Consider the following 56763-nt stretch of genomic DNA (forward strand, 5'->3'; position numbering starts at 1 on the left):
TCAGCGCTGGTGAACTGTCGCCGCCGGACCAAATTCTGGTGCAGGGGATGTGGCATAACCTGTATCAACAGGCGAAAAATCAGGCCTGAGCCATATTGTAGCCCGGGTCAGGCGTCAGCCGTACCCGGGAAATTGCCTGCCCTCATGGTTTTATTTCACCGCTTTTCCCTTCAGCAGTTTTCTCACCCACAGCCGATTCGGATTCAGCGCCGCCAGAGTATCGCTATCCAGCGGCAGCGGTTCACCGCTCATCTGCGCCGCCAGCAGCTCAGCGCTTAACGGCGCGGTGCAAAGTCCGCGCGATCCGAGCGCCCCAAGCATAAACAGGTTGTGACAGACCGGCGCGCGACCGGCGTGATCCTGCTGTTCGTGGAGGCTGGCGTATTGCGTCAATGTTGCCTCATAGTCTGGCACGTTGCCGACCATTGGCAGGTGATCGCGGGTGGCGCAGCGCACGCCGCAGCGGGCAGCATTGGCTCTGATATCCACGTCCAGCGTCCACTCCGCGTTCGGGAAACAGTCGATCAGCCGTTGCCGGTTGTGCTGCTGATCTTCCTCGCTGAAGGTGGTGTCGGTCTTCCCGCGATGGTAGCTGGCGCCAATACAGTGCTGCTGATTTTGCGGATTATGCGGCGTCAGGTAGCCATCGTAGCACAGCACCTGGCGCAGGGCGGAAAGCCGCGGGGTGGTAGGTATATGACTGACCTGGCCGCCAACAGGGTAGACCGGCAGCTGCGCGGTTTGCGCAAAATCCGCGATGCTGTGGCCGTTCGCCAGCACCACCGCCTGATGATTGCGCTGCTGATTGAGCAGCCAGCCATCGCCCACCGCGCTGAGCGTTTCAACGTGATAACCATAGTGCACGTGCAGTCCGCGAGTTGCCGCCAGCGCCAGCAATTCGGCGGTGAGCTGCTGCGGGCACAGCCAGCCGCCGGCCGGATAAGTGATGCCGCCGCAGCCGGTATCGACGCCGGTCAACCCGACAACCTGTTCCGCCGTCACCGCGCAGGCGATGTCCGGGGGTAAATTCAGCGCCAGCATCTGGGCGATTTTGTGCGCGCTTTTTTCATCCCAGCCGAGCTGGGTGACACCGCACCATTGATGATCGAACATCACCGGCAGCGCGTCATACATTCGGCGGGCGAAGGTAAAGGCTGCCGGGAAAAAGCGCGCCAGCGCCGGATCGTGCTGGCTTAACAGCGGATACAGCGCACCCTGGCGATTGCCGGAGGCGCCCTGCGCCGGGGCGTCGTCGGCGCAGTAGAGGGTCACCTGCCAGCCGCGGCGCAGCAGCGCGAGGGAGAGCAGGGCGCTGGCGATCCCGCCGCCGATGATGGCTACCTCGCGGGCATCGCTGCTACTGCGAGCGAACCAGGGGACGCGCGCAGGAAAGCTCAGCGTTTGCGCCATCTCGCCGGTCAGCATCTCCCGCTTGCGGCCGAAGCCTTTGCTTTTACGCATGGTAAAGCCGGCCTCCTGCAGGCCGCGGCGGACAAACCCTGCGGAGGTAAAGGTGGCCAGTGTCCCGTCGGGCCGCGCCAGACGTGCCATGGCATTGAACAGATCCTGGGTCCACATGTCGGGATTTTTGGCCGGGGCAAAGCCGTCAAGAAACCAGGCGTCCACCTGCTGGTTCAGCGAATCATCCAGCTCCCTGGTCAGCTCATTGATATCGCCAAACCACAAATCGAGCGTCACCCGCCCGCCGTCGAGCAGCAGACGATGGCATCCGCCGAAGGCCGACGGCCATTGCGCCTGCAGCTGGTGCGCCCACGGAGCCAGCTCTGGCCAGCGCAGGTGCGCCAGGCGGAGATCCTCAGCCTTTAACGGATATTTTTCAAAACTGATGAAATGTAACCTTTGCAGGGTAACGTCCGGGTTATCACGAACAAAAACGTCAAACGCCTGCCACAGGGTGAGGAAATTGAGCCCGGTACCGAAGCCGCTCTCCGCGACGATCATCAGCGGGCGAGGGTGGCTGGCGAAACGCTCCGGCAGGCGATTTCCACCGAGAAAAACGTAGCGAGTCTCTTCCAGACCGTTGTCATTGGAAAAGTAAACATCGTCGAAATCTCGGGAAACAGGTGTACCCTCAGCGTTGAATTCCAGGTTGGCGGGTTGTATGGCGTTTTGTTTCACGTAAGTTACTCGAATCACAAGGCGTAGCACGATCTTAACGATGTGTGCCTGAGGGCGCAAATTTATACACAAAATGTCTGATCGGACTTGTTCGGCGTACAAGTGTACGCTATTGTGCGACACGAAACTTAAAATAGTGCGACTTACAGAGGTATTTAATGAAACGTGCAGTGATTACTGGCTTGGGCATCGTTTCCAGCATCGGTAATAACCAGCAGGAAGTCCTGGCATCTCTGCGTGAAGGACGTTCAGGGATCACTTTCTCTCAGGAGCTTAAAGATTCAGGGATGCGCAGCCACGTATGGGGCAACGTCAAACTGGATACCACTGGCCTCATTGACCGCAAAGTAGTGCGCTTTATGAGCGACGCTTCTATCTATGCTTACCTGTCCATGGAACAGGCCGTTGCCGACGCAGGTCTGGCGCCGGAAGCATACCAGAGCAACCCGCGTGTTGGCCTGATCGCAGGCTCCGGCGGCGGCTCCCCGAAATTCCAGGTCTTCGGCGCTGATGCCATGCGTAGCCCGCGTGGTCTGAAAGCCGTGGGCCCGTATGTAGTCACGAAAGCGATGGCTTCCGGCGTTTCCGCCTGCCTCGCTACGCCGTTCAAAATCCACGGCGTTAACTACTCCATCAGCTCGGCCTGCGCCACTTCCGCTCATTGTATTGGTAACGCGGTAGAGCAGATCCAGCTGGGCAAACAGGACATCGTCTTTGCCGGCGGCGGCGAAGAGCTGTGCTGGGAAATGGCCTGCGAGTTCGACGCCATGGGCGCACTGTCCACCAAATACAATGACACCCCGGAAAAAGCGTCCCGTACTTATGATGCGAACCGTGATGGCTTCGTTATCGCCGGCGGCGGCGGTATGGTCGTGGTGGAAGAACTGGAACACGCCCTGGCGCGTGGCGCGCACATCTATGCCGAAATCGTCGGTTACGGCGCAACTTCCGATGGCGCGGACATGGTCGCCCCGTCTGGTGAAGGCGCAGTGCGCTGCATGCAGATGGCGATGCACGGTGTTGATACGCCGATCGATTACCTGAACTCCCACGGTACGTCTACTCCGGTCGGCGACGTGAAAGAGCTGGGCGCCATCCGCGAAGTGTTCGGCGACAACAGCCCGGCTATCTCGGCAACCAAAGCGATGACCGGCCACTCGCTGGGCGCGGCGGGCGTACAGGAAGCCATCTACTCCCTGCTGATGCTGGAGCACGGCTTTATCGCGCCGAGCATTAACGTCGAAGAGCTGGACGAGCAGGCTGCCGGCCTGAACATCGTCACCAAACCGACTGACGCTAAGCTGACCACCGTGATGTCCAACAGCTTCGGCTTCGGCGGCACCAACGCCACGCTGGTGATGCGTAAATACAACGCCTAATCAGCATGCGAAGTGCAGAGGGGAGCCACCGGCTCCCCTTTTTCGTTATCTTGACAGGGTAAGGGCCAGCAGGCACACTGCTGGCGGATCCATTAGTCTCTCCACTAATGCGTAAGCGTTTAACGTCAACCAACGCGCCTTAACCCTGATAATCAGGTGGAGGGGGCGTGTCGCTTTGCTCGCCTTACTCTGCGAATCTGGAGTAATGCATGTCCGCAGTTACTGAAACAACATCCCATTCTTCGGCGAATTTTTCGCTTTTCCGTATTACGTTTGCCGTCTTTTTGACCTATATGACTGTTGGTTTGCCGCTGCCGGTGATCCCGCTCTTTGTCCATCAGGAGCTGGGATTTGGTAACACCGTGGTTGGCGTGGCGGTAGGGATCCAGTTCCTCGCCACCGTTCTGACCCGCGGCTACGCCGGGCGCCTGGCAGACCAGTACGGCGCTAAACGCTCCGTCCTGCAAGGGATGCTGGCCTGCGCCCTGGCGGGCGCGGCATGGCTGGCCGCTGCGCTGTTGCCGTTGCCGGTGCTCGCCAGGCTTGGCCTGCTGCTGCTGGGCCGCCTGATCCTCGGGTTTGGCGAAAGCCAGCTGCTGACCGGTAACCTGAGCTGGGGGATGGGGCTGGTGGGGCCGGCCCGCTCCGGCAAAGTGATGTCATGGAATGGCATGGCGATGTACGGTTCGCTGGCGGTGGGCGCCCCGCTGGGATTATTGATCTATAGCCATTTCGGCGTGGCGGTGCTGGCCTGCGTCACCATGGGATTACCGCTCGTTGCCTGGCTTATTAACGGTACCGTGCGCAAAGTGGCGGCTCACGGTGGCGAGCGGCCTTCATTATGGAGCGTCATCGGCATGATCTGGCGGCCAGGCATTGGCCTGGGCCTGCAGGGCGTTGGTTTTGCGGTGATCGGCACCTTCGTTTCCCTCTATTTCGCCAGCCATAGCTGGCCGATGGCCGGCTTTACCCTGACGGCGTTTGGCGGCGCCTTCGTCATGATGCGTATTCTGTTTGGCTGGATGCCGGACCGGTTTGGCGGCGTCAGGGTGGCGATGGTTTCGCTGCTGATAGAGGCGGTTGGTCTGACCCTGCTGGGGCTGGCGCCGAATGCCTGGCTGGCGCTGGCCGGTGCGGCGCTAACAGGATGCGGTTGCTCACTGATTTTCCCGTCGCTCGGCGTGGAGGTGGTGAAGCGCGTCCCGGCGCAGGTGCGCGGCACCGCGCTCGGCGGCTATGCGGCCTTTCAGGACATCTCCTATGGCCTGACCGGGCCGCTGACCGGCCTGCTGGCGACCTCGCTGGGCTACTCGTCGGTGTTCCTTGCCGGCGCCCTCTGCGCGGCGCTGGGGATCCTCGTCACCCTCGTCTCTTTTCGCCGCCAGGGTTAAGTTATTGTCCGGTCTTGCTTGCGGGCAGACCGGACGCCGTCTGTCGCGGCAGATAATACTTCACCTGGAATTCAAACATATTGGTATACAGAATGGAATAATCGATAGGCTGGTGGTGTTCATCAATCGCCTGCGTCTGCATGCGGATAATCGGATCTTTAGCGCTGATATGCAGGAGGGTTGCCAGCTCAGGCGTTGGGAGCACCGGCACTATTGATTCGTAACATCCATTTATTCTTACCCCACATTCGTTTTCTATATATGAAAACTTCGATTTCTTCATATGCGCGATGGTCAGATCGGGAAAACGGGTCGCGGAGAGCCAGGTTTCTTCTAATTGCATGGCAATATTATCGATAAAACGTAATCTCTTAGCATAATATACCGCTTCGCCATGCTGCAATTGCAGTCCACGGGCAATTTCCTCCGACGCTGGCTGTAACTCGAATTTGAGGATCTGGCTGGAGGGCGTTTTCCCCTGATTACGGGCAATTTCGGTAAAACTGTCTAAGTGTGTCACCGACGCCTGGAAATGCTTATTTCTAATCCATGTCCCTGAGCCATGTCGGCGTTCGATTAAACCATCCTCTTCCAGGGTTTTCAGCGCCTTACGTAACGTATTGCGCGAAACATCATAAAGTTCTGCCAACTCTTTTTCGGCCGGCAGAAGATCGCCAATGTTGTAGAACGGGCTATTAATTTTGTTTTTAAGCAAATTGACGATATTTTTGTAAACCACTTTTGAACCTCCACAATCCCTTTGGAAACATGGGCTTGCTAACGTATGTTGTTAAATACAGGGCAAGACGTTCATTTTTTGCTTTGCTTCTGCACCACTTTGGTATGGCTAACTGTGATCAAAACCGCGGTTAAGAAAATTAACAATTATTAAAGTGCTCGTCAATTGAGGTCATAAATAAAACAGGAAGGGGTAATGCAAAATATATTATTAGTGTGTGCGGCGGGAATGTCGACCAGTATGCTGGTGAAACGCATGCTGGAGCAGGCTGAAAATATTAAGGCTCAGGTTAATATCAATGCGCTGGCCATTTCTGAAGCTAAAGAAAAAATTAAGAACAATGAAGTAGATGTCGTCCTTTTGGGACCACAGGTCCGCTTTCAAAAAAAGGAAATAGAAGAGGTGGCTCAGGGAAAAATACCCGTGGCGGTGATTGACATGAAATATTATGGGCAAATGGACGGTAAAGCTGTTCTGGAAAGTGCGCTGGCATTATTGGCAAACCAATAGTTTTCTCATTTATCCCCGTTATCGTGTGGGTACTTTCGTTGCTGCCCTGGGCTGCTGCGGTTAAAAAACACGATGACGTTAATAAATTATTATGAATAAGGGTTCGTCATGAGTTTCATGGATACCTTTGAGCGCGGCATGGAAAAAATCCTCGTGCCTGTCGCGATTAAGTTAAATTCTCAGATCCACGTTTCAGCGATTCGCGATGCGTTTATTCTTTCGTTTCCCATCGTCATGGCCAGTTCGCTGATTATTCTTATCAACTTTGCTATTTTGTCGCCTGACGGATTTATCGCCAGTATTCTGCATTTAGGGACGATATTCCCCCACCTCGCGGAGGCGCAGCAGATTTTCACCCCGGTAATGAACGGTTCGGTCAATATTATGGCGATATTGATCACCTTTCTGGTGGCGCGCAATATGGCGATCAGCTATCAGCAGGACGATCTCCTGTGCGGCCTGACGGCGATCGGCGCCTTTTTTGTGGTGTACACGCCTTATACCATCATTGATGGCCAGGCCTATCTGGCGACCAAATATCTTGGCCCGCAGGGGTTGTTTGTGGCGATTATCGTCGCGCTGATTTCCAGCGAAGTCTTTTGCCGCCTGGCGCGCAACCCAAGGGTGACCATCACGATGCCGGCTGCGGTGCCGCCGGCGGTGGCGCGTTCCTTTAAGGTATTGTTGCCGATCTTCTTCGTGATGATCTTCTTTTCGATCCTCAACTATCTGTTGACGCGTATTTCGCCTAACGGTCTTAACGATCTGATCTATACCCTTATTCAGGCCCCGCTGAAGGATATGGGGACCAACATCGTGACGGTTCTGGTGCTGGGGCTGGTGGCGAATTTCCTGTGGGTGCTGGGGATCCATGGTCCGAACACCGTGGCCGCCATCCGCGAGACCATCTTCTCGGAAGCCAACCTCGAAAATCTCTCCTATGCCGCCTCGCATGGCAGCACCTGGGGAGCGCCGTACCCCATTACATGGACTGGTATCAACGATGCGTTTGCCAACTGCGGCGGGTCGGGTATGACGCTGGGCCTGTTGTTGGCCATCTTTATTGCCTCCCGGCGCAAAGATTATCGTGACCTGGCAAAAATGGCCTTCGTGCCGGGCCTGTTTAACATCAATGAACCGGTGATGTTTGGCCTGCCGATTGTGCTTAACCCTATCCTGGTGATCCCGTTTATTCTGGTGCCGTTTGTGAATTCATTGATCGGTTATTTCTTTATTAGCATGGAGTTTATTCCGCCGATTGCTTACGCCGTACCCTGGACCACGCCCGGGCCGCTTATCGCCTTCTTTGGCACCGGCGGCAACTGGCTGGCGCTGTTTGTCGGCATTCTGTGCCTCGCGGTTTCAACACTCATTTACTTACCGTTTGTGATTGCCGCTAACAAGGTCAATACCGCGGCGGCGACCGACCAGGAGGATGGCGATGTTTGCAGATGAAAGTACGGTCATGGAGTTGCTGATTTATGCTGGTCAGGCGCGATCAGACGCCATGGAGGCGATTGCCGCCTCCCGGCAGCGGGAATGGGGGCGGGCAGCGGATTTGATGGCCAGCTCGGAAGCGGCCTGTCGGGCAGCGCATAAGATCCAAACGGCGTTGATAGGTCAGGACGAAGGCTGCGGAAAAATCGCCGTTAACCTTATTCTGGTGCACGCCCAGGATCACTTAATGACCGCGATGCTGTGCCAGGATTTAGCCAAAGAAATTATTGCCCTGCGCCAGGAGCGCTCTGCCTGATTTACCCGCCTTCAGCCGTTCTGGCTGAAGGCCAATTATAACAATATGTAAAGGTACCCTATGTATTCAAGTCAATTGAAGGTGAGCTTATTGTCTTTATCGGTACTGCTGGCTATTTCGACAAGTGATGTGATGGCGGCTAAATTAACCATTGAACAGCGTCTGGAATTACTGGAGTCTGAACTTTCGGCGAATAAAAAAGAGCTACAAAAAACGCAATCACAATTATCGACCTATAAAGGTAAGGTGGCCGAATTACAAAAAAGTATTAAGGAGAATGAAAAACGTCATGTCACGACGGGTTATCCAACAGCAACGTCGCCGGTGGCGGAAAATATAGCCAATGAAAATAATGAACTGAGTAAAAAAGCGGCCCCGGTGCAGGTGAAAGCCACTCAGCAGGTGGCGGTTATTGATACCGAAGGCCAGAAGCCGAAACTGGAAAGCGTCACCCTGAAGGACATCAGTAAATTTGTTAAAGATGATATTGGCTTTAGCTACCAGGGGTACTTCCGTTCCGGCTGGGGAACATCAAATCACGGATCGTCGCAGACCTACGCCCCCGGCTCGCTGGGTCGTTTCGGTAATGAAATGAGTGGCTGGTTCGACTTAACATTGAATCAGCGGGTCTATAACCAGGATGGCAAAACGGCGAATGCCGTTGTGACGTACGACGGTAACGTCGGCGAGCAGTATAACGACGCCTGGTTTGCTGGCCAGGATACCGACAGCATTTTGCAGTTTAGTGATATTTACCTGACCACCAAAGGTTTTCTGCCGTTCGCGCCAGAGGCGGATTTCTGGGTCGGCAAACATAAACTGCCCGAGTATGAAATTCAGATGCTGGACTGGAAGTCACTGACCACCGACGTTGCGGCCGGGGTCGGGATCCAGAACTGGGCGCTGGGGGTTGGCCAGCTGGATGCGTCCATCAGCAGGAACGACGTCGACGTATATTCACGAGATTTCACACAAACCACTCAGATGAACACCAACTCAGTCGACCTGCGCTATCGCAATATTCCCCTGTGGCAGTCGGGGTCTCTGTCGCTAATGGGCAAATATGCGTTCGCAAATAAAAATGACGAGCAGGAGAGAAACGAGGATAACAACAGCTACTTCCGGTTCAAAGATACCTGGATGGCCACCGCCATTATTCGTCAGGAGCTGGAGCGCAAGGGCTTTAACGAATTTACGCTGCAGGTGGCGAACAACTCGTACGCCAGCAGTTTCGCCAACTTCTCCGGCGCCAGTAACTCCATGGCCAGCGGACGCTATTACTATGGCGATCATACCAACGGCGTGGCCTGGCGTCTGATCTCGCAGGGGGAAATGCATCTCGCCGATCGCATTATCATGGCCAATTCGCTGGTGTGGGCCCATGGCAATGATGTGTATAGCTATGAAAGCGGAGCGCACAGCGATTTCGACAGCCTGCGCGCGGTGATCCGCCCGGCGTGGATATGGGACACCTGGAACCAGACCGGGGTCGAGCTGGGGTGGTTTACCCAGAAAAACAACACCCGTCAGGGCGACGATCTGAAGGAGTCAGCGTATAAAACGACGCTGTACCATGCGCTGAAGGTTGGGCCGAGCCTGCTGGGGTCACGTCCTGAAATTCGCTTCTATGGAACGTATATCAATATTCTCGATAACCAGTTGTCGCAGTTTGCGTTCAACGACGACAGCAAAGATGAGTTTATGGTTGGCGTTCAGGCCGAGGTGTGGTGGTAACCGGCAAATCACTTAACGAGCGCCCGCATGAGGCGGGCGCGCTTTCCTAAGGCGTGGGCTACAGCAGGAGCCAAAGCAGGAGGAGCAGGATCAGCACACCGCCCAGCGCCAGCTGCCACGGCTTAGCGGCCCACGCTCGTTTCGGCGCGGGCTTTTCCTGCGGGATGGCCAGCGTCTCCTGGGCGCGGGCTACCCGCAGCACAAACACCTTATTCAACAGCGCCAGGATCTGCGCTGGGCTCAGCGTCGTCTGCGGGGTGACCTGCCAGCTGCGACGAGCAAAGTCGACAATCTTTTGCCATTCTGCGGCCTCCAGCGGCTGCTTGAGCGCACCCTGCAGCGAGGTGAGCGTGGGCGCGCTTTGCGCACTCAGCGTTTGCCGCGCCTGCAGCCAGTATGAAAGCGGCGTGAAGTGCGTCGCCGGGATAAGCTCTCCGGATTTGACGCCGCAAAGTTCCAGCATGGATTGCCAAATCAGTTTGCTCGGTTCGCCGGTGGCAGCCGCCAGCTTAGTCACCAGCTGATTGAGCGTGTTGTGCTCGGCCGGCAACAGCGGGCGCAGGGTCGGCGGGCGCTGCTGCGGCTGCGGGATCGATAGCTGGCCGCGCTGCAGCAGGTGCAGAATGTTCTCCAGCTGCGGCTGGCTTAGCGCATGCAGCGCCGTTTGCCCATAATGTTGACGAATATAATCGCTGACCGCCTGACGGTTATTGCCCTGACCCAGCAGATCGCTGAGCTGCGCCAGCGTCTGACGATGATGATGATTGTCCTGAGCGGCGGCTAAACGCTGATTGAGACTGGCCTCCGCGGCGCTGAAATGGCAGGCCAGCAGCGGCGTGTCGCCTTTCAGTCCGAGATCATGCTTGACGCAGGCCCACACTTCCGCATTCTGCTGCGAGGTCAGCGCCACCAGGCGCGTGATCAGTCGCTCCAGGACGGTGCGTTGCTGCATGGAAAGCGAAGGTTCGCCGGTGGCGGCAGTGCCTGATGGACCTCGCCCCGGAGGGCGGTCTGGCATATCTGCAAGGGGGTGCGTCATGATTCATCCTTTCGATATCGCGGTGCTGGAACCAGGTGATGAGTATGCCTGGCGGCCAGATTATGGCACACTTCCCCGGTTAACTCTCGTTCTCAGACAGGTACTGAACTGTGAAAATCCTCGTTGATGAAAATATGCCCTATGCCCGTGAGCTTTTTAGCCGTTTAGGCGATGTGCAAGCGGTTCCGGGGCGTCCGGTCCCGGCTGAGGCCCTGACCGATGCGGATGCCTTAATGGTACGCTCGGTCACCCGGGTCAATGAAGCATTGCTCTCCGGTAAGGCCGTTAAGTTCGTCGGCACCGCTACCGCTGGCACCGATCACGTCGATCAGGCGTGGCTGCAGCAGGCAGGGATTGGTTTCTCCGCGGCGCCCGGCTGCAACGCCATTGCGGTGGTGGAGTATGTCTTTTCATCGCTACTGATGCTGGCCGAACGCGACGGTTTCGCGCTGCGCGATCGTACCGTCGGGATCGTCGGCGTCGGCAACGTCGGTGGACGACTGCAAAAACGGCTGGAAGCGCTGGGGATCAAAACGCTGCTCTGCGATCCGCCGCGCGCCGATCGCGGAGACGAAGGCGATTTCCGCTCCCTCGATGCGCTGGTTCAGGAAGCTGATGTCCTCACCTTCCATACCCCACTGTATAAAGAAGGGCCATATAAAACCCTGCATCTGGCGGATGAGTCGCTGATTAGCCGTCTGAAGCCAGGATCGATTTTGATCAACGCCTGCCGCGGACCGGTGGTAGATAACGCTGCGCTGCTGAAACGGCTGGAAGCTGGACAGCCGCTGAGCGTAGTGCTGGACGTCTGGGAGCCGGAGCCGGATCTTAACGTAGAGCTTCTTAAGCGAGTGGATATCGGTACCGCGCATATCGCCGGCTACACCCTCGAAGGGAAAGCGCGCGGGACGACGCAGGTTTTTGAAGCCTACAGCGCCTTTATCGGCCATCCGCAGCAGGTGGCGCTGGATACCCTGTTGCCAGCGCCGGAATTTGGCCGCATCACCCTGCATGGGCCGCTCGATCAGCCGACGCTGAAAAGGCTGGTCCACTTGGTGTATGATGTGCGCCGCGATGATGCGCCGCTGCGGAAGGTGGCCGGCGTCGCCGGTGAATTTGACAAGCTGCGTAAAAACTATCAGGAACGCCGCGAATGGTCTTCGCTGTACGTACAGTGCAGCGATGCGCAGGCGGCGACGCTGTTGCGCCAGCTCGGTTTTAACGCTGTGCATCATCCTGTTCGTTAATGTCTTCTTAATGCCCCTGCCGGATACTCCGGCAGGGCCGCTTTATTTCTGGAGTAAACCACCATGTCTGAAGGCTGGAATATTGCCGTACTGGGCGCAACGGGCGCCGTAGGCGAAGCCCTGCTCGAAACTCTTGCTGAACGCCAGTTCCCGGTGGGGGAGATTTTTGCTCTGGCGCGCAATGAAAGCGCGGGCGAACATCTGCGTTTTGGTGGCAAGTCAGTGATCGTCAAAGACGCTGCCGAGTTTGACTGGACCCAGGCCCAGTTGGCTTTCTTCGCCGCCGGCGTCGAAGCCAGCGCGGCGTATATTGAAGACGCCACCAACGCCGGGTGTCTGGTTATCGATCTCAGCGGCCTGTTTGCGCTGGAGCCAGACGTACCGCTGGTGGTGCCGGACGTGAATCCGTTCGTGTTAGGCGATTACCGCAACCGCAATCTGATTGCCGTGCCCAATAGCCTGACCAGCCAGCTGCTGACGGCGCTCAAGCCGCTTATCGACCAGGGGGGACTATCGCGGATCAGTGTCACCAACCTGCTCTCCGCCTCGGGGCAGGGGAAAAAAGCGGTGGATGCGCTGGCAGGGCAGAGCGCCAAGCTGCTGAACGGCATCCCCATCGATGAAGACGATTTCTTTGGCCGCCAGCTGGCGTTCAACATGCTGCCGCTGCTGCCGGATCGGGAAGGTAGCGTGCGCGAAGAGCGCCGTATCGTCGATGAAGCGCGCAAAATTCTTCAGGATGATGGGCTGATGATCTCCGCCAACGTGGTCCAGTCGCCGGTCTTCTACGGCCATGCGCAGATGGTGAACTTTGAAGCGATGCGTCCGCTGGCGGCGGAAGAGGCGCGTGACGCCTTTACCCGCGGCGAGGATATCGAACTTTCTGAAGAGGGAGAATTCCCGACCCAGGTTGGCGATGCCTCCGGCAACGCTCGTCTCTCCATCGGCTGCGTGCATAACGATTACGGCATGCCGGAGCAGATTCAGTTCTGGTCCGTCGCGGATAACGTGCGCTTCGGCGGGGCGCTGATGGCGGTGAAAATCGCCGAGAAGCTGATTGAGGAGTACCTGTACTGATGTCTGAGATGGAGCAACAGCCGATCTTTAAAATCGCGCTGGGCATCGAGTACGACGGTAGCAAATATTACGGCTGGCAGCGGCAAAACGAAGTGCGCAGTGTGCAGGAGAAGCTGGAAAAGGCGCTCTCGCAGGTGGCGAACGAACCAATTACCGTCTTTTGCGCTGGCCGCACCGACGCCGGTGTCCATGGCACCGGCCAGGTGGTGCATTTCGAAACCCGGGCGCAGCGTAAAGATGCCGCCTGGACGCTGGGGGTAAATGCGAATTTACCTGGTGACATTGCGGTGCGTTGGGTTAAACATGTGCCGGCGGATTTTCACGCCCGGTTCAGCGCCACGGCGCGCCGTTATCGCTACGTCATCTATAATCATCGCCTGCGCCCGGCGGTGCTAAGTCATGGCGTGACGCATTTTCACCAGCCGCTCGACGCCGAGCGCATGCAGCGCGCTGCGCAGTGTCTGCTGGGCGAGAATGACTTTACCTCGTTTCGCGCGGTACAGTGCCAGTCGCGTACCCCGTGGCGGAATGTGATGCATATTAACGTTACCCGCTACGGCGCGTATGTGGTGGTGGATATCAAAGCGAATGCCTTTGTACATCATATGGTCAGGAATATTGTGGGCAGCCTGATGGAAGTCGGGGCCGGAAACCAGCCAGAGAGCTGGATGGCAGAACTGCTGGCAGCAAAAGACAGGACGCTCGCTGCGGCAACGGCAAAAGCGGAAGGGTTGTATCTGGTGTCGGTGGATTACCCGGCCCACTATGATTTACCGGTGCTGCCAATGGGCCCGCTGTTTCTGGCGGACTAATAGAGTCATTAAGGGTAAAGACAAACATGGACTTGATTCACTTTTTAATTGATTTCATCCTGCATATTGATGTGCACCTTGCCGAACTGGTTGCCCAGTACGGCGTCTGGGTTTATGCCATTCTGTTTTTGATTCTGTTCTGCGAAACCGGGCTGGTGGTGACGCCATTCCTGCCGGGCGATTCCTTGCTGTTCGTCGCGGGGGCGCTCTCGGCGCTGCCGACGAACGATCTCAATGTTCACCTGATGGTACTGCTGATGGTCATCGCGGCCATCGTCGGCGATGCGGTCAACTACACCATTGGCCGACTGTTCGGCGAGAAGCTGTTTAGTAATCCGAACTCGAAGATTTTCCGTCGTAGCTATCTGGATAAAACCCATAGCTTCTATGAACGTCACGGCGGAAAAACCATTATCCTGGCGCGCTTTGTGCCGATAGTCCGAACCTTCGCGCCGTTTGTGGCGGGAATGGGGCATATGTCCTATCGTCATTTTGCAGCCTATAACGTGGTCGGGGCGCTGCTGTGGGTGCTGCTGTTCACCTACGCCGGCTATCTGTTTGGCGATCTGCCGGTGGTGCAGGAGAACCTGAAGCTGCTGATCGTGGCGATCATCGTCCTCTCCGTCCTGCCGGGTGTGATTGAGATCATCCGCCATAAGCGGGCGGCGTCAAAGCAGGCGAAGTAGTTCGCCCTGCGCTGCGCGTGACCGAACATGATCGTCGCGCGCAGCGGTTTGACCACTTTTTTATCCCATGTTCCGGGATGATATGATTTAATGTGCAACATTCATGGTCTGTAAGAGGCAAAAATGGCATTATGCGCCCCTTACGACAAAACTGGCATCGACCAGGTTCAGGCAGAAAGGTTATCAATGAGCTGGATTGAACGAATTAAAAGCAACATCACTCCCACCCGCAAGGCGAGCATTCCTGAGGGTGTATGGACCAAGTGCGATAGCTGCGGTCAGGTACTCTACCGCGCCGAGCTGGAGCGCAACCTGGAGGTTTGTCCTAAGTGCGATCACCATATGCGCATGTCGGCGCGTAATCGCCTGCATAGCCTGTTGGATGAAGGTTCTCTGGTAGAACTGGGTAGCGAACTTGAGCCAAAAGATGTGCTGAAGTTCCGCGATTCAAAAAAATACAAAGACCGCCTGGCGTCCGCTCAGAAAGAGACGGGCGAGAAAGACGCGCTGGTGGTAATGAAAGGTACGCTCTACGCGATGCCGGTGGTTGCCGCCGCCTTTGAGTTCTCCTTTATGGGGGGCTCGATGGGTTCCGTCGTCGGCGCACGCTTTGTGCGCGCCGTGGAGCAGGCGCTGGAAGACAACTGCCCGCTGATCTGCTTCTCCGCCTCCGGCGGCGCCCGTATGCAGGAAGCGCTGATGTCGCTGATGCAGATGGCGAAAACCTCCGCCGCACTGGCGAAAATGCAGGAGCGTGGGCTGCCGTACATCTCCGTGCTGACCGACCCGACCATGGGCGGCGTATCGGCGAGCTTTGCGATGCTGGGCGATCTGAACATTGCCGAGCCGAAAGCGCTGATCGGCTTTGCCGGTCCTCGCGTAATTGAGCAGACCGTACGCGAGAAGCTGCCGCCGGGATTCCAGCGCAGCGAGTTTCTGATTGAAAAAGGGGCGATCGATATGATCGTTCGCCGCCCGGAAATGCGTCTCAAGCTGGCCAGCATTCTGGCGAAGCTGATGAACCTGCCGGCGCCGGTTGCCGCTTCGGAAGCGCTTCATGAAGGCGTGGTGGTGCCGCCGGCACCGGATCAGGAACCTGAGGCCTGATAAGCAGAGGGCAGGGCCTGGCGGCGCTGCCCTTTTTTATTCATACGCGTTAACCGTCAATTCTTACGGGCATCATGGAAAAAGATCCTATTCCTCAGGCCACGTCGCCCCTGGCTACGTGGCTTTCTTATCTGGAACATCTGCACAGTAAAACCATCGACCTGGGGCTGGCACGCGTCAGCGAGGTCGCCGGGCAGATGGATATCGTTAAACCGGCGCCATTTGTTTTTACCGTCGCGGGCACCAATGGCAAAGGCACCACCTGTCGCACGCTGGAAACCGTCCTGATGGCGGCCGGCTATAAAGTGGGGGTCTACAGCTCCCCGCATCTGGTGCGCTACACCGAACGTGTGCGCATTCAGGGAGCGGAACTGCCGGAGGCCGCGCATACGGCCTCGTTTGCTGAAATCGAAGCCGCGCGCGGTGACATCTCGTTGACCTATTTTGAGTACGGCACGCTCTCGGCGCTATGGCTGTTTAAGCAGGCGCAGCTGGATGTGGTGATCCTTGAGGTCGGGCTGGGTGGCCGTCTCGACGCCACCAATATCGTAGATGCCGACGTCGCGGTGGTCACCAGCATCGCCCTCGATCATACCGACTGGCTGGGGCCGGATCGCGAAAGTATCGGCCGGGAAAAAGCGGGTATCTTTCGCGCCGGTAAACCGGCGGTGGTGGGTGAGCCGGATATGCCGCACACCATTGCCGACGTGGCCAGCGAGAAAGGCGCGCTGCTCCAGCGCCGCGGCGTCGACTGGTGCTATGAGGTGGAGGACGAGACTTGGTCCTTCCGCGACGCGGCCGGGGCGTTAAGCCGCCTGCCGTTGCCTCAGGTGCCGTTGCCGAATGCGGCGACGGCCGTGGCGGCGCTGCGCGCCAGCGGGCTTGCCGTGGATGACGCCATCCTACGCGATGGGATCCGCGACGCGATGCTGCCGGGCCGTTTTCAGATAATCAGCGATGCCCCGCGGGTGATCCTCGATGTAGCGCATAACCCGCACGCGGCGGCCTATCTCGCCGGGCGTCTCAAAACGTTAGCGAAAACGGGACGCGTGCTGGCGGTTATTGGTATGCTGCATGATAAGGACATTGCCGGTACGCTGGCCAATCTGGCCCCGGAAGTCGACGCCTGGTACTGCGCGCCGCTGGAAGGCCCGCGCGGCGCGACGGCGGAGCAGCTGTTGGAACATTTGCGTGGCGGCACAGTCTATACCAGCGTGGCGCAGGCGTGGCATGCGGCCATGGCTGACGCTAAAGTGGAAGATACCGTGCTGGTGTGTGGTTCGTTTCACACCGTAGCGCAGGTTATGGAAGAGATAGACGCGGGGAGAATCGGTGGCGAGTAAGTTTCAGAACCGTTTAGTCGGGACAATCGTGCTGGTGGCGCTGGGGGTGATTATCCTGCCAGGGCTGCTGGACGGGCAGAAAAAGCATTACCAGGATGAGTTTGCCGCGATCCCGCTGGTGCCGAAACCGGGCGATCGCGATGAACCGGATATGTTGCCAGCGGCGACCCAGGCGTTGCCTTCGCAACCGCCGGAAGGAGCGGCGGAAGAGGTGCGGGCGGGCGATGCCGCCGCGCCATCGTTAGATCCATCGCGTATTCCGGTGAACAGCAACAGCTTCGATGACGTTCAGGAGCCGGTGGTGGCCGCGAAACCGCAGCCCAAGCCGCAGCCGAAACCACAGCCGCAGCCGCAACAGCAGGCCGCGACGCCAACGCCGCCGTCGGCTAAGCCACAGCAGCAACAGCCACCGCAGCAGCAGGCGGCCCTGCCGGCGCCGACCGGGAAAGCCTATGTTGTTCAGCTGGGCGCGTTGAAGAACGCCGATAAGGTGAATGAGATTGTGGGTAAACTGCGGGCCTCGGGGTTCAAAGTCTATACGTCGCCTTCGACGCCGGTACAGGGTAAAATTACCCGCATCCTCGTCGGCCCGGATGCGTCAAAAGACAAGCTGAAAGGCCAGCTGGGCGATCTACAGCAGATCTCCGGGCTTAGCGGGGTCGTGATGGGATTCACCCCAAACTGATTGTTTTTTCCGCCATGCGGAGAGAACGTGGCGGGGAGAAACGCCCCGCAAACCCTGTCTCAGCCGCCCTCAAGAGGCGAAAGGCAGTCTGGCGTTGAATGTTTTTTCAGCGCCATTTTTATTTCTGTAGGGCATGGAAATCCCTACGCAAACGTTTTCTTTTTCTGTTAGAATGCGCCCCGAACTGGACGACAGGGCGTAAATCGTGGGACGTATATGGTCTGGATTGATTACGCCATTATGGCGGTGCTGGGTCTTTCTTGCCTGGTCAGCCTGATCCGCGGCTTTGTTCGCGAAGCTTTATCGTTAGTGACGTGGGGTTGCGCGTTTTATGTCGCCAGCCATTACTACGCTGACCTGTCTGTCTGGTTTACGGGCTTTGAGGATGAACGGGTTCGAAATGGGATTGCTATTGCGGCGCTGTTTATCGTGACGCTCATCGTTGGCGCTATCGTGAACTATGTGATAGGCCAGCTGGTGGAGAAGACCGGTTTGTCAGGAACCGACAGGGTATTGGGGATCTGCTTCGGCGCGCTACGTGGGGTGCTGATCATCGCCGCTATCTTGTTCTTCCTGGACACCTTTACCGGGATGGCGAAGAGCGATGACTGGCATCAGTCGCAGTTTATTCCCTATTTTACCCCTGTCATCAGATGGTTTTTTGAATACCTGCAAAGCTCGTCAAGTTTCTTGCCTAAAGTATAGACTTTGGGTCGTTGCTGAACGAGGAAAAGACGTATGTGCGGTATTGTCGGTATCGCCGGTGTTATGCCGGTTAACCAGTCGATTTATGATGCGCTAACGGTGCTCCAGCACCGTGGACAGGATGCCGCTGGCATCATCACCATTGATGCCAACAACTGCTTCCGGTTGCGTAAGGCTAACGGGCTGGTAAGCGACGTATTCGAAGCCCGCCACATGCAGCGTATGCAGGGCAATATGGGTATTGGCCACGTGCGTTATCCTACGGCGGGCAGCTCCAGCGCCTCCGAGGCGCAGCCGTTTTACGTTAACTCGCCGTATGGCATCACATTGGCGCATAACGGCAACCTGACCAATGCGCACGAGCTGCGTAAAAAGCTGTTTGAAGAAAAACGCCGCCATATCAATACCACCTCTGATTCCGAAATCCTCCTCAATATTTTCGCCAGTGAGCTGGATAACTTCCGTCACTACCCGCTGGAAGCGGACAACATCTTCGCTGCGATTGCGGCGACCAACCGTCTGATCCGCGGCGCGTACGCGTGCGTCGCGATGATCATCGGTCATGGCATGGTGGCCTTCCGCGACCCTAACGGCATTCGTCCGCTGGTGCTGGGTAAACGTGACGTTGGCGACGGCCGCACCGAGTATATGGTGGCCTCGGAAAGCGTGGCGCTTGATACGCTTGGTTTTGAATTCCTGCGCGATGTCGCGCCGGGCGAAGCGGTCTATATTACTGAGAAAGGCCAGCTGTATACCCGTCAGTGTGCCGATAATCCGGTCAGCAACCCATGCTTGTTCGAGTACGTCTATTTTGCCCGTCCGGACTCGTTTATTGACAAAATTTCCGTCTACAGCGCCCGCGTCAACATGGGGACTAAGCTGGGCGAAAAGATTGCCCGCGAGTGGGAAGATCTGGATATTGACGTCGTTATCCCGATCCCGGAGACCTCCTGCGACATCGCGCTGGAAATCGCCCGCATTCTCGACAAACCTTATCGTCAGGGCTTTGTGAAGAACCGCTACGTCGGCCGGACGTTTATCATGCCCGGTCAGCAGCTGCGTCGTAAATCTGTTCGCCGTAAGCTCAACGCCAACCGTGCGGAATTCCGCGATAAGAACGTGCTGCTGGTCGATGATTCCATTGTACGCGGCACCACCTCGGAGCAGATCATTGAGATGGCGCGCGAAGCGGGGGCGAAAAAAGTGTATCTGGCCTCCGCTGCGCCGGAAATTCGTTTCCCGAACGTGTATGGTATCGATATGCCGACCGCCAACGAACTGATCGCCCATGGCCGCGAAGTGGATGAGATCCGCCAGATCATCGGCGCCGATGGCCTGATTTTCCAGGATCTCAACGATCTGATCGACGCAGTGCGCGCGGAGAACCCGGATATTCAACAGTTTGAATGTTCTGTCTTCAACGGCGTATATGTGACCCGGGATGTCGACCAGCAGTACCTCGACTATCTTGACTCCCTGCGTAACGATGATGCCAAAGCGGTCCAGCTGCAGAACGAAGTCGAAAACCTCGAGATGCACAACGAGGGTTAACCCGTTCGCGCGTCGCGGCCCGCTGCTCCTGAGGGACGGCGGGCTTTTTTTCGCCCATCAACTGCGCATCAATAGTTGCGCCAGAGGCTATAATCCGGCAAAGTCTGCGGCACACGCGCAAGGGGTAACAGAACGTGAAACGACTGATTATTGGCATTTCTGGCGCCAGCGGCGCTATCTATGGCGTGCGGATGCTGCAGGTGTTGCGGGATGTGCCGGAGATTGAGACCCATCTGATCCTCAGCCAGGCGGCACGGCAAACGCTGGCCCTCGAGACCGACTTCAGCGTGCGCGACGTGCAGGCGCTGGCCGATGTGGTGCATGACGCCCGCGATATCGCCGCCAGTATCTCTTCCGGTTCGTTTAAAACCGCCGGTATGGTGATTTTACCCTGCTCAATGAAAACGCTCTCTGGCATTGTCCATAGCTATACGGATGGCCTATTGACGCGGGCGGCCGATGTCGTGCTGAAGGAGCGTCGTCCGCTGGTGCTCTGCGTGCGGGAGACCCCGTTCCATCTCGGCCATCTGCGACTGCTGGTTCAGGCCGCGGAGCTCGGGGCGGTGATAATGCCGCCGGTGCCGGCCTTTTATCATCGGCCGCAAAGCCTGGATGATGTCATCAACCAAACCGTCAACCGGGTGCTCGATCAGTTCGATATTAGCCTGTCTCAAGACTTGTTTACTCGCTGGCAGGGGGCACAGGATTGCACTAAATAAGTGCAGCCAATGTACGCTTGCGCCGCAGTGGTGCAAATTTGTCGTCCCGATCAAATCCTCGACATTTATTTCGTCTTTTTGCGCTGAGGCACTGCGGTTTCGCCAGTAATGCTGGTATCTTCCCTTCCAAGACAATCCTGCAACTTTATTTTAACAAATTTAACCCTGTTCCCGGCACGCACCGGGAAGATGGCACAAAAACTGCAGGATTGATCGGCAATCACCATAACAAGCAACGCACCACATCACGACACGACACTTAAGGGTACTGTATGAAGAAGACGATTCTGGCTCTCTCTTTACTCGTGGGAATGAGCAGCACAGCCAGCGTGTTTGCTGCTCTGCCGCAGAGCATTCGCATTGGCACTGACGCGACCTATGCGCCATTTTCGTCGAAAGACGCAAAAGGGGACTTTGTTGGTTTTGATATCGATTTAGGCAATGAACTGTGCTCCCGAATTAAGGTGAAATGTACCTGGGTCGGCAGTGATTTTGACTCCCTGATCCCCTCCCTCAAGGCGAAGAAAATTGACGCCATCATCTCTTCGCTCTCCATTACCGAGAAGCGTCAGCAAGAGATCGCTTTCTCTGACAAGCTTTATGCCGCTGACTCGCGTCTGATCGCCGCCAAAGGGTCGCCGATCCAGCCGACGCTGGAGGCGCTGAAAGGCAAGCACGTCGGGGTGCTGCAAGGTTCTACTCAGGAAGCCTATGCCAATGACCGCTGGCGCAGCCAGGGCGTTGACGTGGTGGCCTACCAGAACCAGGATCTGATCTATTCAGATCTCGCAGCTGGCCGTCTGGATGCGGCGCTGCAGGATGAAGTCGCCGCCAGCGAAGGCTTCCTGAAACAACCTGCCGGGAAAGATTTCGCCTTCGCCGGCCCGTCGGTGAAAGATAAAAAGTACTTTGGCGATGGTACCGGTATCGGTCTGCGTAAGGACGACGTCGAACTGAAAGCTGCGTTTGATAAAGCGCTGGGCGAGATACGTAAAGACGGCACCTACGACAAAATGGCGAAGAAATACTTCGATTTTAACGTTTACGGCGACTAAGACTGCTGCAGGCCCGCACAATAGGGTGGGCCTGCCGCCAGGTTCGTATCCATGCCCCAAAAGGGTGCATCCAAACACGCTGTGGATCTTTTCAGTGCAAAAGCAGCCAGTTTTTTGGCTAAAAAATGCATAGTTAAGCGTTTCTGATGCAAAAAATCGGCCTTTCTGGTGCATAAATCTTTGCCCTCAAGGGGCGAATAATGGCACGATAACTGGCGTAAATAGTTCTAATAAACCCGTTAGAATGACAGTCTGTCGAGGATAGTTATGAAAAAACTGGCGTTGTCTCTCTCTTTAGCGCTGGCCCTTTCCAGCGTTTCCACAGTCTTTGCCGCCATTCCGCAAAAAATTCGTATTGGCACCGATCCGACTTATGCCCCCTTCGAATCGAAGAATGCGCAGGGGGAATTGGTGGGTTTTGATATCGATCTGGCAAAAGAGCTGTGTAAGCGTATTAATACCCAATGTACCTTTGTTGAAAACCCGCTGGATGCACTGATCCCCTCCTTAAAAGCGAAGAAAATCGACGCGATTATGTCTTCGCTGTCGATTACCGAAAAGCGCCAGCAGGAAATTGCCTTCACCGACAAGCTGTACGCGGCAGATTCGCGTCTGGTGGTGAAAAAAGGCAGCCCGGTAACGCCGGATCTCGCCACCCTGAAGGGTAAGCGCGTGGGTGTGCTGCAGGGGACGACTCAGGAAACCTATGGCAATGAGCACTGGGCGCCGAAAGGTATCGAAATTGTCTCCTATCAGGGGCAGGACAATATCTATTCCGACCTGACCGCCGGCCGTATCGACGCCGCGTTCCAGGATGAGGTCGCGGCCAGTGAAGGGTTCCTGAAACAGCCTATCGGTAAAGATTACCAGTTTGGCGGCCCGTCAATTAAAGACGAGAAGCTGTTCGGCGTCGGTACCGGTATGGGGCTGCGTAAGGAAGACAACGAACTGCGTGAAGCGCTGAATAAGGCGTTTGCAGAGATGCGTAAGGACGGCACCTACGACAAACTGGCGAAAAAATACTTCGATTTTAACGTATACGGCGAATAATTCTCACGCCTCACCATTGCGTGCGTTTCGCGCGCAATGGTGAATGACAGACAGGGTAGGCAGCATGCTGTATGGGTTTTCACAGGTTATTTTGCAGGGTGCGCTCGTCACCCTGGAGCTTGCGCTCAGCTCGGTCGTTCTCGCCGTCCTGATAGGGCTGGCGGGCGCTGGCGCAAAGTTATCGAGCAACCGTCCTCTGGCGCTGGTATTTGAAGGCTATACCACACTGATTCGCGGCGTGCCCGATCTGGTGCTGATGCTGCTGATTTTCTATGGCCTGCAGATTGCGCTGAACAGCGTCACCGATGCGCTGGGCATGGCGCAGTTTGATATCGATCCGATGATCGCCGGGATTATTACCCTCGGCTTTATCTATGGCGCCTATTTTACGGAAACTTTCCGCGGCGCCTACCTTGCGGTGCCGAAGGGGCATATCGAAGCGGCTACCGCCTTTGGCTTTAGCGGCGGGCAGACGTTCCGGCGTATTCTGTTCCCGGCGATGATGCGCTACGCGCTGCCGGGGATCGGCAACAACTGGCAGGTTATTCTCAAGGCAACGGCGCTGGTCTCGCTGCTGGGGCTGGAGGATGTGGTCAAAGCCACGCAGCTGGCCGGGAAAAGCACCTGGCAGCCGTTCTATTTCGCCATCGTCTGCGGCCTGATTTATCTGGTGTTTACCACCCTTTCTAATGGCGTACTGCTGCTGCTCGAACGCCGCTATACCGTTGGCGTGAAGAGGGCTGACCTGTGATTGAAATTATTCAGGAGTACTGGAAATCACTGCTGTGGACCGACGGCTATCGCTTTACCGGCGTGGCGATTACCTTATGGTTGCTGATCTCTTCGGTGGTGATGGGCGGCATTCTGGCGGTGTTTCTGGCCATTGGCCGCGTCTCGAGCAATAAATTTATCCAGTTCCCCATCTGGTTGTTCACTTACATCTTTCGCGGCACGCCGCTGTATGTGCAACTGCTGGTTTTTTACTCCGGCATGTATACCCTGGAAATCGTCAAAGGCACGGAGCTGCTGAACGCTTTTTTCCGCAGCGGGCTAAACTGCACGGTGCTGGCGTTAACCCTGAATACCTGCGCCTATACCACTGAAATTTTCGCCGGGGCGATCCGCTCAGTACCTGCCGGAGAAATTGAAGCGGCACGGGCCTACGGCTTCTCGTCCGTCAAACTGTACCGCTGCATTATTCTGCCTTCCGCGCTGCGCATTGCGCTACCGGCCTACAGTAACGAAGTGATCCTGATGCTGCACTCCACCGCGCTGGCGTTTACCGCTACGGTGCCGGATCTGCTGAAAATCGCTCGCGATATTAACTCCGCGACCTATCAGCCGTTCACCGCCTTTGGCATCGCCGCGGTGCTCTATTTAATTATCTCGTATGTGCTGATTAGCTTGTTCCGTAAAGCGGAAAAGCGCTGGTTGCAGCATATCAAACCTTCTTCGACGCATTGAGAACGCCATGTCCGACAATAAATTAAACGTTATCGATCTGCACAAACGCTATGGGGAACACGAGGTGCTGAAGGGCGTCTCCCTGCAGGCGAAAGCCGGGGACGTTATCAGTATCATCGGTTCATCGGGTTCCGGAAAAAGTACCTTTTTGCGCTGCATTAACTTCCTTGAAAAACCGAGCGAAGGCACGATCGTCGTCAGTGGCCAGAATATTGGCCTGGTGCGGGATAAGGACGGCCAGCTGAAGGTGGCTGATAAGAACCAGCTGCGCCTGCTGCGCACCCGCCTGACCATGGTGTTCCAGCATTTCAATCTGTGGAGCCATATGACGGTGCTGGAGAACGTCATGGAGGCGCCGATTCAGGTGCTGGGCTTAAGCAAACAGGAAGCGCGCGATCGCGCGGTAAAATACCTGGCCAAGGTCGGGATTGACGAACGTCAGCAGGCGAAATACCCGGTGCATCTCTCCGGTGGCCAGCAGCAGCGTGTCTCGATTGCCCGCGCGCTGGCGATGGAGCCGGAAGTGCTGCTGTTTGATGAGCCAACGTCCGCGCTGGATCCGGAACTGGTGGGCGAAGTGTTGCGTATCATGCAGCAGCTGGCGGAAGAGGGAAAAACCATGGTGGTGGTGACCCACGAAATGGGCTTTGCCCGCCACGTCTCTTCGCATGTTATTTTCCTGCATCAGGGCAAAATTGAAGAAGAAGGGCATCCGGACGCGCTGTTTGGCGCGCCGAAAAGCCCGCGCCTGCAGCAGTTTCTGAAAGGGTCGCTGAAATAACCGGCTCACCCGGCGTCTGTAGGCGTCGGGTGAACTTCCCGCTCCAGCCGATAGATCCAGTCATCGTAATCGATGCCGTTCAGATGATAGGCTTTCTCCAGCACCTGGGTGCGCACAAAGCCTTGCTTCTCCAGCAGGCGCGATGAGCCATGATTTTCACTCAGCACCCAGGCATTGATGGCCTGCACCCCCAGCGTGCTGAAACCATAATCGCAGATCGCGCGCAGCGCTTCGCTGGCATAGCCTCTTCCCTGAGCCTGCGGTAACAGGGCGTAGCCGACGTCAGCCTCGTGCGGATTTTTCGGACTGATGCGTAGCCCTATATCGCCCAGCGCGTCGCCGCGTTTATCACGCAAAACAAACACCCCGGGATCGGCACAGCGGCTGGCAAATACGCTGCGTAGCGCCGTCTCGCTTAACACTTCCCCCATAAAACGCATCACCAGCGGATCCTGGCGCAGGCGCAGAAAAAAGGGCCAGTCATCGGTAACAAAGCGGGTAAGCGAAAGGCGTGGTGTGGTGATGGTTGTCATAAAGCAGTCAATACGCAGAAAGAAAAGCCTACCTTAGCACTTTGCTTCGCCAGGTAACATCGGCGAACCGGCCGGCTGGCGGTGAATTCAGGCGATTAAGGGCGCTGGTTGTCCTGAATATGGCGATGCTGCAGCGCCAGGGGGAGGCCATCCAGGCGTGGAGCATGAGCCAGCAGAATGGAATCAGGGGAGCCAATGCTCCCCTGTGTCAGCCATTAACTCAGCACATCCTTTAGCGCTTCTTCCAGATCGTACCAGCGGAAGGCGAATCCAGCGGCTTCCAGACGCTTAGGCAGCGCGCGCTGGCCACCGAGCACCAGGACGGCAGACTCACCCATCAGCAGGCGAATAGCAGCGGCAGGAACGCGGAAAATGGCTGGTCGATTGAGCGCATGACCCAAGGCGTGGGCGAACTGTTCGTTATGCACCGGGTAGGGAGAAACCATATTGAACGGACCGCGTAGATCGTTATCCAGCAGCCACAGAATGCCGTTAACCATATCGTCGATATGGATCCAGGCCAGATACTGTCTGCCGCTGCCGATAGGCCCACCGAGGCCGAGCTTAAAGGCGGGCGTCATTTTGCCGAGAATACCGCCCCGCGGGGCCAGTACCACGCCGGTGCGCAGCAGGCAGACGCGGGTACGTTCGCTTTGCGCTTCGCAGGCAATTTGCTCCCAGCGGGCGCAAAGCTTATGGGTAAACTCATTGTGCGGTGGTTCTTCTTCGGTCACCACCACCTCGCCGAGATCGCCGTAGTAGCCGGTGGCAGACCCGCTGATCAGCACGGAGGGAGGCGTGTCGCTGGCGTGGATCAGGCCCACCAACCGCTGAGTGAGATCCCAGCGGCTATGGCACAAGCGTTGTTTCTGCTCGGCCGTCCAGCGTTTATCAGCTATGGGCTCACCTGCCAGATTAATAACGGCATCAATATCATTGAGGTGGTGATGGCCTTCGAAATCGCGCCACAGCGTGACGCGCGGATCGAGGCGGGCGCGGGCGCTATCCGGGTGCCGCGTGGAAACCGTGACGCTATGCCCCAGCTCCAGCAACCGGGGTATCAGATGTCGGCCAATCAGGCCGGTGCCACCCGTAAGCAGGATCTTCATACCACCTCCCTGACATCGTTATCGCCGCCAGCTCATGGTCATCGACACCGAGTCGGCATAGCGTAGCGCATGAAGTTTATCGATCTCCACTTCAGCATATGTGACCCAGTGATGTTCGCATGCGATATTCAGCACATCCTGAGTTAATTTTTCCAGCAACGAGAAACGGCCATTCTCAAGATGGCTGATGATGCGCTTGGTAATGGTGCGGTAGTTCAGCGCATCATTGATGTCTTCGCTATCGCGCGCCTTATCGGCGGGATAGTGAATCGCCACATTCACCACCACGTCCTGGCGGTTGGCGATCTCTTCCTCTTTAATTCCAATAAAAGTACGCAGGCGCAGGTTCTTAATACGAATAATGGCGTCTGGTTGAGACATTGCAGGCTTCCTCCGTGTTGTAAGTTCTGCAATCATACAACAAAGCGCGACGGGCGAGCAGGGGGTTAATAAGGCTGAATTTTTAGCATCGCTTCAATGGTCGCCGGTCGCTGCTTAATGCGCTCATACCAGTTATGCACCGCCGGGTAGTTCGCCAGATCGATACGCTGTCGGACATGGTTGTTGACCCAGGGCCAGGCGGCAATATCGGCGATGCTGTAATGGTCGCCGCCAAGCCACGGACTGGCTTCGAGGCGGTGGTTGAGAACCCCGTACAGTCGCTGGGTTTCCACCTGAAAACGTTCAATGGCATAGGGTACCGTTTGCGGCGCCGAGTGGGCAAAATGCTGATTTTGTCCCAGCATCGGCCCAAGACCGCCGACCTGCCAGAATAGCCATTGCAGAGTAATATAGCGCTCCCGCAGTTCACCGCTCAGCAGCTTGCCGCTTTTCTCCGCCAGATAGAGCAGGATGGCGCCGGACTCGAAGACGCTCAACGGCGCCCCGCCATCGACAGGCATATGGTCGACAATCGCCGGGATTTTGTTATTCGGCGAAATCGCCAGAAACTGTGGATGAAACTGCTCCCCTTTGCCGATATCGACCCGAATTAGCCGATAGGCCAGCTGCGCCTCTTCGAGAAACAGGGTGATTTTGTGGCCGTTTGGGGTGGGTGCATAGTAGAGATCGATCATAATATTTCCCGCCGTCGTGGGTCGCAAACTGTTCGAGTATAGGTGAAGCTGCGCAACCCGGGTGGAAATCCGCGAGCGGCGCATCGGTCTGGAGGCAGCCACGTGATGCTGACGCGCGGACGAGCAGTGACATCCCCGGCAAGCCAGGCTATGTTGGCTTATTGTCCTGTCTACCATCCTTGAGGAAGCCATGAGCCAGCCTGTGATTACCCTGTGGTCCGATGCCGATTTTTTCTCACCGTATGTGATGTCTGTCTATGTCGCCCTGCAGGAAAAGAGCCTGCCTTTTAGCCTTAAAACCGTCGACCTGAACCGCGGCGAACATCTGCAGGCCGGCTGGACGGGCTATACCGCCACCCGTCGCGTACCGCTGCTGGAGGTTGATGATTTCGCGCTGAGCGAGTCCTCGGCGATTACCGAGTATCTAGATGAGCGTTTCGCCCCGCCGGAGTGGGAGCGCATTTACCCGCATGATCTGCAAAAACGCGCCCGCGCCCGGCAGATCCAGGCCTGGCTGCGCAGCGATCTGGTGCCGATTCGTGAAGAGCGATCGACCGCCGTGGTGTTTGGCGGGGCGAAAATGCCGGCCCTCAGCGAGGCAGGCAAGCAATCTGCGGAAAAACTGTTTACCACCGCCGCCATGCTACTGGCCCACGGCGGGCAAAATTTATTTGGCGAATGGTCCATTGCCGACGCCGACCTGGCGCTGATGCTCAATCGTCTGGTTCTCAATGGCGATGAGGTGCCGGAGACGCTGGCCGATTATGCGACTTTTCAGTGGCAACGGGCCTCAATCCAGCGTTACGCCGCGCTTTCCGCCAAACGCGCAGGCTGATCGCCCGCCGCGCTTCCGCTATCATAGTGGCATTGTAACCAGTGGAGATGGAATCTATGAAACTGATGTTTGCCTCCGATATTCACGGTTCGCTGCCCGCTACGGAACGCGTGCTTGAACGGTTCGCGCAAAGCGGCGCCAGGTGGCTTATTATTCTCGGCGATGTGCTCAATCACGGGCCACGCAATGCGCTGCCGGAAGGGTATGCGCCGGCGGAGGTGGCCGAGCGGCTTAACAGCGTGGCGGAGCGCATTATTGCCGTTCGCGGCAATTGCGACAGCGAAGTGGATCAGATGCTACTTCGTTTTCCCATGACCGCGCCCTGGCAACAGGTGCTCAGCGAACGCTACCGCCTGTTTCTGACCCATGGCCATCTTTATAGCCCGGAAAATTTGCCGCCGCTGGACGCTGGCGATGTTCTGGCTTACGGCCATACTCATATTCCGGTTGCGGAAAAACGCGGTGCGATCTACCTGTTTAACCCTGGCTCAGTGAGTATCCCGAAAGGGGGATATTCCGCCAGCTATGGGCTGCTGGATCAGGGGCGTCTGCAGGTTTTAGCACTCAATGATAATCAGGTTATTGCAGAGGTCGCAATTTACCCGTAATTTAGCCCTCAATCATAAAGACGCGCCGCGAGAGCGCTTTCAAAGTAAGGTTTCCTGATGGCGGAACAGAATCATTTGGCAAGCACAGAATGGGTCGATATTGTTAATGAAAACAATGAGGTGATAGCACAATCCAGCCGCGAGCAGATGCGCGCGCAGTGCCTGCGTCACCGGGCGACCTATATCGTCGTTCACGACGGAATGGGAAAAATTCTGGTGCAGCGACGCACCGAGACAAAAGACTTTCATCCGGGCATGCTGGATGCCACCGCCGGAGGCGTCGTTCAGGCCGATGAGCAACTGCTGGAGTCTGCCCGTCGCGAGGCCGAAGAAGAGTTAGGCATCGCGGGAGTACCGTTTGCCGATCACGGTCAGTTTTACTACGAAGATAAGTTCTGTCGCGTCTGGGGAAGCCTGTTCAGCTGCGTCTCGCATGGGCCATTTGCGCTGCAGGAAGAAGAGGTCAGCGAGGTGTGTTGGTTAACGCCGGAAGAGATCACCGCCCGCTGCGATGAATTCACGCCGGACTCGCTGAAAGCGCTGGCGCTGTGGATGACCCGTAACGCGGGTAATGAGTATGATGACGCGGAAGAGGGCGAGTAATACCGCAATCGCGCAGCAGCAACAGCTGCTCGCCTCCTGACGAAAAAAGGCAGCCATCTGGCTGCCTTTTGCTTTTATCTCAGCGGGGAATTACTTCTGCTGCTGAGCTGACTGGATCGCGGTCAGAGCGATGGTATAGACGATATCGTCAACCAGGGCGCCACGAGACAGGTCGTTGACCGGCTTGCGCATACCCTGCAGCATCGGCCCGATGGAGATCAGGTCGGCAGAGCGCTGTACCGCTTTGTACGTGGTGTTACCGGTGTTCAGATCCGGGAAGATGAACACGGTCGCGCGGCCAGCAACCGGCGAATTCGGCGCTTTGGATTTCGCCACGTCAGCCATGACGGCGGCGTCGTACTGCAGCGGGCCATCGATCATCAGGTCAGGACGTTTTTCCTGCGCCAGACGGGTCGCTTCGCGGACTTTCTCAACATCGCTACCCGCGCCGGAGGTACCGGTGGAGTAGGAGAGCATCGCTACGCGCGGTTCGATACCGAAAGCAATGGCGGAGTCAGCGGACTGAATGGCGATTTCCGCCAGCTGTTCTGCCGTCGGATCCGGGTTGATCGCGCAGTCGCCGTAGACATAAACCTGTTCCGGCAGCAGCATGAAGAATACGGAAGAGACCAGCGAGCTGCCCGGTGCGGTTTTGATCAGCTGCAGCGGCGGACGAATGGTGTTGGCGGTGGTGTGAACCGCGCCGGACACCAGGCCGTCGACTTCGTCTTGTTCCAGCATCAGGGTGCCGAGAACCACGTTGTCTTCCAGCTGCTCGCGAGCGACGGCTTCGGTCATGCCCTTGCTCTTACGCAGTTCGACCAGGCGAGCCACGTAGCTTTCGCGAACCACTTCCGGGTCGACGATTTCGATACCCGCGCCCAGCTCAACGCCCTGCGCTGCGGCAACGCGGTTGATCTCATCCGGGTTACCCAGCAGCACACAGGTGGCGATGCCACGTTCCGCACAGATAGCGGCGGCTTTCACGGTACGCGGTTCGTCGCCTTCCGGCAGGACAACGCGTTTGCCGGCTTTGCGCGCCAGCTCGGTCAGCTGGTAGCGGAAGGCTGGCGGGGAGAGACGGCGGCTGCGCTCGGAGGTCGCGGTCAGCGATTCGATCCAGTCGGCGTTGATGTAGTTGGCCACGTATTCCTGAACTTTCTCGATGCGCTCGTGATCGTCAACCGGTACTTCGAGGTTGAAGCTCTGCAGGCTCAGGGAGGTCTGCCAGGTATTGGTATTGACCATAAACACCGGCAGGCCGGTGGCGAAGGCACGTTCGCACAGCTTGCTGATGCGCGCGTCCATTTCATAGCCGCCGGTCAGCAGGATGGCGCCGATTTCCACGCCGTTCATCGCGGCCAGGCAGGCAGCGACCAGCACGTCAGGACGATCTGCCGAGGTGACCAGCAGCGAGCCTGCACGGAAGTGCTCCAGCATGTGTGGGATGCTGCGCGCGCAGAAGGTCACGGATTTCACGCGGCGGGTGTTGATATCGCCTTCGTTGATGATGGTGGCATTCAGGTGATGCGCCATGTCGATCGCGCGGGTGGCGATCAGATCGAAGCTCCACGGCACCGCGCCCAGTACTGGCAGGGAGCTGCCTTTCTGCAGCTGAGCCGGGTCGATCTTCACGACTTTCGCTTTCGACGAGTCGTCGAAGATTTCGGACAGGTCAGGACGGGTACGGCCCTGCTCGTCGACCGGGGCATTCAGTTTGTTGACGATAACGCCGGTAATGCTGGTGTTTTTCGCGCCGCCAAAGCTGTTGCGGGTCAGTTCAATACGCTCGTTCAGCTGCTCTGGCGTATCGGTGCCCTGCGACATCACGAAGACGATTTCCGCGTTCAGCGTTTTGGCGATTTCAAAGTTCAGCGCCTGCGCGAACTGATGCTTACGGGTCGGCACCAGGCCTTCCACCAGTACTACTTCCGCGTCCTGAGTGTTCGCGTGATAGTTGGCGATGATCTCTTCCATCAGCACATCTTTCTGATTGCTGGAGAGCAGAGATTCAACGTGGTTCATCTTCAGCGGTTCAGCGGCGGTGGTCGTGGAGGAGCTGGCGCGAACGATGGTGGTGGTCTGGTCTGGCGCATCGCCACCGGAGCGCGGTTGGGCGATTGGTTTAAAGACGCTCAGACGAACGCCTTTGCGTTCCATAGCACGGATCACACCGAGGCTGACGCTGGTCAGGCCTACGCTGGTACCGGTAGGAATTAACATGATAGTACGGGACACGGTATATCCTCTTTCGTTACCGCCAGTATCAGGCGGGATACAAAACAGCACCACCAGCTACCCGTCATACTTCAAGTTGCATGCGCGTTGGCTCTACTTGCTCACCCCGGTCGCGTACGCTGTGTACGTGACCGGGGATTTGCTGCGTCGCCGCCTTCCTGCAGCTCGAATTATTGAAGGTTATGGCTGGCGGTGTGGAATTAAGCGGTCAGACGGCTGGCGTCTTGCGCGATGACCAGTTCTTCATTGGTCGGGATAACCACGGCAGGACGGGTGCCTTCTTTGTTGATGAAGCCAGACTTGCCGAAACGGGCAGCCAGGTTACGTTCGTGGTCAACTTCGAAGCCCAGTACGCCCAGTTTGCCCAGCGACAGTTCACGCACCATCGCGGCGTTTTCACCGATACCGCCGGTGAAGATAACGGCGTCGAGACGACCGTCCATCAGCGCGGTGTAGGAGCCGATGTATTTCGCCAGGCGGTGGCAGTAGACATCCATCGCGCGTTTAGCGTCGGCTTTTTCCTGGTAGTTGTCTTCCACGTAGCGGCAGTCGCTGGTGACTTCGGTCAGACCCAGCAGGCCGGACTCTTTGGTCAGCATTTTGTTGATCGCGTCAACGCTCATGCCCAGGGTGTCGTGCAGATGGAAGATGATTGCCGGGTCGATGTCGCCGGAGCGGGTACCCATCACCAGACCTTCCAGCGGCGTCAGCCCCATAGAGGTATCAACGCATTTACCGTTACGGATAGCGGAAACAGAACCACCGTTGCCGAGGTGGCAGGTGATGATGTTCAGCTCTTCCACCGGCTTGTTCAGGATCTTAGCGGCTTCCTGAGTCACATAGAAGTGGCTGGTGCCGTGCGCGCCGTAACGACGAACGCCATGCTCTTTGTACAGGCTGTACGGCAGGGCGTAGAGATAGGATTCTTCCGGCATGGTCTGGTGGAACGCCGTATCGAATACGGCCACGTTTTTGTCTTTCAGATGCGGGAAGGATTTCAGCGCTTCAGCGATGCCGATCAGGTGTGCCGGGTTGTGCAGCGGTGCGAAAGACGCTGCGTCTTTAATACCCTGAATCACAGACTCGTCGATCACCACGGAGCTGGTGTATTTTTCACCGCCGTGTACGATACGGTGGCCGATTGCGGTCAGCTGAGCAGACAGTTCTGGTTTTTGTGCCAGAATAGTGTTAACGATAAAGTTCAGTGCTTCACTGTGCGCGGCACCGGCGCCTAATTCAGCTTCTTGCTTGCCGCCGTCAATTTTCCATTTGATACGGGCTTCCGGCAGGTGGAAGCATTCCGCTAAACCGGACAGATATTCGTCGCCGTTAACGGCATCAAGGATAGCAAATTTCAGAGAGGAGCTACCGCAGTTCAGAACCAGTACTAACTTACTCGACATGGAAGTACCTTTTTATGATACGTGGCTAAAAAAACGTCAGTGTGTCATTAGCGTAGCGCAGGATGACCTCGACATTTATGATTAACATCATGCCTTGTTCTGTTTTCGGGCACGATGAGAGAAGTACATTTGATTTTATGCCATTTTGCATAATTTTCAGCCAATGGCAGAATATGCGATAATTTGACTAGCCTGGCAAAAGAGTCTATCCGCCCTTTCAGGCGGGCACAGGATACCTGATTGCGGCATCCTTTGCCAAAATCTTTTGAACGATGTCATGCATAGTTGGTGTTTTGCACGAATTTTTTAAGTTTTATATGTAAAGTTGAGGTAAAGCCATGTCGACCCCTGAGAAACGCCCCGTTAGCTTCTTTAGCTTGTTCAACCGCGGGCAGCATTACGCAAAGACCTGGCCTCTCGACAAGCGCCTCGCGCCGGTGTTTATCGAAAACCGCATTATTCGTGCCACCCGCTATGCTATCCGTATCATGCCGCCGATCGCCATTTTTACGCTGTGCTGGCAGATAGCCCTGGGCGGCCAGCTGGGTCCCGCCGTCGCCACCGCGCTGTTTGCCCTGAGCCTGCCGATGCAGGGATTATGGTGGTTGGGTAAGCGTTCGGTGACGCCGCTGCCGCCCTCCATTCTCAACTGGTTTTACGAAGTGCGCGGCAAACTGCAGGAGGCGGGGCAGGCGCTGGCGCCGGTCGAAGGCAAGCCCGATTATCAGGCGCTGGCTGACACGCTTAAGCGCGCCTTCAAACAACTGGATAAAACTTTCCTTGATGATTTGTAATTCACTACGGAAAACGCATATAAAAGAAGGCGCATGATTTATGCGCCTTCTTTATTTCACGCCCTACCGTGCTACAGGAGTCACAACATGGAAATGACCAATGCGCAGCGTCTGATTTTATCCAATCAGTACAAAATGATGACGATGCTCGACCCGGACAATGCGGAACGCTACCGTCGTCTGCAAACCATCATTGAGCGTGGGTATGGGCTGCAGATGCGCGAACTGGACCGCGAGTTTGGCCAACTGACGGAAGAAACCTGCCGTACCGTTATCGATATCATGGAGATGTACCACGCGCTACATGTCTCCTGGACCAACCTGAAAGACGCGGCGGGTATCGACGAGCGTCGGGTTACCTTCCTCGGATTTGATGCCGCCACCGAAGCGCGTTTTCTCGGCTATGTACGCTTTATGGTCAATATTGAAGGCCGCTACAGCCATTTTGACGCCGGCACTCATGGCTTTAACTCGCAGACCCCGATGTGGGAGAAATATCAGCGGATGCTGAGCGTCTGGCACGCCTGTCCGCGCCAGTATCACCTGAGCAGTAATGAAATTAACCAAATTATCAATGCCTGAGGGAGGTGCCCGTGCAGTGTAAAGGTTTCCTGTTCGATTTAGACGGGACGCTGGTGGATTCCTTGCCGGTGGTGGAGCGTTCATGGTGTAAGTGGGGCGATCGTTTCGCCATTGACCATGATGAAATTCTCAGTTTTATTCACGGCAAGCAGGCCATTACCTCTATTCGCCATTTTATGCCGGGTCGTAGCGAGGAGGATATCCAGGCCGAATTCCGCTTCCTCGAGCAGATTGAAGCCACTGATATCGAGGGCATTGTCGCTCTGCCGGGGGCGTTAACCCTGCTGAGTACCCTCAACGAGGCTGGGATCCCATGGGCGATTGTCACTTCCGGGTCGGTGCCGGTTGCCCACGCGCGTCATCGCGCGGCAGGCCTGCCGATGCCGGAGGTCTTCATCACCGCTGAGCAGGTAAAACACGGAAAACCGGCGCCGGACGCCTATCTGCTGGGCGCCGAGCGGCTGGGACTACCGGCCGATCAGTGCGCGGTGGTAGAAGATGCGCCGGCGGGGTTGCTCTCCGGCCTGGCGGCGGGGTGTCGCACCATCGCGGTCAACGTGCCTGCCGATGCCCCTCGACTGGATGAAGCCGACCTCGTGCTGAGTAGCCTGGACGATCTGGTGATCGAACGCCAGGCGGACGGCTATGTTAATGTGCGTCTTAAAGCGTAAACGTATGATTTCGCCCCGCGTTGCCGGGGCTTTTTTATGCCACTATGTCGACTCCCACTTGTGACAAGGAAACGTTGTGAACGGTGAATTGATTTGGGTTTTATCCCTTCTGGCTATCGCGGTTGTGCTGTTTGCTACCGGCAAGGTGCGCATGGATGCTATCGCCCTGATGGTCATTGTCGCCTTCGTCCTCAGCGGCACGCTGACGCTGAATGAAGCCTTTTCCGGGTTCAGCGATCCTAACGTGATCCTGATTGCCGCCCTGTTTATTATCGGTGATGGCCTGGTGCGTACCGGGGTGGCCACCAAGATGGGGGCGTGGCTGGTGAGTGTGGCGGGCAACAGCGAAACCAAGATGCTGGTTTACCTGATGCTCACCGTCGCCGGGCTGGGTGCGTTTATGAGTTCAACCGGGGTGGTCGCCATTTTCATTCCGGTAGTGCTCAGCGTGTCGGCGCGGATGAATACCTCTCCCTCGCGGCTGATGATGCCGCTGAGCTTTGCCGGACTTATCAGCGGGATGATGACCCTGGTCGCAACGCCCCCCAACCTGGTCGTCAACAGTGAACTGCTGCGCGAAGGGCTGCACGGCTTCAGTTTTTTCAGCGTCACGCCGATTGGCCTGGTGGTGCTGATCCTGGGCATCGTCTATATGCTGGCGGTGCGCTTTATGCTGAAGACAGAGAATGGCGAATCCGCGCGTGATGGCCGTAAAAGAAGCACCTTCCGCGATCTGATCCGCGAATATCACCTCACTGGCCGCGCCCGCCGGCTGGCGATCCGTCCTGGTTCGCCGATGATCGGCCAGCGTCTTGATGATTTAAAACTGCGTGAGCGGTACTGTGCCAACGTCATCGGCGTCGAACGCTGGCGGCGGTTCCGTCGGGTGATTGTTAACGTCAACGGGGTATCGGAATTCCGCGCCCGCGACGTCCTGCTGATCGATATGTCCGCCTCCGATGTCGACTTACGCCAGTTCTGTGGTGAGCAGATGCTCGAGCCGATGGTGCTGCGCGGCGAGTATTTTGCCGATCAGGCGCTGGATGTGGGCATGGCGGAGGTGTCGCTGATCCCGGATTCGGAGATGATTGGTAAAACGGTGCGTGAGATAGCGTTCCGCACCCGGTTTGGTCTCAATATCGTCGGCATGAAGCGCGATGGCGAGGCGATGGATGGTTCCGTGGTCGATGAGCCGCTGCAGCTCGGCGATATCCTGCTGGTGGTCGGCAACTGGCGGCAAATTGCCCTGCTGGCGAAGCGTGGGCGTGATTTCGTGGTGCTCAATATGCCGGTTGAAGTGGATGACGCTTCGCCGGCACACAGCCAGGCTCCGCACGCGATTTTCTGTCTGGTGTTGATGGTAGCCCTGATGCTCACTGATGAAATTCCCAACCCGATTGCCGCGATCATCGCCTGCCTGCTGATGGGCAAATTCCGCTGCATCAACGCCGAAAGCGCCTATAAGGCGATCCACTGGCCAAGCATTATTTTGATTGTCGGGATGATGCCGTTTGCCCTGGCGTTGCAGAAAACCGGCGGGGTAGATCTGGTGGTCAAGGGACTGATGGACGTCGCCGGAAGCGAGGGGCCTTATCTGATGCTCGGCTGCCTGTTTGTAATGTGCGCGGCGATAGGCCTGTTCATCTCTAATACCGCGACCGCGGTCCTGATGGCGCCTATAGCCCTGGCAGCAGCGAAGTCAATGGGGGTGTCGCCCTATCCCTTCGCCATGGTGGTGGCGATGGCGGCTTCGGCGGCGTTTATGACTCCGGTTTCCTCGCCGGTCAACACCCTGGTGCTTGGCCCGGGTAAGTATTCCTTCAGCGACTTTGTGAAGATTGGCGTGCCCTTCACCGTACTGGTGATGGTGGTCTGCGTGCTGCTGATCCCGGTACTGTTTCCGTTCTAAGGGGGTCAGGCCGGGTAGGGCGCAACTGCTGCCCGGCCTGAAAAATTACAGCGGCGAATCCTGGCTTATTTCATCCAGCGACAGCTGGAAGCTCGGGACAAACACCTGCATAAAGTAATCCATCTCCGCGCTACGCCGCGATGCCAGCGTCTTTTCCAGACGGCCTTTGGCCAGCAGAAATTCGTTGTTACCCGCAGACAGCTCTTCGAGGCACTTCAGGTAGGCGCAGAGGGCGTCAGCCTGTTTAACGATCGACTGCTCTTCCTCACTGTAGTGATGCTCATCAATCAGCGGCTCGAAAATATCGCGCAGCTCGTCAGGGACCATATCCACCAGCTTTTGCTGAGCAATTTTCTCAATCGCCTTATATTCCTGGGCAATCTGGGAGTTGAAATATTTCACCGGGGTAGGGAGGTCGCCAGTTAATACTTCGGAGGCGTCATGGTACATCGCCAGCAGGGCGATACGTTCTGCGTTGACCTGGCCGCCAAATTTACGGTTTTTAATTGCCGCCAGCGCATGGGCGACCATCGCCACCTGCAGACTGTGTTCGGAGACATTTTCGGTGCGCACGTTGCGCATCAGCGGCCAGCGGTTAATCAGTTTCAGGCGGGAGAGGTGGGCAAAGAAATGACTCTGACTCATAGGAACCCTTAATCAGTGACAACATCGGGTTCCATTGTGCGCAGGGATCGCCGCCGGATGCAAATGCCGGCGGCGTAGCGATTAAAGCTGGTGGTAGCCGGAGAGGAAGCGGCCAAAGCGGGAGATCGCCATCTCCAGGTCGTCTTCACGAGGCAGCGTCACAATGCGCACATGATCCGGCCACGGCCAGTTGAACGCGGTACCCTGCACCAGCAGGACTTTCTCCTGCAACAGGAAGTCGAGCACCATTTTCTGGTCGTCGTGAATATTGAAGCGTTTGGCATCGATTTTCGGGAACATATACAACGCGCCTTTTGGCTTCATGCAGGAGACACCCGGAATATCGTTGATCAGCTCCCAGGCGCGGTTGCGTTGTTCATACAGGCGCCCGCCGGGAATGATGAATTCGCTGATACTCTGGTAGCCGCCCAGCGCCGTCTGGATAGCATGTTGTGCCGGCACGTTGGCGCACAGACGCATCGACGCCAGCATCTCCAGGCCTTCGATATAGCCCTTCGCGTGTTTTTTCGGGCCATTCAGCACCATCCACCCCTGACGGAAACCGGCAACACGGTAGGTTTTCGACAGTCCGTTGAAGGTCACGGTCAGCAGATCTGGCGCCAGAGCAGCAATCGAGTGATGCTGGGCTTCGTCGTAGAGGATCTTATCGTAGATCTCATCGGCGAAAATAATCAGGTTATGCTGCCGGGCGATCTCGACGATCTCCTGCAGCAGTTCTTTGGAATAGACCGCGCCGGTGGGGTTGTTGGGGTTAATGATCACGATCCCGCGGGTGCGCGGCGTGATTTTTGCGCGGATATCGTCAAGATCCGGGAACCAGTCAGCGGATTCGTCACACAGATAGTGGACCGCTTTGCCACTGGAAAGCGACACCGCCGCCGTCCACAGTGGGTAGTCCGGCGCGGGAACCAGCATCTCATCGCCGCTGTTTAACAGCGCCTGCATCGCCTGCACAATCAGTTCGGACACGCCGTTGCCGATGTAAATATCTTCTACCGTGACATCACGCATTCCCCGGGCCTGGTAATGCTGCATGATGGCTTTGCGCGCCGAATACAACCCTTTCGAATCGCAGTAACCCTGGGCAGTAGGCAGATTGCGGATGACGTCGACGAGGATCTCGTCAGGGGCCTCGAAGCCGAATGGCGCCGGGTTGCCGATGTTCAGTTTCAGAACTTTATTGCCTTCTTCCTCAAGACGTTTCGCTTCTTTCAGAACCGGGCCACGGATGTCGTAACAGACGTTCTCTAACTTGCTGGATTTTTCGATGGGGGACATGAATCTTGACCTTTTAGCTGTTATCGCCACTCCCTGCCGTGGAAGTCAGCACGGAACAATGTACTCCGCATCCCCGCTGTTTTGAAGGCTTTGCAGGAGAAGATTTTGCTAACGCAGGATTTTAAGCGTAATTGATTTATCTGCCGCTTACGGTTTTAGGTTGTAGGTTATACCTGCTTATGATGCTTTTTTTGGTCGTATATGTAGACCATATGCCTTTTTTGCCATCATTTATCTGGTTTGTTTGTGTGACGAAGGGGCGAACGAAGAATGTTGGCAGACTAAACAACGCTATCCTTAATACAATAGGGACTGATTTGTAATTTTGATGTTAAATAATATCAATAAAAAACAGTCCGCGGGGGCATTATTATTATTTTTGACAGGTAATAATCTGAGGTTTGTTAATTTATATAAAACGTTGAAAAAAATTTAAAATTATCTGAGTTAATCCTTATTTAGGCTTATAAAAAGGGCGGGAATCGGTTAGAATATCGCCGTTAATATCAGTGATAGCCGGTAAGCACTCCGGTTGGATTGATGTTTAATATATTGTTATTACAGGATTTTATTGTTCATTCTTCCCTGTGTGAACGCGCGGTGGAAGAGAGACTTTCTCACCACCACTGGCCGCTTTTCCGGAGCGACGCATGACACCTGGCTGGCCGTGGTAATAAATAACAATGAGAAATACGAACAATATATTACTCCGTGGTTCTGCGCATTTGCCCAGACGAGTACTTTGGCATGTAATAACGTTCGTCCAGTTGTTTATCCGCCATCTGACGGTGAGCACGAGGCTCAGGGAATAGCCGGAAACCTGGCGTAAAGCATCAACAAGGCAGGTCAGCGTTAGCCACCTGTAAGTGAAGAAAGATGATTAATACAACACGTCCGATACTCAACCTTGATCTCGATCTGCTGCGCACCTTTGTGGCGGTCGCTGATTTGAACACCTTCGCCGCCGCCGCCGCCGCAGTGTGTCGTACCCAGTCCGCGGTCAGCCAGCAAATGCAACGCCTGGAGCAGCTGGTCGGCAAAGAGCTTTTCGCCCGTCACGGGCGTAATAAACTGCTGACTGAGCAAGGCATCCAGCTACTGGGCTATGCCCGCAAGATCCTGCGTTTTAACGATGAAGCCTGCATGTCGCTGATGTATGGCAGCCTGCAAGGTGGATTGACCATCGGCGCGTCGGAAGAAACGGCCGATACCATCCTGCCGTTTTTATTAAACCGCATCGGCTGCTTCTATCCCAGAATGACGCTGGAGATCAAAGTGCATCCCCATGCCGCCATCATGGCGATGCTGGCCGAGGGGCGGGTGGATCTGGCGCTGACCACCCATCAGCCTCCCGGCTTTACCTCTTTCATCCTGAGAACGTCACCGACCCTCTGGTACTGTGCGGCGGAATATGTGCTGGCGAAAGGGGAGTCTATTCCCCTGATCCTGCTCGAAGAGCCAGGTCCATTCCGCCAGGATATTATTGCAGCGCTGGAGGCGGCCCGCGTCCCATGGCATCTGGCCCATGGCGCTTCGTCTCTCTCCGGGGTGAAAGCGGCGGTCAAAGCCGGGCTGGGCGTCACCGCGCGACCCGTCGAAATGATGAGCCCCGATTTGCGCGTGGCTGGCATCAGCGATGGATTGCCTGGCCTGCCGGATACCCGGTATGTGGTCAGTTGCAATCCGCAGACGGTGAGCGAGCTGCCGCAGGTGATTTTTCAGTCACTGAGTCAGGAGAGCGACCCCTGGCGAACGGGGCCGACACTTACTCCGCAAGAGGGAGATAACACCTTCATTTTGTGAGGGCAATTTTCTAACAAAGATCACAAAAACTGGTAACAGAATGTAAGTGAGCAAAAAGAGCCTCAGGGGAGGGTTTCTCGCCTGGTGGCTCTTTTTTTTGCACTATTATTGATGTTTTGAAAGTTTTTTTTATTTCTTTCCTGAAAAATCAGCGTATTGGCGTGACCGGGCGCTCACCTTGTCGACTTTTCCCTGCACTTTCAACACTTCCTGCTAATGTTAAAAAACCGGACGGATTGTTGCCGATTTCCTGGGGTAATTAACAAAACCGTGTCACAGATCAAGAAAATACCCCTCTTTGGGGGGAGGAATCGAGGCTAAATCCTGTCAAAATAGAAGGGATTTTTGATTTACGACGGAAACGGACACGATTCAACAACACTAAAACCGAACAGTATGCAAGGTTATTTCGCATAAAAGGGCATTTAATGTTAATGAAAAGATTCCAATGTAAATTAATGTTATGAAAACTTTTGTTAAAGTTGACAAAAGGTTAAAGAAAGGGGTAAAAAGCCACGGCATCTGGGCTTCTCACATCAACCAGGGACGCTTTTTTGCACGGTTTTTTTTATTCCTCCCGTGAAACGCTGTGGCGTTCATCTGCCAGTAAGAGCAGAGGGTTTTGGCGCTACACTTTTTTGGTTAAGCAATGCGTATGTCAACATCCACTGAAGTCATCGCTCATCATTGGGCATTCGCTATATTTCTTATCATCGCTATCGGCCTGTGCTGCCTCATGCTCGTCGGCGGCTGGTACCTTGGCGGTCGCGCGCGCGCGCGTAGCAAAAACACGCCGTTTGAATCGGGGATTGACTCCGTTGGTTCGGCCCGCTTACGTCTTTCTGCGAAGTTTTATCTGGTTGCCATGTTCTTCGTTATCTTCGACGTGGAAGCCCTGTATCTCTACGCATGGTCGACTTCTATCCGCGAGAGCGGCTGGGTCGGCTTTGTGGAAGCCGCAATTTTCATTTTAGTGCTACTGGCTGGTCTGGTTTATCTCGTTCGCATCGGCGCACTGGACTGGACGCCTGCGCGTTCCCGTCGCACGCTGGTTAACCCGGAAACAGACAGTCCCACTAACCGTCATATGCAGTAAAAGCGAGGCAATAAGATGGATTATACGCTCACCCGCATAGATCCTAACGGTGAGAACGACCGTTACCCCCTGCAGAAACAGGAGATCGTCACCGACCCCCTGGAGCAGGAAGTCAATAAAAGCGTGTATATGGGGAAACTCGAGCACGCGCTGCATGACATGGTGAACTGGGGCCGTAAGAACTCAATTTGGCCGTATAACTTCGGCCTTTCTTGCTGTTATGTGGAAATGGTGACGTCATTCACTGCGGTGCATGACGTTGCGCGTTTTGGGGCAGAAGTTCTGCGCGCCTCTCCGCGTCAGGCGGACCTGATGGTGGTCGCTGGAACCTGCTTTACCAAAATGGCGCCGGTTATTCAGCGTCTGTACGATCAGATGCTGGAGCCGAAGTGGGTGATCTCCATGGGCGCCTGCGCTAACTCCGGCGGCATGTACGACATCTATTCCGTCGTCCAGGGCGTGGATAAATTCATTCCGGTCGATGTGTACATCCCGGGCTGCCCGCCGCGTCCAGAGGCCTATATGCAGGCGCTGATGCTGCTGCAGGAGTCCATTGGTAAAGAACGTCGTCCGCTCTCATGGGTGGTTGGCGATCAGGGCGTTTATCGCGCCAATATGCAGTCGGAACGCGAGCGTAAACGCGGCGAACGTATTGCAGTGACCAATCTGCGGACGCCGGACGAGATTTAATTTGCGCCTGCGGGCGGGAGTACCACTTCGCAAATCAATCTACAACAACGCGAAGTCTCGCCCGGCAGTCACCACGGACCTTTTGCAATGGTGAACAATATGACCGATTTAACCGCGCATGACGCCGCACCAGCCTGGCAAACCCGCGATCACCTTGATGACCCGGTGATCGGCGAACTGCGCAACCGCTTTGGGCCGGATGCCTTTACCGTTCAGCCAACCCGCACCGGCGTACCGGTGGTGTGGGTGAAGCGTGAGCAACTGCTTGAGGTGGGTGATTTCCTGAAGAAATTGCCGAAGCCTTACGTGATGTTGTTTGACCTGCACGGCATGGACGAACGTCTGCGCACCCACCGCGATGGCCTGCCCGCCGCGGATTTTTCCGTTTTCTATCATCTGATTTCTATCGACCGCAACCGCGACATCATGCTCAAGGTGGCGCTGTCTGAAAACGATCTGCATCTGCCGACTTTCACCAAACTGTTCCCCAACGCCAACTGGTATGAGCGTGAAACCTGGGAAATGTTTGGCATGACCTTCGATGGCCACCCGAACCTGCGCCGTATCATGATGCCGCCGACCTGGGAAGGCCACCCGCTGCGTAAAGACTATCCGGCGCGCGCTACCGAATTCGATCCGTTTGAGCTGACCAAAGCCAAGCAGGATCTGGAGATGGAAGCGTTGACCTTCAAACCGGAAGAGTGGGGCATGAAGCGCAGCACCGACAACGAGGACTTCATGTTCCTCAACCTCGGTCCGAACCACCCGTCTGCCCACGGTGCATTCCGTATTATTCTGCAGCTGGATGGCGAAGAGATCGTCGACTGCGTACCGGACATCGGTTATCACCACCGCGGCGCCGAGAAGATGGGCGAGCGTCAGTCCTGGCACAGCTACATCCCGTATACCGACCGTATTGAATACCTCGGCGGCTGCGTCAACGAGATGCCGTACGTGCTGGCGGTGGAAAAACTGGCCGGGATCACCGTGCCGGATCGCGTGAATGTGATCCGCGTGATGCTCTCCGAACTGTTCCGCATCAACAGCCACCTGCTGTATATCTCGACCTTTATTCAGGACGTCGGCGCGATGACGCCGGTCTTCTTCGCCTTTACCGATCGGCAGAAAATTTACGATCTGGTGGAAGCGATTACCGGGTTCCGTATGCACCCGGCGTGGTTCCGCATCGGCGGTGTCGCGCACGATCTGCCGCGTGGCTGGGATCGCCTGCTGCGGGAATTCCTCGAGTGGATGCCGAAGCGTCTGGATTCTTACGAGAAAGCCGCGCTGCGCAACACTATTCTGAAAGGCCGTTCCGTCGGCGTGGCAGCCTATACCGCCAAAGAGGCGCTGGAGTGGGGCACCACCGGCGCAGGCCTGCGCGCCACCGGTATCGGCTTCGACGTGCGTAAATGGCGTCCTTATTCTGGCTATGAAAACTTCGACTTCGAAGTCCCGACCGGGGGCGGCGTCTCTGACTGCTACACCCGCGTGATGCTGAAAGTCGAAGAGCTGCGCCAGAGCCTGCGCATTCTTCAGCAGTGCCTCGATAACATGCCGGAAGGCCCGTTCAAAGCGGATCACCCGCTGACCACGCCGCCGCCGAAAGAGCGCACGCTGCAGCATATCGAAACCCTGATCACCCACTTCCTGCAGGTATCGTGGGGCCCGGTGATGCCGGCCAACGAATCCTTCCAGATGATTGAGGCGACCAAAGGGATTAACAGTTACTACCTGACCAGCGACGGCAGCACCATGAGCTACCGTACCCGCGTGCGTACGCCGAGCTTTGCGCATCTGCAGCAGATCCCGTCGGCGATCCGCGGCAGCCTGGTATCCGACCTGATCGTCTATCTGGGTAGTATCGATTTTGTTATGTCAGACGTGGACCGCTAATTATGCACGAGAATCAACAACCACAAACCGAGGCTTTTGAGCTGAGTGCGGCTGAGCGTGAGGCTATTGAGCACGAGAAGCACCACTACGAAGACCCGCGTGCGGCGTCCATCGAAGCGCTGAAAATTGTCCAAAAACAGCGCGGCTGGGTGCCGGATGGCGCGATCTATGCGATCGCCGATGTGCTGGGGATCCCGGCCAGTGACGTCGAAGGCGTGGCAACATTTTACAGCCAGATTTTCCGTCAGCCGGTTGGCCGTCACGTGATCCGCTACTGCGACAGCGTGGTGTGCCATATCACCGGTTATCAAGGTATTCAGGCTGCGATTGAGAAGAAGCTCAATATCAAGCCAGGGCAGACCACCTTCGATGGCCGCTTCACGCTGCTGCCGACCTGTTGCCTGGGCAACTGCGACAAGGGACCGACCATGATGATTGATGAGGATACTCACAGTCATCTGACGCCGGAGGCAATTCCTGACCTGCTGGAGCAGTACAAATGAAAACCGTAATTCGTACTGCGGAAACGCATCCGCTCACCTGGCGTCTGCGCGACGACAAGCAGCCGGTATGGCTGGACGAATATCGCAGCAAAAACGGTTACGAAGGGGCACGTAAAGCCCTGACCGGGATGGCGCCGGATGAGATTGTCACGGCGGTAAAAGACGCTGGCCTGAAAGGGCGCGGCGGCGCGGGCTTCTCCACGGGTCTGAAGTGGAGCCTGATGCCGAAAGACGAATCCATGAACATCCGTTACCTGCTGTGTAACGCCGATGAAATGGAGCCGGGCACCTATAAAGACCGTCTGCTGATGGAGCAGCTGCCGCACCTGCTGGTGGAAGGCATGCTGATCTCCGCGTTTGCGCTGAAAGCGTACCGCGGCTACATCTTCCTGCGCGGCGAATATATCGAAGCGGCCCAGCATCTGCGTCGTGCGATTGCCGAAGCCACTGAAGCGGGCCTGTTGGGGAAAAACATCCTTGGCACCGGGTTTGACTTCGAACTGTTTGTCCACACCGGGGCAGGGCGCTATATCTGCGGTGAAGAGACGGCGCTGATCAACTCCCTGGAAGGCCGGCGTGCTAACCCGCGCTCCAAGCCGCCGTTCCCGGCGAGCTCCGGCGTGTGGGGCAAGCCGACTTGCGTCAACAACGTGGAAACCCTGTGCAACGTGCCGGCGATCCTCGCCAACGGCGTCGAGTGGTACCAGAACATTTCCACCAGCAAAGATGCTGGCACCAAGCTGATGGGCTTCTCCGGCCGGGTGAAGAATCCAGGCGTCTGGGAGCTGCCGTTCGGCACCACCGCGCGTGAGATCCTCGAAGATTACGCCGGCGGCATGCGCGATGGTCTGAAGTTTAAAGCCTGGCAGCCGGGTGGGGCAGGGACCGACTTCCTGACCGAAGCGCACCTCGATCTGCCGATGGAGTTCGAAAGCATTGGTAAAGCGGGCAGCCGTCTGGGCACCTCGCTGGCGATGGCCGTTGACCACGAGATCAACATGGTCTCGCTGGTGCGCAACCTTGAAGAGTTCTTTGCCCGCGAGTCCTGCGGCTGGTGTACGCCGTGCCGTGATGGACTGCCGTGGAGCGTGAAGATCCTGCGCGCCCTGGAGCGCGGCGAAGGCCAGCCTGGCGATATCGAAACGCTTGAGCAACTGTGTCGATTCCTGGGCCCGGGTAAAACCTTCTGCGCACACGCGCCGGGCGCGGTCGAACCGCTACAGAGCGCGATTAAATATTTCCGCGAAGAATTCGAGGCTGGCATTAAGCAGCAGTTCAGCAATACCCATGCAATCAACGGGATTCAGCCGAACCTGCTTAAGACGCGCTGGTAATCAAAGGTTTTTTATTTTTGGAAGCACGCAAATGGCTACGATTCATGTAGACGGCAAAGAATACGAGGTCAACGGGGCGGACAACCTGCTAGAGGCTTGTCTCTCTCTTGGTCTTGATATTCCCTACTTTTGCTGGCACCCGGCGCTAGGGAGCGTCGGTGCTTGCCGCCAGTGTGCGGTGAAGCAATATCAGAACGCGGAAGACACGCGTGGTCGCCTGGTGATGTCCTGTATGACTCCGGCATCCGACGGCACCTTTATTTCTATTGACGACGGCGAAGCGAAGCAGTTCCGCGAAAGCGTGGTGGAGTGGTTGATGACTAACCACCCGCACGACTGCCCGGTCTGTGAAGAAGGGGGCAACTGCCACCTGCAGGATATGACGGTGATGACCGGCCATAGTTTCCGCCGCTATCGTTTCACCAAGCGTACCCACCGCAATCAGGATCTGGGGCCGTTTATTTCTCACGAAATGAACCGCTGCATCGCCTGTTACCGTTGTGTGCGCTACTACAAAGATTATGCCGACGGCACCGACCTGGGCGTCTATGGCGCGCACGACAACGTCTACTTCGGTCGCCCGGAAGATGGCACCCTGGAAAGCGAGTTCTCCGGCAACCTGGTGGAAGTCTGCCCGACCGGCGTCTTCACCGACAAAACGCACTCCGAGCGTTACAACCGTAAGTGGGACATGCAGTTTGCGCCGAGCATCTGCCAGCAGTGTTCCATCGGCTGCAACATCAGCCCGGGCGAACGCTATGGCGAGCTGCGTCGTATCGAAAACCGCTATAACGGGACCGTTAACCGCTACTTCCTCTGCGACCGCGGTCGCTTCGGCTATGGCTATGTCAACCTGAAAGACCGTCCGCGTCAGCCGGTGCAGCGCCGCGGCGACGATCTGATTACTCTCAACGCCGAGCAGGCGATGCAGGGCGCGGCAGATATCCTGCGCCAGTCGAAGAAAGTGATCGGTATTGGCTCCCCGCGCGCCAGCATCGAAAGCAACTTTGCGCTGCGTGAGCTGGTGGGCGCCGACAACTTCTATACCGGCATCGCCAAAGGCGAACAAGCGCGCCTGCAGATGATGCTGAAAGTGCTGCGTGAAGGTGGGGTCCATACCCCAAGCCTGCGCGATATCGAATCCTACGATGCGGTACTGGTGCTGGGCGAAGACATTACCCAGACCGGCGCGCGCGTGGCCCTGGCAGTCCGCCAGGCGGTGAAAGGGAAAGCACGCGAAATGGCAGCGGCGCAGAAAGTAGCCGACTGGCAGATCGCCGCGATCCTCAACATCGGGCAGCGCGCCAAGCACCCGTTATTCGTCACCAACATCGATGACACCCGCCTGGATGACATTGCCGCGTGGACCTACCGCGCGCCGGTGGAAGATCAGGCGCGTCTGGGCTTCGCTATCGCCCATGCGCTGGATGACAGCGCGCCGGCGGTTGATGGCCTGAGCCAGGACCTGAAGGGTAAGGTTGACGTGATTGTCCAGGCGCTGGCCGGAGCGAAAAAACCACTGATTATCTCCGGAACCAACGCTGGCAGCATGGAGATCATCCAGGCCGCCGCTAACGTCGCAAAAGCCCTGAAAGGCCGCGGCGCCGACGTCGGCGTGACCATGGTCGCCCGCGCGGTGAACAGCGTCGGTCTGGGCATGATCGGCGGCGGCTCGCTTGAAGAGGCGCTGGACGAACTGGAAAGCGGCGCCGCCGACGCGGTTATCGTGCTGGAAAACGACCTTCACCGTCATGCTTCCGCCGCGCGCGTTGACGCTGCGCTGGCGAAAGCCCCGCTGGTGATGGTGGTTGACCATCAGCGCACCGCGATTATGGACAAAGCGCACCTGGTGCTCTCTGCCGCAAGCTTTGCGGAAAGCGACGGGACTGTGGTGAACAACGAAGGCCGCGCCCAGCGTTTCTTCCAGGTTTACGATCCGGCTTACTACGATGCGAAAACCGTGATGCTGGAGAGCTGGCGCTGGCTGCATTCGCTGCACAGCACCGTCAACAACCGTCAGGTTGACTGGACGCAGCTGGACCACGTCATCGATGCGGCGATTGCCGCGCTGCCGCAGCTGGCGGGCATTAAAGATGCCGCGCCGGATGCGACCTTCCGCATCCGCGGTCAGAAGCTGGCGCGTGAACCACACCGCTACAGCGGCCGCACGGCGATGCGCGCCAACATCAGCGTGCACGAGCCGCGTCAGCCGCAGGATAAAGACACGATGTTCGCCTTCTCCATGGAAGGGAACAACCAGCCGTCCGCCCCGCGTTCGCAGATCCCGTTCGCCTGGGCGCCGGGCTGGAACTCCCCGCAGGCATGGAACAAGTTCCAGGATGAAGTGGGCGGGAAACTGCGCCACGGCGATCCGGGTGTTCGACTGTTTGAAGCGTCCGCCAACGGGCTGGAGTATTTCACCGCGGTGCCGGCCAGCTTCCAGGCGGAAGAGGGCAAATGGCGTATCGCGCCGTATTACCACCTGTTTGGTAGCGATGAGCTGTCACAGCGCGCGCCGGTGTTCGAGAGCCGGATGCCTGAGCCGTACATCAAGCTGAATCCGGCGGATGCCGCGAAGCTGGGCGTTAACGCGGGGGCAATGCTCTCCTTTAGCGTGGAAGGCCAGACCCTGCGTCTGCCGCTGGTTATCTCTGAAGGCCTGACCGCAGGACAGGTTGGCTTACCGATGGGCATGCCGGGCATTGCGCCGGTGCTGACCGGATCGCGTATTGATTCACTGCAGGAGGCGAAAGCATGAGCTGGTTAACGCCGGATCTTATCGACATTCTGTTAAGCATCCTGAAGGCCGTGGTCATTCTGCTGGTGGTCGTCACCTGCGGCGCGTTCATGAGCTTCGGCGAGCGTCGTCTGCTCGGCTTGTTCCAGAACCGCTACGGACCTAACCGCGTCGGCTGGGGCGGTTCGCTGCAGCTGGTCGCCGACATGATCAAGATGTTCTTCAAAGAGGACTGGATCCCGCGCTTCTCCGATCGCGTGATCTTTACTCTGGCGCCGGTTATCGCCTTTACCTCGCTGCTGCTGGCCTTTGCTATCGTGCCGGTCAGCCCGACGTGGGTGGTGGCTGACCTGAACATCGGCATCCTGTTCTTCCTGATGATGGCAGGCCTGGCGGTCTATGCGGTGCTGTTCGCCGGCTGGTCGAGCAACAACAAATACTCGCTGCTGGGGGCGATGCGTGCTTCCGCGCAGACCCTGAGCTACGAAGTGTTTCTCGGTCTCTCCCTGATGGGCGTGGTGGCGCAGGCGGGGTCATTCAATATGACCGATATCGTCAACAACCAGGCGCATCTGTGGAACGTCATTCCGCAGTTCTTCGGCTTCGTCACTTTCGCCATCGCCGGCGTGGCGGTGTGTCACCGTCACCCGTTCGACCAGCCGGAAGCGGAGCAGGAACTGGCCGATGGTTACCACATTGAATATTCCGGCATGAAATTCGGTCTGTTCTTCGTCGGTGAATACATCGGTATCGTCACCGTTTCAGCGCTGATCGTCACTCTGTTCTTCGGCGGCTGGAATGGCCCGTGGTTACCACCTTTCATCTGGTTCGCGCTGAAAACCGCGTTCTTCATGATGATGTTCATTTTGATCCGCGCATCATTACCGCGTCCGCGCTATGACCAGGTAATGTCCTTTGGCTGGAAGGTATGCCTGCCGTTAACGCTGGTCAACTTGTTGGTAACGGCGGCTGTCATTCTCTGGCAGGCGCAATAAGGGGTGAATTGAACATGACCTTAAAAGAATTATTGGTGGGGTTCGGCACCCAGGTCCGTAGTATCTGGATGATTGGCCTGCATGCCTTCGCCAAACGTGAAACCCGGATGTATCCGGAAGAGCCGGTCTATCTGCCGCCGCGCTACCGCGGCCGCATCGTGCTGACCCGCGATCCGGACGGTGCAGAGCGCTGCGTTGCCTGTAACCTGTGTGCGGTAGCCTGCCCGGTGGGCTGTATCTCGCTGCAGAAAGCAGAGACCAAAGACGGCCGCTGGTATCCGGAGTTCTTCCGCATCAACTTCTCACGCTGCATTTTCTGCGGCCTGTGCGAAGAAGCGTGCCCGACCACGGCGATCCAGTTGACCCCGGACTTCGAACTGGGTGAATACAAGCGTCAGGATCTGGTGTACGAAAAAGAGGATCTGCTGATTTCCGGTCCGGGCAAATACCCGGAATATAACTTCTACCGGATGGCGGGTATGGCAATCGACGGCAAAGATAAAGGTGAAGCGGAAAACGAAGCTAAGCCAATCGACGTCAAGAGCCTGTTACCGTAAGGAGAGGGCAATGGAATTCGCTTTTTATATCTGTGGCCTGATAGCCATCCTCGCAACCTTGCGGGTCGTCACCCACACCAATCCGGTGCATGCGCTGCTGTACCTGATTATTTCGCTGCTGGCGATTGCCGGGGTGTTCTTTTCGCTGGGCGCTTACTTTGCTGGTGCGCTGGAAATCATCGTCTACGCCGGGGCCATTATGGTGCTGTTCGTCTTTGTGGTGATGATGCTCAACCTGGGTGGCAGCGAGATCGAACAGGAACGCAAATGGCTGCAGCCGGGGATCTGGATTGGCCCGGCCATCCTTTCCGCGGTGCTGCTGGTGGTTATCGTTTACGCCATCCTTGGTATTAACGACCAGGGTATCGACGGCGCGGCGATCAACGCCAAAGAAGTGGGTATTGCGCTGTTTGGGCCGTACGTCCTGGCGGTGGAGCTGGCCTCCATGCTGCTGCTGGCGGGCCTGGTGGTCGCCTTCCACATCGGCCGCGAAGAGCGTGCCGGCGAGGTGCTGAGCAACCGCGTGAACGACAGCGACAAAAGAAAAACGGAGGAACACGCATGATCCCCTTAACACATGGACTGATCCTCGCGGCCATCCTGTTTGTGCTTGGTCTGACGGGGCTGGTGATCCGCCGCAATCTGCTGTTTATGTTGATTAGCCTGGAAATCATGATTAACGCCGCCGCGCTGGCCTTTGTGGTGGCGGGTAGCTACTGGGGCCAGGCAGATGGTCAGATAATGTATATCCTCGCCATCAGCCTCGCGGCTGCGGAAGCGAGTATCGGCCTGGCGCTGCTGCTGCAGCTCCATCGTCGCCGCCAGAACCTGAACATCGATTCAGTAAGTGAGTTGCGTGGATGAACATGCTTGCCTTAACCATTCTTTTGCCATTGATTGGCTTTGTGCTGCTGGCCTTCTCCCGCGGGCGCTGGTCGGAAAACCTTTCCGCCACCGTTGGCATGGGGTCGGTAGGCCTGGCGGCGCTGGTCACCGCGTACGTTGGCGTCGACTTTTTCGCTAACGGCAAACAAGCGGTCAGCGTACCGCTGTGGAACTGGATGTCGGTCGGTGATTTCAACATCGGCTTCAACCTGGTGCTGGATGGCCTGTCTCTGACCATGCTCTCCGTGGTAACCGGCGTCGGCTTCCTGATCCACATGTTTGCCTCCTGGTACATGCGCGGCGAAGAGGGCTACTCTCGCTTCTTCGCTTACACCAACCTGTTTATCGCCAGCATGGTCGTTCTGGTGCTGGCCGATAACCTGCTGTTGATGTACCTGGGTTGGGAAGGCGTGGGTCTCTGTTCTTACCTGCTGATCGGCTTCTACTACACCGATCCGAAGAATAACGCCGCAGCGATGAAAGCCTTCGTGGTCACCCGCGTCGGCGACGTGTTCCTCGCCTTCGCGCTGTTCATTCTTTATAACGAACTGGGTACCCTGAACTTCCGTGAAATGGTTGAGCTGGCGCCGCAGCACTTCGCTAACGGCAGCACCACGCTGCAGTGGGCGACGCTGATGCTGCTCGGCGGCGCGGTCGGTAAATCCGCTCAGCTGCCGCTGCAAACGTGGCTTGCCGATGCGATGGCGGGCCCGACGCCGGTCTCCGCGCTGATCCACGCGGCCACCATGGTGACCGCGGGCGTGTACCTGATTGCCCGTACCCACGGCCTGTTCCTGATGACGCCGGAAGTGCTGCATCTGGTGGGTATCGTTGGTGCGGTAACGCTGGTGCTGGCGGGCTTCGCCGCGCTGGTGCAGACCGACATCAAACGTGTGCTGGCTTACTCGACCATGAGTCAGATTGGCTACATGTTCCTCGCGCTGGGCGTGCAGGCATGGGACGCGGCGATTTTCCACCTGATGACCCACGCGTTCTTTAAAGCGCTGTTGTTCCTGTCGTCTGGCTCGGTCATTCTGGCCTGCCATCACGAACAGAACATCTTCAAGATGGGCGGCCTGCGCAAATCCATTCCGCTGGTGTATGTCTGCTTCCTGGTGGGGGGCGCGGCGCTGTCCGCTCTGCCGCTTATCACCGCAGGCTTTTTCAGTAAGGATGAGATTCTGGCGGGCGCGATGGCCAACGGCCATATCAATCTGATGGTAGCGGGCCTGGTCGGCGCCTTTATGACCTCGCTGTACACCTTCCGTATGATTTTCATCGTGTTCCACGGTAAAGAGCAAATTCACGCGCATGCAGGGAAGGGGATTACCCATCATCTGCCGCTGATCGTGCTGCTGGTGCTGTCCACCTTTGTTGGCGCGCTGATTGTGCCGCCGCTGGAGGGCGTACTGCCGCAGACCACTGAGCTTGCGCACGGCAGCGTGATGACGCTGGAAATTACCTCCGGGATTATCGCGATTGCCGGCATCCTGATCGCCGCATGGTTGTGGCTGGGTAAACGTACCCTGGTGACCTCCATCGCCAACAGCGCGCCTGGCCGCTTCTTCGGTACCTGGTGGTTCCATGCCTGGGGCTTCGACTGGTTATACGACAAGGTGTTCGTGAAACCTTTCCTCGGGATTGCCTGGCTGCTGAAGAGCGATCCGCTGAATGCGTTGATGAATATCCCGGCGATTCTGTCCCGCTTCGCAGGCAAAGGTCTGCTGGTGAGCGAGAACGGTTATCTGCGCTGGTATGTGGCATCAATGAGCATCGGCGCGGTGGTGGTGCTGGCGCTGCTGATGGTATTGCGTTGAGTTTGAGGATTGGGATTGTTTTGCCCGGCGGCGCGGTGCTTGCCGGGCTTACGGGACCGTAGGTCGGGTAAGCGTTAGCGTCACCCGACAAAACAAGCCTCAATCCGAAGTGAATTTTCTGTGAGAATTCGTTGAAAATCAGGTCGTAAAGGACAGGCTTTATCGGCGAAGTCAGAGCGGACACCGCCTGCGCGGAGCAACCGGAGCGTATTAAAATGCGTGAGGATTGTGAGCACAGCCGACGTTCGCTATGACGAGTAAGATAGCCTGAACCGGACTTAAATAAGGAATAAAAATCACCATGTTATTGCCTTGGTTGATATTAATCCCCTTTATCGGCGGCTTCCTGTGCTGGCAGACCGAACGCTTTGGCGTGAAAGTGCCGCGCTGGATCGCGCTGATTACCATGGGACTGACGCTGGCGCTTGGCCTGCAGCTGTGGATGCAGGGCGGCTATTCTCTGACGCAATCCGCGGGTATTCCGCAATGGCAGTCGGAATTCGTGCTGCCGTGGATCCCACGCTTCGGCATTAGCATCCATCTGGCGATCGACGGCCTGTCGCTGCTGATGGTGGTGCTGACCGGTCTCCTCGGCGTGCTGGCGGTACTCTGTTCGTGGCGTGAAATCGAAAAATACCAGGGCTTCTTCCACCTCAACCTGATGTGGATCCTGGGCGGCGTCATCGGCGTGTTCCTCGCCATCGACATGTTCCTGTTCTTCTTCTTCTGGGAAATGATGTTGGTGCCGATGTACTTCCTGATCGCGCTGTGGGGCCACAAAGCCTCTGACGGTAAAACGCGTATCACGGCGGCCACCAAGTTCTTCATTTATACCCAGGCGAGCGGTCTGGTGATGCTGATCGCCATTCTGGCGCTGGCCTTCGTCCACTTCAACGCGACCGGCGTGTGGACCTTCAACTATGAAGATCTGCTGAAAACGCCGATGTCCCACGGCGTGGAATACCTGCTGATGCTGGGCTTCTTCATCGCCTTCGCGGTGAAAATGCCGGTGGTACCGCTGCACGGCTGGCTGCCGGACGCCCACTCCCAGGCGCCAACTGCCGGTTCCGTCGACCTCGCGGGCATCTTGCTGAAAACCGCGGCCTACGGTCTGCTGCGCTTTGCGCTGCCGCTGTTCCCGAACGCCTCCGCCGAGTTTGCGCCCATCGCCATGTGGCTGGGCGTGATCGGTATCTTCTACGGCGCGTGGATGGCCTTCGCCCAGACCGATATCAAACGTCTGATCGCTTATACCTCCGTTTCCCACATGGGCTTCGTGCTGATTGCTATCTACACCGGCAGCCAGCTGGCTTATCAGGGGGCGGTGATCCAGATGATCGCCCACGGTCTGTCCGCGGCGGGTCTGTTTATTCTGTGCGGCCAGCTGTACGAACGTCTGCACACCCGCGATATGCGTCAGATGGGCGGTTTGTGGAGCAAAATTAAATGGCTGCCGGCGATGTCGATGTTCTTCGCTGTCGCCACCCTGGGGATGCCGGGCACCGGTAACTTTGTCGGCGAATTTATGATCCTGTTTGGCAGCTATAAAGTGGTGCCGGTGATCACCGTTATCTCGACCTTTGGTCTGGTATTCGCTTCCGTTTATTCGCTGTCGATGCTGCATCGCGCCTACTTCGGTAAAGCGAAAAGCGAAATCGCGGCGAAAGCGCTGCCGGGGATGTCCCTGCGTGAACTGTCTATCATCCTGCTGCTGGTGGTGCTGCTGGTGCTGTTGGGCTTCTTCCCGCAGCCGATCCTCGACACCTCGCATGCTGCGATGAGCAACATTCAGCAGTGGTTTGTTAATTCTGTTTCTACTACAAGGCCGTAATTCGCCATGACAATAACTCCACAACAACTGATCGCACTGCTACCGCTGCTGATCGTCGGCTTGACGGTGGTGGTTGTGATGCTCTCCATTGCGTGGCGACGCAATCATTTTCTCAATGCCACGCTGTCGGTTCTCGGACTTAACGCCGCGCTGGTCTCGCTCTGGTTTGTTGGTCAGAACGGGGCGATGGACGTCACGCCGATGATCCGCGTTGACGGCTACGCCATGCTCTACACCGGGCTGGTGCTGCTGGCGAGCCTCGCGACCTGTACTTTCGCCTACCCGTGGCTTGAGGGTTACAAGGACAACAAAGAAGAGTTCTACCTGCTGGTGCTGATCGCCGCGCTGGGCGGCATTCTGCTGGCCGGTGCGAATCATCTGGCGGCGCTGTTCCTCGGTATCGAACTGATTTCGCTACCGCTGTTCGGCCTGGTCGGCTACGCCTTCCGCCAGAAGCGTTCGCTGGAAGCGAGCATCAAATACACTATCCTCTCCGCTGCAGCCTCGTCTTTCCTGCTGTTCGGTATGGCGCTGGTGTATGCGAACTCCGGCAACCTGTCCTTCCTCGCGCTGGGTAAAAGCCTGGCGGACAATACGCTGCACGAGCCGCTGCTGCTGGCGGGCCTCGGTCTGATGATCGTCGGTCTTGGCTTTAAACTGTCGCTGGTGCCGTTCCATCTGTGGACGCCGGACGTTTACCAGGGCGCGCCTGCGCCGGTCTCCACCTTCCTGGCGACCGCCAGCAAGATCGCCATCTTCGGTGTGGTGATGCGTCTGTTCCTGTACATGCCAGTGGGCAACAGCGAAGCGGTACGCGTGGTGCTGGGCCTGATCGCCTTCGCCTCTATCATCTTCGGTAACCTGATGGCGCTGAGCCAGACCAACATTAAGCGTCTGCTCGGCTACTCTTCCATCTCCCACCTCGGCTATCTGCTGGTGGCGTTAATCGCCCTGCAGAGCGGCGAAATGTCGATGGAAGCCGTTGGCGTCTACCTGGCCGGTTACCTGTTCAGCAGCCTCGGCGCGTTCGGCGTGGTCAGCCTGATGTCCAGCCCGTACCGCGGTCCGGATGCGGACTCGCTGTTCTCCTACCGCGGCCTGTTCTGGCACCGTCCGATCCTGTCAGCGGTCATGACGGTGATGATGCTGTCGCTGGCCGGTATTCCGATGACCCTCGGCTTTATCGGTAAGTTCTACGTGCTGGCCGTCGGTGTGCATGCGCACCTGTGGTGGCTGGTTGCCGCAGTGGTTGTCGGCTCAGCGATTGGTCTCTACTACTATCTGCGAGTGGCAGTCAGCCTGTACCTGAGCGCACCCGAGCAACTGAACCGCGATGCGCCGTCGAACT

At 57.0% G+C, this 56763-nt stretch carries 56 protein-coding genes (2 of these 56 running past the window's edge); 44 read left to right on the forward strand and 12 right to left on the reverse strand.

The window, feature by feature from the left end; translation table 11 throughout:
* Positions 1–89, forward strand: the end of a protein-coding gene (locus SP68_RS07075) for a YfcL family protein (protein WP_008803913.1). The gene continues 193 nt to the left of window position 1, outside the view; the window shows 89 of its 282 coding nt (coding positions 194–282); its start codon lies off the left edge, out of view; the stop codon is at positions 87–89.
* Between the two features lie 61 nt (positions 90–150).
* On the opposite strand, the gene mnmC is transcribed toward SP68_RS07075, so the two are convergent.
* Positions 151–2139 (reverse strand): bifunctional tRNA (5-methylaminomethyl-2-thiouridine)(34)-methyltransferase MnmC2/FAD-dependent 5-carboxymethylaminomethyl-2-thiouridine(34) oxidoreductase MnmC1, encoded by a 1989-nt coding sequence (mnmC, locus tag SP68_RS07080; RefSeq protein WP_022066021.1) that lies wholly within the window; start codon positions 2137–2139, stop codon positions 151–153.
* 158 nt (positions 2140–2297) lie between these two features.
* Here mnmC and fabB point away from each other — a divergent pair, with 158 nt between their 5' ends.
* Together fabB and SP68_RS07090 are read left to right on the forward strand one after the other, a co-directional pair.
* Complete coding sequence (fabB, locus tag SP68_RS07085; RefSeq protein ID WP_008803915.1) at positions 2298–3518, forward strand: beta-ketoacyl-ACP synthase I; 1221 nt, start codon at positions 2298–2300, stop codon at positions 3516–3518.
* Positions 3519–3727: 209 nt separating this feature from the next.
* The gene (locus tag SP68_RS07090; RefSeq protein ID WP_022066022.1) at positions 3728–4909 is read left to right on the forward strand and encodes an MFS transporter; all 1182 of its coding nucleotides are present in this window, start codon (positions 3728–3730) and stop codon (positions 4907–4909) included.
* Between the two features lies 1 nt (position 4910).
* On the opposite strand, the gene SP68_RS07095 is transcribed toward SP68_RS07090, so the two are convergent.
* Positions 4911–5648 carry a GntR family transcriptional regulator gene (locus tag SP68_RS07095; protein ID WP_012540966.1) on the reverse strand — a complete coding sequence of 246 codons (738 nt, stop codon included), beginning with the start codon at positions 5646–5648 and terminating at the stop codon, positions 4911–4913.
* Between the two features lie 195 nt (positions 5649–5843).
* Here SP68_RS07095 and SP68_RS07100 point away from each other — a divergent pair, with 195 nt between their 5' ends.
* The 4 genes from SP68_RS07100 (at position 5844) to SP68_RS07115 (ending at position 9645) form a co-directional block, all read left to right on the forward strand.
* Entirely contained in the window at positions 5844–6158 is a 315-nt protein-coding gene (locus SP68_RS07100; protein WP_022066023.1) for a PTS sugar transporter subunit IIB, read from the forward strand.
* 108 nt (positions 6159–6266) lie between these two features.
* On the forward strand, positions 6267–7613 hold the full coding sequence (locus SP68_RS07105) for a PTS sugar transporter subunit IIC (RefSeq protein ID WP_012967497.1): 1347 nt from the start codon (positions 6267–6269) through the stop codon (positions 7611–7613).
* Positions 7600–7911, forward strand: a complete 312-nt coding sequence (locus SP68_RS07110; RefSeq protein WP_022066024.1) for a PTS lactose/cellobiose transporter subunit IIA — start codon at positions 7600–7602, stop codon at positions 7909–7911. Before SP68_RS07105 ends, SP68_RS07110 begins: the two co-directional genes overlap by 14 nt.
* 60 nt (positions 7912–7971) lie before the next feature.
* The gene (locus SP68_RS07115) at positions 7972–9645 is read left to right on the forward strand and encodes a carbohydrate porin (protein ID WP_022066025.1); all 1674 of its coding nucleotides are present in this window, start codon (positions 7972–7974) and stop codon (positions 9643–9645) included.
* 58 nt (positions 9646–9703) lie between these two features.
* Here the strand turns inward: SP68_RS07115 and flk are convergent, their stop codons facing one another.
* Positions 9704–10684, reverse strand: coding sequence for a flagella biosynthesis regulator Flk (gene flk, locus SP68_RS07120; protein WP_048271941.1), 981 nt, complete (start codon positions 10682–10684; stop codon positions 9704–9706).
* Positions 10685–10794: 110 nt separating this feature from the next.
* Between flk and pdxB the strand changes: the two genes are divergently transcribed.
* The 10 genes from pdxB to SP68_RS07170 all read left to right on the forward strand — a co-directional run bounded on the left by pdxB (position 10795) and on the right by SP68_RS07170 (position 20616).
* Positions 10795–11931, forward strand: a complete 1137-nt coding sequence (pdxB, locus tag SP68_RS07125) for a 4-phosphoerythronate dehydrogenase PdxB (protein ID WP_022066026.1) — start codon at positions 10795–10797, stop codon at positions 11929–11931.
* Positions 11932–11994: 63 nt separating this feature from the next.
* Positions 11995–13008 (forward strand): aspartate-semialdehyde dehydrogenase, encoded by a 1014-nt coding sequence (locus tag SP68_RS07130; RefSeq protein ID WP_012967501.1) that lies wholly within the window; start codon positions 11995–11997, stop codon positions 13006–13008.
* The gene (gene truA / locus SP68_RS07135) at positions 13008–13820 is read left to right on the forward strand and encodes a tRNA pseudouridine(38-40) synthase TruA (protein ID WP_008803925.1); all 813 of its coding nucleotides are present in this window, start codon (positions 13008–13010) and stop codon (positions 13818–13820) included. Before SP68_RS07130 ends, truA begins: the two co-directional genes overlap by 1 nt.
* 26 nt (positions 13821–13846) lie before the next feature.
* On the forward strand, positions 13847–14506 hold the full coding sequence (locus SP68_RS07140) for a DedA family protein (protein WP_008803926.1): 660 nt from the start codon (positions 13847–13849) through the stop codon (positions 14504–14506).
* A gap of 186 nt (positions 14507–14692) precedes the next feature.
* Complete coding sequence (accD, locus tag SP68_RS07145) at positions 14693–15613, forward strand: acetyl-CoA carboxylase, carboxyltransferase subunit beta (RefSeq protein WP_040968761.1); 921 nt, start codon at positions 14693–14695, stop codon at positions 15611–15613.
* Between the two features lie 74 nt (positions 15614–15687).
* Positions 15688–16956: a bifunctional tetrahydrofolate synthase/dihydrofolate synthase gene (gene folC, locus SP68_RS07150; RefSeq protein WP_022066028.1), complete on the forward strand. Its 1269-nt coding sequence runs from the start codon at positions 15688–15690 to the stop codon at positions 16954–16956.
* Entirely contained in the window at positions 16946–17641 is a 696-nt protein-coding gene (gene dedD, locus SP68_RS07155; protein ID WP_022066029.1) for a cell division protein DedD, read from the forward strand. Before folC ends, dedD begins: the two co-directional genes overlap by 11 nt.
* A 216-nt stretch (positions 17642–17857) precedes the next feature.
* The gene (gene cvpA / locus SP68_RS07160) at positions 17858–18346 is read left to right on the forward strand and encodes a colicin V production protein (protein ID WP_002913214.1); all 489 of its coding nucleotides are present in this window, start codon (positions 17858–17860) and stop codon (positions 18344–18346) included.
* Positions 18347–18379: 33 nt separating this feature from the next.
* Positions 18380–19897 (forward strand): amidophosphoribosyltransferase, encoded by a 1518-nt coding sequence (gene purF, locus SP68_RS07165; protein WP_002913213.1) that lies wholly within the window; start codon positions 18380–18382, stop codon positions 19895–19897.
* A 134-nt stretch (positions 19898–20031) separates the two neighbouring features.
* Positions 20032–20616: a UbiX family flavin prenyltransferase gene (locus SP68_RS07170; RefSeq protein WP_008803929.1), complete on the forward strand. Its 585-nt coding sequence runs from the start codon at positions 20032–20034 to the stop codon at positions 20614–20616.
* 65 nt (positions 20617–20681) lie between these two features.
* Here SP68_RS07170 and SP68_RS28205 read toward each other — a convergent pair whose 3' ends face one another.
* Positions 20682–20843, reverse strand: coding sequence for a hypothetical protein (locus SP68_RS28205; RefSeq protein ID WP_012540975.1), 162 nt, complete (start codon positions 20841–20843; stop codon positions 20682–20684).
* Between the two features lie 45 nt (positions 20844–20888).
* Here SP68_RS28205 and argT point away from each other — a divergent pair, with 45 nt between their 5' ends.
* From argT to hisP, 5 genes are all read left to right on the forward strand, one after another.
* Positions 20889–21671, forward strand: a complete 783-nt coding sequence (argT, locus tag SP68_RS07175) for a lysine/arginine/ornithine ABC transporter substrate-binding protein ArgT (protein ID WP_008803930.1) — start codon at positions 20889–20891, stop codon at positions 21669–21671.
* Between the two features lie 267 nt (positions 21672–21938).
* On the forward strand, positions 21939–22721 hold the full coding sequence (gene hisJ, locus SP68_RS07180; RefSeq protein WP_002913209.1) for a histidine ABC transporter substrate-binding protein HisJ: 783 nt from the start codon (positions 21939–21941) through the stop codon (positions 22719–22721).
* A 64-nt stretch (positions 22722–22785) separates the two neighbouring features.
* Positions 22786–23472 carry a histidine ABC transporter permease HisQ gene (locus SP68_RS07185; RefSeq protein ID WP_004201769.1) on the forward strand — a complete coding sequence of 229 codons (687 nt, stop codon included), beginning with the start codon at positions 22786–22788 and terminating at the stop codon, positions 23470–23472.
* Positions 23469–24185, forward strand: coding sequence for a histidine ABC transporter permease HisM (hisM, locus tag SP68_RS07190; protein ID WP_002913207.1), 717 nt, complete (start codon positions 23469–23471; stop codon positions 24183–24185). Before SP68_RS07185 ends, hisM begins: the two co-directional genes overlap by 4 nt.
* A 7-nt stretch (positions 24186–24192) precedes the next feature.
* Positions 24193–24966, forward strand: a complete 774-nt coding sequence (gene hisP / locus SP68_RS07195) for a histidine ABC transporter ATP-binding protein HisP (protein WP_008803931.1) — start codon at positions 24193–24195, stop codon at positions 24964–24966.
* Positions 24967–24971: 5 nt separating this feature from the next.
* Here the strand turns inward: hisP and SP68_RS07200 are convergent, their stop codons facing one another.
* Positions 24972–25499: a GNAT family N-acetyltransferase gene (locus SP68_RS07200; protein WP_022066030.1), complete on the reverse strand. Its 528-nt coding sequence runs from the start codon at positions 25497–25499 to the stop codon at positions 24972–24974.
* A gap of 119 nt (positions 25500–25618) precedes the next feature.
* Here SP68_RS07200 and SP68_RS28210 point away from each other — a divergent pair, with 119 nt between their 5' ends.
* Entirely contained in the window at positions 25619–25735 is a 117-nt protein-coding gene (locus SP68_RS28210) for a hypothetical protein (RefSeq protein ID WP_004217247.1), read from the forward strand.
* Here the strand turns inward: SP68_RS28210 and SP68_RS07205 are convergent.
* From SP68_RS07205 to yfcG, 3 genes are all read right to left on the reverse strand, one after another.
* A complete protein-coding gene (locus tag SP68_RS07205) occupies positions 25715–26608 on the reverse strand; it encodes a TIGR01777 family oxidoreductase (RefSeq protein WP_022066031.1) in 894 nt (297 codons plus the stop codon). The genes SP68_RS28210 and SP68_RS07205 overlap by 21 nt on opposite strands.
* An 18-nt stretch (positions 26609–26626) precedes the next feature.
* Positions 26627–26989: a dihydroneopterin triphosphate 2'-epimerase gene (gene folX, locus SP68_RS07210; protein ID WP_002913200.1), complete on the reverse strand. Its 363-nt coding sequence runs from the start codon at positions 26987–26989 to the stop codon at positions 26627–26629.
* 65 nt (positions 26990–27054) lie between these two features.
* The gene (yfcG, locus tag SP68_RS07215; RefSeq protein ID WP_012967506.1) at positions 27055–27684 is read right to left on the reverse strand and encodes a GSH-dependent disulfide bond oxidoreductase; all 630 of its coding nucleotides are present in this window, start codon (positions 27682–27684) and stop codon (positions 27055–27057) included.
* Between the two features lie 190 nt (positions 27685–27874).
* On the opposite strand from yfcG, the gene yfcF reads away from it, so the two are divergent.
* The 3 genes from yfcF to yfcD are packed head-to-tail and all read left to right on the forward strand — an operon-like array spanning position 27875 to position 29730.
* Complete coding sequence (gene yfcF / locus SP68_RS07220; RefSeq protein WP_022066032.1) at positions 27875–28519, forward strand: glutathione transferase; 645 nt, start codon at positions 27875–27877, stop codon at positions 28517–28519.
* Positions 28520–28575: 56 nt separating this feature from the next.
* Positions 28576–29127: a phosphodiesterase gene (gene yfcE, locus SP68_RS07225; RefSeq protein ID WP_012967508.1), complete on the forward strand. Its 552-nt coding sequence runs from the start codon at positions 28576–28578 to the stop codon at positions 29125–29127.
* Between the two features lie 57 nt (positions 29128–29184).
* A complete protein-coding gene (gene yfcD, locus SP68_RS07230; RefSeq protein WP_012540981.1) occupies positions 29185–29730 on the forward strand; it encodes an NUDIX hydrolase YfcD in 546 nt (181 codons plus the stop codon).
* Between the two features lie 90 nt (positions 29731–29820).
* Here the strand turns inward: yfcD and pta are convergent, their stop codons facing one another.
* Positions 29821–31968, reverse strand: coding sequence for a phosphate acetyltransferase (gene pta / locus SP68_RS07235; protein WP_012967509.1), 2148 nt, complete (start codon positions 31966–31968; stop codon positions 29821–29823).
* Positions 31969–32168: 200 nt separating this feature from the next.
* Positions 32169–33371, reverse strand: coding sequence for an acetate kinase (ackA, locus tag SP68_RS07240; RefSeq protein WP_008803940.1), 1203 nt, complete (start codon positions 33369–33371; stop codon positions 32169–32171).
* A 338-nt stretch (positions 33372–33709) separates the two neighbouring features.
* Here ackA and yfbV point away from each other — a divergent pair, with 338 nt between their 5' ends.
* The 4 genes from yfbV (at position 33710) to SP68_RS07260 (ending at position 37327) form a co-directional block, all read left to right on the forward strand.
* Complete coding sequence (yfbV, locus tag SP68_RS07245) at positions 33710–34165, forward strand: terminus macrodomain insulation protein YfbV (protein WP_002913194.1); 456 nt, start codon at positions 33710–33712, stop codon at positions 34163–34165.
* A gap of 87 nt (positions 34166–34252) precedes the next feature.
* On the forward strand, positions 34253–34747 hold the full coding sequence (locus SP68_RS07250; RefSeq protein WP_012540982.1) for a YfbU family protein: 495 nt from the start codon (positions 34253–34255) through the stop codon (positions 34745–34747).
* A gap of 11 nt (positions 34748–34758) precedes the next feature.
* Positions 34759–35418, forward strand: coding sequence for a sugar phosphatase (locus SP68_RS07255; protein WP_008803942.1), 660 nt, complete (start codon positions 34759–34761; stop codon positions 35416–35418).
* Positions 35419–35494: 76 nt separating this feature from the next.
* Positions 35495–37327: an SLC13 family permease gene (locus SP68_RS07260; RefSeq protein WP_008803943.1), complete on the forward strand. Its 1833-nt coding sequence runs from the start codon at positions 35495–35497 to the stop codon at positions 37325–37327.
* Positions 37328–37372: 45 nt separating this feature from the next.
* Here the strand turns inward: SP68_RS07260 and yfbR are convergent, their stop codons facing one another.
* A complete protein-coding gene (yfbR, locus tag SP68_RS07265; protein ID WP_002913188.1) occupies positions 37373–37972 on the reverse strand; it encodes a 5'-deoxynucleotidase in 600 nt (199 codons plus the stop codon).
* 81 nt (positions 37973–38053) lie between these two features.
* Positions 38054–39271 carry an alanine transaminase AlaA gene (gene alaA, locus SP68_RS07270; RefSeq protein WP_008803944.1) on the reverse strand — a complete coding sequence of 406 codons (1218 nt, stop codon included), beginning with the start codon at positions 39269–39271 and terminating at the stop codon, positions 38054–38056.
* Between the two features lie 876 nt (positions 39272–40147).
* Here alaA and SP68_RS07275 point away from each other — a divergent pair.
* The 14 genes from SP68_RS07275 to nuoN form a co-directional block, all read left to right on the forward strand.
* Positions 40148–41074: a LysR family transcriptional regulator gene (locus SP68_RS07275; protein WP_023298034.1), complete on the forward strand. Its 927-nt coding sequence runs from the start codon at positions 40148–40150 to the stop codon at positions 41072–41074.
* 649 nt (positions 41075–41723) lie between these two features.
* The gene (gene nuoA, locus SP68_RS07280; protein ID WP_002913181.1) at positions 41724–42170 is read left to right on the forward strand and encodes an NADH-quinone oxidoreductase subunit NuoA; all 447 of its coding nucleotides are present in this window, start codon (positions 41724–41726) and stop codon (positions 42168–42170) included.
* A gap of 15 nt (positions 42171–42185) precedes the next feature.
* Positions 42186–42860, forward strand: a complete 675-nt coding sequence (gene nuoB / locus SP68_RS07285; RefSeq protein ID WP_002913178.1) for an NADH-quinone oxidoreductase subunit NuoB — start codon at positions 42186–42188, stop codon at positions 42858–42860.
* A gap of 87 nt (positions 42861–42947) precedes the next feature.
* Positions 42948–44756, forward strand: coding sequence for an NADH-quinone oxidoreductase subunit C/D (gene nuoC, locus SP68_RS07290; protein WP_008803946.1), 1809 nt, complete (start codon positions 42948–42950; stop codon positions 44754–44756).
* 2 nt (positions 44757–44758) lie between these two features.
* On the forward strand, positions 44759–45259 hold the full coding sequence (gene nuoE, locus SP68_RS07295) for an NADH-quinone oxidoreductase subunit NuoE (RefSeq protein WP_002913160.1): 501 nt from the start codon (positions 44759–44761) through the stop codon (positions 45257–45259).
* The gene (gene nuoF / locus SP68_RS07300) at positions 45256–46593 is read left to right on the forward strand and encodes an NADH-quinone oxidoreductase subunit NuoF (protein ID WP_002913158.1); all 1338 of its coding nucleotides are present in this window, start codon (positions 45256–45258) and stop codon (positions 46591–46593) included. Before nuoE ends, nuoF begins: the two co-directional genes overlap by 4 nt.
* Positions 46594–46624: 31 nt before the next feature.
* Positions 46625–49351, forward strand: a complete 2727-nt coding sequence (gene nuoG, locus SP68_RS07305; RefSeq protein ID WP_008803947.1) for an NADH-quinone oxidoreductase subunit NuoG — start codon at positions 46625–46627, stop codon at positions 49349–49351.
* On the forward strand, positions 49348–50325 hold the full coding sequence (gene nuoH / locus SP68_RS07310; RefSeq protein WP_002913156.1) for an NADH-quinone oxidoreductase subunit NuoH: 978 nt from the start codon (positions 49348–49350) through the stop codon (positions 50323–50325). Before nuoG ends, nuoH begins: the two co-directional genes overlap by 4 nt.
* A gap of 14 nt (positions 50326–50339) precedes the next feature.
* On the forward strand, positions 50340–50882 hold the full coding sequence (gene nuoI / locus SP68_RS07315) for an NADH-quinone oxidoreductase subunit NuoI (RefSeq protein WP_008803948.1): 543 nt from the start codon (positions 50340–50342) through the stop codon (positions 50880–50882).
* 10 nt (positions 50883–50892) lie between these two features.
* Entirely contained in the window at positions 50893–51447 is a 555-nt protein-coding gene (gene nuoJ, locus SP68_RS07320) for an NADH-quinone oxidoreductase subunit J (RefSeq protein WP_004201743.1), read from the forward strand.
* A complete protein-coding gene (nuoK, locus tag SP68_RS07325; protein WP_002913148.1) occupies positions 51444–51746 on the forward strand; it encodes an NADH-quinone oxidoreductase subunit NuoK in 303 nt (100 codons plus the stop codon). Before nuoJ ends, nuoK begins: the two co-directional genes overlap by 4 nt.
* The gene (gene nuoL, locus SP68_RS07330) at positions 51743–53584 is read left to right on the forward strand and encodes an NADH-quinone oxidoreductase subunit L (RefSeq protein WP_012540986.1); all 1842 of its coding nucleotides are present in this window, start codon (positions 51743–51745) and stop codon (positions 53582–53584) included. Before nuoK ends, nuoL begins: the two co-directional genes overlap by 4 nt.
* A gap of 301 nt (positions 53585–53885) precedes the next feature.
* Positions 53886–55415, forward strand: coding sequence for an NADH-quinone oxidoreductase subunit M (nuoM, locus tag SP68_RS07335; RefSeq protein ID WP_008803950.1), 1530 nt, complete (start codon positions 53886–53888; stop codon positions 55413–55415).
* 6 nt (positions 55416–55421) lie between these two features.
* Positions 55422–56763 carry the 5' portion of an NADH-quinone oxidoreductase subunit NuoN gene (nuoN, locus tag SP68_RS07340; RefSeq protein ID WP_008803951.1) on the forward strand. Its footprint extends 116 nt past the window's final position, so the window shows 1342 of its 1458 coding nt (coding positions 1–1342); its start codon is at positions 55422–55424; its stop codon lies beyond the right edge, outside the window.

Origin of the sequence: Klebsiella variicola (genome assembly GCF_000828055.2) — a bacterium.
In the GTDB taxonomy this organism is placed as follows: domain Bacteria; phylum Pseudomonadota; class Gammaproteobacteria; order Enterobacterales; family Enterobacteriaceae; genus Klebsiella; species Klebsiella variicola.

What these genes read in the sequence shown, in the direction of transcription:
- fabB (WP_008803915.1), top strand. Translation starts at nt 2,298, where the DNA reads ATGAAACGTGCAGTGATTACTGGCTTGGGCATCGTTTCCAGCATCGGT.
- SP68_RS07090 (WP_022066022.1), top strand. Translation starts at nt 3,728, where the DNA reads ATGTCCGCAGTTACTGAAACAACATCCCATTCTTCGGCGAATTTTTCG.
- SP68_RS07100 (WP_022066023.1), top strand. Translation starts at nt 5,844, where the DNA reads ATGCAAAATATATTATTAGTGTGTGCGGCGGGAATGTCGACCAGTATG.
- SP68_RS07105 (WP_012967497.1), top strand. Translation starts at nt 6,267, where the DNA reads ATGAGTTTCATGGATACCTTTGAGCGCGGCATGGAAAAAATCCTCGTG.
- SP68_RS07110 (WP_022066024.1), top strand. Translation starts at nt 7,600, where the DNA reads ATGTTTGCAGATGAAAGTACGGTCATGGAGTTGCTGATTTATGCTGGT.
- SP68_RS07115 (WP_022066025.1), top strand. Translation starts at nt 7,972, where the DNA reads ATGTATTCAAGTCAATTGAAGGTGAGCTTATTGTCTTTATCGGTACTG.
- flk (WP_048271941.1), bottom strand. Translation starts at nt 10,684, where the DNA reads ATGACGCACCCCCTTGCAGATATGCCAGACCGCCCTCCGGGGCGAGGT.
- SP68_RS07130 (WP_012967501.1), top strand. Translation starts at nt 11,995, where the DNA reads ATGTCTGAAGGCTGGAATATTGCCGTACTGGGCGCAACGGGCGCCGTA.
- truA (WP_008803925.1), top strand. Translation starts at nt 13,008, where the DNA reads ATGTCTGAGATGGAGCAACAGCCGATCTTTAAAATCGCGCTGGGCATC.
- SP68_RS07140 (WP_008803926.1), top strand. Translation starts at nt 13,847, where the DNA reads ATGGACTTGATTCACTTTTTAATTGATTTCATCCTGCATATTGATGTG.
- accD (WP_040968761.1), top strand. Translation starts at nt 14,693, where the DNA reads ATGAGCTGGATTGAACGAATTAAAAGCAACATCACTCCCACCCGCAAG.
- folC (WP_022066028.1), top strand. Translation starts at nt 15,688, where the DNA reads ATGGAAAAAGATCCTATTCCTCAGGCCACGTCGCCCCTGGCTACGTGG.
- cvpA (WP_002913214.1), top strand. Translation starts at nt 17,858, where the DNA reads ATGGTCTGGATTGATTACGCCATTATGGCGGTGCTGGGTCTTTCTTGC.
- purF (WP_002913213.1), top strand. Translation starts at nt 18,380, where the DNA reads ATGTGCGGTATTGTCGGTATCGCCGGTGTTATGCCGGTTAACCAGTCG.
- SP68_RS28205 (WP_012540975.1), bottom strand. Translation starts at nt 20,843, where the DNA reads ATGGTGATTGCCGATCAATCCTGCAGTTTTTGTGCCATCTTCCCGGTG.
- argT (WP_008803930.1), top strand. Translation starts at nt 20,889, where the DNA reads ATGAAGAAGACGATTCTGGCTCTCTCTTTACTCGTGGGAATGAGCAGC.
- hisJ (WP_002913209.1), top strand. Translation starts at nt 21,939, where the DNA reads ATGAAAAAACTGGCGTTGTCTCTCTCTTTAGCGCTGGCCCTTTCCAGC.
- SP68_RS07185 (WP_004201769.1), top strand. Translation starts at nt 22,786, where the DNA reads ATGCTGTATGGGTTTTCACAGGTTATTTTGCAGGGTGCGCTCGTCACC.
- hisP (WP_008803931.1), top strand. Translation starts at nt 24,193, where the DNA reads ATGTCCGACAATAAATTAAACGTTATCGATCTGCACAAACGCTATGGG.
- SP68_RS07200 (WP_022066030.1), bottom strand. Translation starts at nt 25,499, where the DNA reads ATGACAACCATCACCACACCACGCCTTTCGCTTACCCGCTTTGTTACC.
- SP68_RS28210 (WP_004217247.1), top strand. Translation starts at nt 25,619, where the DNA reads ATGGCGATGCTGCAGCGCCAGGGGGAGGCCATCCAGGCGTGGAGCATG.
- SP68_RS07205 (WP_022066031.1), bottom strand. Translation starts at nt 26,608, where the DNA reads ATGAAGATCCTGCTTACGGGTGGCACCGGCCTGATTGGCCGACATCTG.
- folX (WP_002913200.1), bottom strand. Translation starts at nt 26,989, where the DNA reads ATGTCTCAACCAGACGCCATTATTCGTATTAAGAACCTGCGCCTGCGT.
- yfcG (WP_012967506.1), bottom strand. Translation starts at nt 27,684, where the DNA reads ATGATCGATCTCTACTATGCACCCACCCCAAACGGCCACAAAATCACC.
- yfcF (WP_022066032.1), top strand. Translation starts at nt 27,875, where the DNA reads ATGAGCCAGCCTGTGATTACCCTGTGGTCCGATGCCGATTTTTTCTCA.
- yfcE (WP_012967508.1), top strand. Translation starts at nt 28,576, where the DNA reads ATGAAACTGATGTTTGCCTCCGATATTCACGGTTCGCTGCCCGCTACG.
- yfcD (WP_012540981.1), top strand. Translation starts at nt 29,185, where the DNA reads ATGGCGGAACAGAATCATTTGGCAAGCACAGAATGGGTCGATATTGTT.
- ackA (WP_008803940.1), bottom strand. Translation starts at nt 33,371, where the DNA reads ATGTCGAGTAAGTTAGTACTGGTTCTGAACTGCGGTAGCTCCTCTCTG.
- yfbV (WP_002913194.1), top strand. Translation starts at nt 33,710, where the DNA reads ATGTCGACCCCTGAGAAACGCCCCGTTAGCTTCTTTAGCTTGTTCAAC.
- SP68_RS07250 (WP_012540982.1), top strand. Translation starts at nt 34,253, where the DNA reads ATGGAAATGACCAATGCGCAGCGTCTGATTTTATCCAATCAGTACAAA.
- yfbR (WP_002913188.1), bottom strand. Translation starts at nt 37,972, where the DNA reads ATGAGTCAGAGTCATTTCTTTGCCCACCTCTCCCGCCTGAAACTGATT.
- alaA (WP_008803944.1), bottom strand. Translation starts at nt 39,271, where the DNA reads ATGTCCCCCATCGAAAAATCCAGCAAGTTAGAGAACGTCTGTTACGAC.
- SP68_RS07275 (WP_023298034.1), top strand. Translation starts at nt 40,148, where the DNA reads ATGATTAATACAACACGTCCGATACTCAACCTTGATCTCGATCTGCTG.
- nuoA (WP_002913181.1), top strand. Translation starts at nt 41,724, where the DNA reads ATGCGTATGTCAACATCCACTGAAGTCATCGCTCATCATTGGGCATTC.
- nuoB (WP_002913178.1), top strand. Translation starts at nt 42,186, where the DNA reads ATGGATTATACGCTCACCCGCATAGATCCTAACGGTGAGAACGACCGT.
- nuoC (WP_008803946.1), top strand. Translation starts at nt 42,948, where the DNA reads ATGGTGAACAATATGACCGATTTAACCGCGCATGACGCCGCACCAGCC.
- nuoE (WP_002913160.1), top strand. Translation starts at nt 44,759, where the DNA reads ATGCACGAGAATCAACAACCACAAACCGAGGCTTTTGAGCTGAGTGCG.
- nuoF (WP_002913158.1), top strand. Translation starts at nt 45,256, where the DNA reads ATGAAAACCGTAATTCGTACTGCGGAAACGCATCCGCTCACCTGGCGT.
- nuoG (WP_008803947.1), top strand. Translation starts at nt 46,625, where the DNA reads ATGGCTACGATTCATGTAGACGGCAAAGAATACGAGGTCAACGGGGCG.
- nuoH (WP_002913156.1), top strand. Translation starts at nt 49,348, where the DNA reads ATGAGCTGGTTAACGCCGGATCTTATCGACATTCTGTTAAGCATCCTG.
- nuoI (WP_008803948.1), top strand. Translation starts at nt 50,340, where the DNA reads ATGACCTTAAAAGAATTATTGGTGGGGTTCGGCACCCAGGTCCGTAGT.
- nuoJ (WP_004201743.1), top strand. Translation starts at nt 50,893, where the DNA reads ATGGAATTCGCTTTTTATATCTGTGGCCTGATAGCCATCCTCGCAACC.
- nuoK (WP_002913148.1), top strand. Translation starts at nt 51,444, where the DNA reads ATGATCCCCTTAACACATGGACTGATCCTCGCGGCCATCCTGTTTGTG.
- nuoL (WP_012540986.1), top strand. Translation starts at nt 51,743, where the DNA reads ATGAACATGCTTGCCTTAACCATTCTTTTGCCATTGATTGGCTTTGTG.
- nuoM (WP_008803950.1), top strand. Translation starts at nt 53,886, where the DNA reads ATGTTATTGCCTTGGTTGATATTAATCCCCTTTATCGGCGGCTTCCTG.